The sequence below is a fragment of the Catellatospora sp. KI3 genome (assembly GCF_029948125.1).
GTDB lineage: Bacteria > Actinomycetota > Actinomycetes > Mycobacteriales > Micromonosporaceae > Catellatospora.
The window spans coordinates 113737-169913 of record NZ_JASAMB010000005.1 but is presented as its reverse complement, the minus strand read 5'-3'; the positions used below and the strand labels follow the sequence as shown (position 1 = coordinate 169913).

At 72.1% G+C, this 56177-nt stretch carries 50 protein-coding genes (2 of these 50 only partly in view); 17 read left to right on the top strand and 33 right to left on the bottom strand.

Going from position 1 to position 56177, the window contains the following annotated elements:
* Positions 1-653 carry the 5' portion of a 3-oxoacyl-ACP reductase family protein gene (locus QEZ54_RS11035; RefSeq protein WP_281304439.1) on the bottom strand. It extends 91 nt beyond the left edge of the window, so only the first 653 of its 744 coding nucleotides appear in the window; its start codon is at positions 651-653; the stop codon falls past the left edge of the window.
* Between the two features lie 113 nt (positions 654-766).
* Here QEZ54_RS11035 and QEZ54_RS11030 point away from each other — a divergent pair, with 113 nt between their 5' ends.
* Positions 767-1363: a TetR/AcrR family transcriptional regulator gene (locus QEZ54_RS11030; RefSeq protein ID WP_281304438.1), complete on the top strand. Its 597-nt coding sequence runs from the start codon at positions 767-769 to the stop codon at positions 1361-1363.
* A gap of 25 nt (positions 1364-1388) precedes the next feature.
* On the opposite strand, the gene QEZ54_RS11025 is transcribed toward QEZ54_RS11030, so the two are convergent.
* Together QEZ54_RS11025 and QEZ54_RS11020 are read right to left on the bottom strand one after the other, a co-directional pair.
* Positions 1389-2303 (bottom strand): neutral zinc metallopeptidase, encoded by a 915-nt coding sequence (locus QEZ54_RS11025; protein WP_281304437.1) that lies wholly within the window; start codon positions 2301-2303, stop codon positions 1389-1391.
* A 28-nt stretch (positions 2304-2331) separates the two neighbouring features.
* Entirely contained in the window at positions 2332-3060 is a 729-nt protein-coding gene (locus QEZ54_RS11020) for a class I SAM-dependent methyltransferase (protein ID WP_281304436.1), read from the bottom strand.
* A 65-nt stretch (positions 3061-3125) separates the two neighbouring features.
* Here QEZ54_RS11020 and QEZ54_RS11015 point away from each other — a divergent pair, with 65 nt between their 5' ends.
* Positions 3126-3491 carry a YciI family protein gene (locus QEZ54_RS11015; protein WP_281304435.1) on the top strand — a complete coding sequence of 122 codons (366 nt, stop codon included), beginning with the start codon at positions 3126-3128 and terminating at the stop codon, positions 3489-3491.
* Here the strand turns inward: QEZ54_RS11015 and QEZ54_RS11010 are convergent.
* Entirely contained in the window at positions 3422-5071 is a 1650-nt protein-coding gene (locus QEZ54_RS11010) for a hypothetical protein (protein ID WP_281304434.1), read from the bottom strand. The genes QEZ54_RS11015 and QEZ54_RS11010 overlap by 70 nt on opposite strands.
* A gap of 146 nt (positions 5072-5217) precedes the next feature.
* Here QEZ54_RS11010 and QEZ54_RS11005 point away from each other — a divergent pair, with 146 nt between their 5' ends.
* Entirely contained in the window at positions 5218-5526 is a 309-nt protein-coding gene (locus tag QEZ54_RS11005) for a metalloregulator ArsR/SmtB family transcription factor (RefSeq protein ID WP_281304433.1), read from the top strand.
* Complete coding sequence (locus tag QEZ54_RS11000) at positions 5523-5954, top strand: SRPBCC domain-containing protein (protein ID WP_281304432.1); 432 nt, start codon at positions 5523-5525, stop codon at positions 5952-5954. The genes QEZ54_RS11005 and QEZ54_RS11000 overlap by 4 nt, the downstream gene beginning before the upstream one ends.
* 58 nt (positions 5955-6012) lie before the next feature.
* On the opposite strand, the gene QEZ54_RS10995 is transcribed toward QEZ54_RS11000, so the two are convergent.
* Positions 6013-6507, bottom strand: coding sequence for a universal stress protein (locus QEZ54_RS10995; protein ID WP_281304431.1), 495 nt, complete (start codon positions 6505-6507; stop codon positions 6013-6015).
* Between the two features lie 96 nt (positions 6508-6603).
* Here QEZ54_RS10995 and QEZ54_RS10990 point away from each other — a divergent pair, with 96 nt between their 5' ends.
* The gene (locus QEZ54_RS10990; RefSeq protein WP_281304430.1) at positions 6604-7191 is read left to right on the top strand and encodes a TetR family transcriptional regulator; all 588 of its coding nucleotides are present in this window, start codon (positions 6604-6606) and stop codon (positions 7189-7191) included.
* A gap of 777 nt (positions 7192-7968) precedes the next feature.
* Entirely contained in the window at positions 7969-8958 is a 990-nt protein-coding gene (locus QEZ54_RS10985) for a lysylphosphatidylglycerol synthase transmembrane domain-containing protein (RefSeq protein WP_281304429.1), read from the top strand.
* Here the strand turns inward: QEZ54_RS10985 and QEZ54_RS10980 are convergent.
* Positions 8948-9427 (bottom strand): GNAT family N-acetyltransferase, encoded by a 480-nt coding sequence (locus QEZ54_RS10980; protein ID WP_281304428.1) that lies wholly within the window; start codon positions 9425-9427, stop codon positions 8948-8950. The two genes, QEZ54_RS10985 and QEZ54_RS10980, sit on opposite strands and share 11 nt — an antisense overlap.
* A gap of 240 nt (positions 9428-9667) precedes the next feature.
* Between QEZ54_RS10980 and QEZ54_RS10975 the strand changes: the two genes are divergently transcribed.
* Complete coding sequence (locus QEZ54_RS10975) at positions 9668-10636, top strand: CapA family protein (RefSeq protein WP_281304427.1); 969 nt, start codon at positions 9668-9670, stop codon at positions 10634-10636.
* 140 nt (positions 10637-10776) lie between these two features.
* On the opposite strand, the gene QEZ54_RS10970 is transcribed toward QEZ54_RS10975, so the two are convergent.
* Together QEZ54_RS10970 and QEZ54_RS10965 are read right to left on the bottom strand one after the other, a co-directional pair.
* Positions 10777-11703, bottom strand: a complete 927-nt coding sequence (locus QEZ54_RS10970; RefSeq protein ID WP_281304426.1) for a hypothetical protein — start codon at positions 11701-11703, stop codon at positions 10777-10779.
* A gap of 224 nt (positions 11704-11927) precedes the next feature.
* A complete protein-coding gene (locus QEZ54_RS10965) occupies positions 11928-12848 on the bottom strand; it encodes a hypothetical protein (protein ID WP_281304425.1) in 921 nt (306 codons plus the stop codon).
* Between the two features lie 149 nt (positions 12849-12997).
* On the opposite strand from QEZ54_RS10965, the gene QEZ54_RS10960 reads away from it, so the two are divergent.
* Entirely contained in the window at positions 12998-14053 is a 1056-nt protein-coding gene (locus QEZ54_RS10960; RefSeq protein ID WP_281304424.1) for an SDR family NAD(P)-dependent oxidoreductase, read from the top strand.
* A gap of 44 nt (positions 14054-14097) precedes the next feature.
* On the opposite strand, the gene QEZ54_RS10955 is transcribed toward QEZ54_RS10960, so the two are convergent.
* The 3 genes from QEZ54_RS10955 to QEZ54_RS10945 are packed head-to-tail and all read right to left on the bottom strand — an operon-like array spanning position 14098 to position 18630.
* Entirely contained in the window at positions 14098-14889 is a 792-nt protein-coding gene (locus QEZ54_RS10955) for an aminotransferase class IV (protein ID WP_281304423.1), read from the bottom strand.
* A gap of 13 nt (positions 14890-14902) precedes the next feature.
* Positions 14903-16840, bottom strand: a complete 1938-nt coding sequence (locus tag QEZ54_RS10950) for an ABC transporter ATP-binding protein (RefSeq protein WP_281304599.1) — start codon at positions 16838-16840, stop codon at positions 14903-14905.
* A gap of 2 nt (positions 16841-16842) precedes the next feature.
* The gene (locus tag QEZ54_RS10945) at positions 16843-18630 is read right to left on the bottom strand and encodes an ABC transporter ATP-binding protein (protein WP_281304422.1); all 1788 of its coding nucleotides are present in this window, start codon (positions 18628-18630) and stop codon (positions 16843-16845) included.
* A 324-nt stretch (positions 18631-18954) separates the two neighbouring features.
* Here QEZ54_RS10945 and QEZ54_RS10940 point away from each other — a divergent pair, with 324 nt between their 5' ends.
* Positions 18955-19656 carry a M23 family metallopeptidase gene (locus tag QEZ54_RS10940; protein WP_281304421.1) on the top strand — a complete coding sequence of 234 codons (702 nt, stop codon included), beginning with the start codon at positions 18955-18957 and terminating at the stop codon, positions 19654-19656.
* 73 nt (positions 19657-19729) lie between these two features.
* Here QEZ54_RS10940 and QEZ54_RS10935 read toward each other — a convergent pair whose 3' ends face one another.
* The 4 genes from QEZ54_RS10935 to QEZ54_RS10920 form a co-directional block, all read right to left on the bottom strand.
* On the bottom strand, positions 19730-20950 hold the full coding sequence (locus QEZ54_RS10935; protein ID WP_281304420.1) for an MFS transporter: 1221 nt from the start codon (positions 20948-20950) through the stop codon (positions 19730-19732).
* 138 nt (positions 20951-21088) lie between these two features.
* Positions 21089-22018: an enediyne biosynthesis protein gene (locus QEZ54_RS10930; protein WP_281304598.1), complete on the bottom strand. Its 930-nt coding sequence runs from the start codon at positions 22016-22018 to the stop codon at positions 21089-21091.
* A 98-nt stretch (positions 22019-22116) separates the two neighbouring features.
* Positions 22117-24096 carry a CRTAC1 family protein gene (locus QEZ54_RS10925; protein WP_348650532.1) on the bottom strand — a complete coding sequence of 660 codons (1980 nt, stop codon included), beginning with the start codon at positions 24094-24096 and terminating at the stop codon, positions 22117-22119.
* Between the two features lie 502 nt (positions 24097-24598).
* On the bottom strand, positions 24599-25231 hold the full coding sequence (locus QEZ54_RS10920) for a MerR family transcriptional regulator (protein WP_281304596.1): 633 nt from the start codon (positions 25229-25231) through the stop codon (positions 24599-24601).
* A gap of 704 nt (positions 25232-25935) precedes the next feature.
* Here QEZ54_RS10920 and QEZ54_RS10915 point away from each other — a divergent pair.
* Positions 25936-26745, top strand: coding sequence for an AraC family transcriptional regulator (locus tag QEZ54_RS10915; RefSeq protein ID WP_281304419.1), 810 nt, complete (start codon positions 25936-25938; stop codon positions 26743-26745).
* Positions 26746-26963: 218 nt separating this feature from the next.
* On the opposite strand, the gene QEZ54_RS10910 is transcribed toward QEZ54_RS10915, so the two are convergent.
* The 9 genes from QEZ54_RS10910 to QEZ54_RS10870 all read right to left on the bottom strand — a co-directional run bounded on the left by QEZ54_RS10910 (position 26964) and on the right by QEZ54_RS10870 (position 39843).
* A complete protein-coding gene (locus QEZ54_RS10910) occupies positions 26964-28319 on the bottom strand; it encodes a cytochrome P450 (RefSeq protein ID WP_281304418.1) in 1356 nt (451 codons plus the stop codon).
* A complete protein-coding gene (locus QEZ54_RS10905) occupies positions 28316-28828 on the bottom strand; it encodes a flavin reductase family protein (protein WP_281304595.1) in 513 nt (170 codons plus the stop codon). The genes QEZ54_RS10910 and QEZ54_RS10905 overlap by 4 nt, the downstream gene beginning before the upstream one ends.
* Before the next feature lie 49 nt (positions 28829-28877).
* Positions 28878-29321, bottom strand: a complete 444-nt coding sequence (locus QEZ54_RS10900) for an acyl-CoA thioesterase (protein WP_281304417.1) — start codon at positions 29319-29321, stop codon at positions 28878-28880.
* Position 29322: 1 nt separating this feature from the next.
* Positions 29323-35100: a type I polyketide synthase gene (locus QEZ54_RS10895; protein WP_281304416.1), complete on the bottom strand. Its 5778-nt coding sequence runs from the start codon at positions 35098-35100 to the stop codon at positions 29323-29325.
* A 70-nt stretch (positions 35101-35170) separates the two neighbouring features.
* Positions 35171-36142 carry a DUF1702 family protein gene (locus QEZ54_RS10890; protein WP_281304415.1) on the bottom strand — a complete coding sequence of 324 codons (972 nt, stop codon included), beginning with the start codon at positions 36140-36142 and terminating at the stop codon, positions 35171-35173.
* A 187-nt stretch (positions 36143-36329) separates the two neighbouring features.
* Positions 36330-37328 carry a DUF1702 family protein gene (locus tag QEZ54_RS10885; RefSeq protein ID WP_281304414.1) on the bottom strand — a complete coding sequence of 333 codons (999 nt, stop codon included), beginning with the start codon at positions 37326-37328 and terminating at the stop codon, positions 36330-36332.
* A 125-nt stretch (positions 37329-37453) separates the two neighbouring features.
* Complete coding sequence (locus QEZ54_RS10880) at positions 37454-38035, bottom strand: copper resistance CopC family protein (protein ID WP_281304413.1); 582 nt, start codon at positions 38033-38035, stop codon at positions 37454-37456.
* On the bottom strand, positions 38035-38607 hold the full coding sequence (locus QEZ54_RS10875; protein WP_348650531.1) for a hypothetical protein: 573 nt from the start codon (positions 38605-38607) through the stop codon (positions 38035-38037). The genes QEZ54_RS10880 and QEZ54_RS10875 overlap by 1 nt, the downstream gene beginning before the upstream one ends.
* Positions 38608-38751: 144 nt before the next feature.
* Entirely contained in the window at positions 38752-39843 is a 1092-nt protein-coding gene (locus QEZ54_RS10870; RefSeq protein WP_281304412.1) for a carboxymuconolactone decarboxylase family protein, read from the bottom strand.
* Between the two features lie 426 nt (positions 39844-40269).
* Between QEZ54_RS10870 and QEZ54_RS10865 the strand changes: the two genes are divergently transcribed.
* From QEZ54_RS10865 to QEZ54_RS10855, 3 genes are all read left to right on the top strand, one after another.
* Positions 40270-40800, top strand: coding sequence for a DUF5987 family protein (locus tag QEZ54_RS10865; protein ID WP_281304593.1), 531 nt, complete (start codon positions 40270-40272; stop codon positions 40798-40800).
* On the top strand, positions 40797-42446 hold the full coding sequence (locus tag QEZ54_RS10860) for a GMC family oxidoreductase (protein ID WP_281304411.1): 1650 nt from the start codon (positions 40797-40799) through the stop codon (positions 42444-42446). Before QEZ54_RS10865 ends, QEZ54_RS10860 begins: the two co-directional genes overlap by 4 nt.
* A 79-nt stretch (positions 42447-42525) precedes the next feature.
* Positions 42526-43623 carry a carboxymuconolactone decarboxylase family protein gene (locus tag QEZ54_RS10855; RefSeq protein WP_281304410.1) on the top strand — a complete coding sequence of 366 codons (1098 nt, stop codon included), beginning with the start codon at positions 42526-42528 and terminating at the stop codon, positions 43621-43623.
* 56 nt (positions 43624-43679) lie between these two features.
* Here the strand turns inward: QEZ54_RS10855 and QEZ54_RS10850 are convergent, their stop codons facing one another.
* Positions 43680-44438, bottom strand: a complete 759-nt coding sequence (locus tag QEZ54_RS10850) for a hypothetical protein (RefSeq protein ID WP_281304409.1) — start codon at positions 44436-44438, stop codon at positions 43680-43682.
* Positions 44439-44610: 172 nt separating this feature from the next.
* On the opposite strand from QEZ54_RS10850, the gene QEZ54_RS10845 reads away from it, so the two are divergent.
* Positions 44611-45423: a TIGR03084 family metal-binding protein gene (locus tag QEZ54_RS10845; RefSeq protein WP_281304408.1), complete on the top strand. Its 813-nt coding sequence runs from the start codon at positions 44611-44613 to the stop codon at positions 45421-45423.
* Positions 45424-45611: 188 nt separating this feature from the next.
* On the opposite strand, the gene QEZ54_RS10840 is transcribed toward QEZ54_RS10845, so the two are convergent.
* Positions 45612-47585 (bottom strand): acyltransferase, encoded by a 1974-nt coding sequence (locus QEZ54_RS10840; RefSeq protein WP_281304407.1) that lies wholly within the window; start codon positions 47583-47585, stop codon positions 45612-45614.
* Complete coding sequence (locus QEZ54_RS10835) at positions 47585-47764, bottom strand: hypothetical protein (protein WP_281304406.1); 180 nt, start codon at positions 47762-47764, stop codon at positions 47585-47587. Before QEZ54_RS10835 ends, QEZ54_RS10840 begins: the two co-directional genes overlap by 1 nt.
* Positions 47765-47925: 161 nt before the next feature.
* Between QEZ54_RS10835 and QEZ54_RS10830 the strand changes: the two genes are divergently transcribed.
* Entirely contained in the window at positions 47926-49317 is a 1392-nt protein-coding gene (locus QEZ54_RS10830) for an FAD-binding monooxygenase (RefSeq protein WP_281304405.1), read from the top strand.
* A 91-nt stretch (positions 49318-49408) separates the two neighbouring features.
* Here QEZ54_RS10830 and QEZ54_RS10825 read toward each other — a convergent pair whose 3' ends face one another.
* The gene (locus QEZ54_RS10825) at positions 49409-49789 is read right to left on the bottom strand and encodes a YciI family protein (RefSeq protein ID WP_281304404.1); all 381 of its coding nucleotides are present in this window, start codon (positions 49787-49789) and stop codon (positions 49409-49411) included.
* A 164-nt stretch (positions 49790-49953) separates the two neighbouring features.
* Between QEZ54_RS10825 and QEZ54_RS10820 the strand changes: the two genes are divergently transcribed.
* A complete protein-coding gene (locus QEZ54_RS10820; RefSeq protein WP_281304403.1) occupies positions 49954-50700 on the top strand; it encodes an alpha/beta fold hydrolase in 747 nt (248 codons plus the stop codon).
* A gap of 47 nt (positions 50701-50747) precedes the next feature.
* Here the strand turns inward: QEZ54_RS10820 and QEZ54_RS10815 are convergent, their stop codons facing one another.
* From QEZ54_RS10815 to QEZ54_RS10795, 5 genes are all read right to left on the bottom strand, one after another.
* Positions 50748-51938, bottom strand: a complete 1191-nt coding sequence (locus tag QEZ54_RS10815; RefSeq protein WP_281304402.1) for an acyl-CoA dehydrogenase family protein — start codon at positions 51936-51938, stop codon at positions 50748-50750.
* A gap of 30 nt (positions 51939-51968) precedes the next feature.
* Positions 51969-53543 (bottom strand): GMC family oxidoreductase N-terminal domain-containing protein, encoded by a 1575-nt coding sequence (locus QEZ54_RS10810; RefSeq protein WP_281304401.1) that lies wholly within the window; start codon positions 53541-53543, stop codon positions 51969-51971.
* 113 nt (positions 53544-53656) lie between these two features.
* Positions 53657-54130 carry an SgcJ/EcaC family oxidoreductase gene (locus tag QEZ54_RS10805; RefSeq protein ID WP_281304400.1) on the bottom strand — a complete coding sequence of 158 codons (474 nt, stop codon included), beginning with the start codon at positions 54128-54130 and terminating at the stop codon, positions 53657-53659.
* A gap of 13 nt (positions 54131-54143) precedes the next feature.
* Entirely contained in the window at positions 54144-54587 is a 444-nt protein-coding gene (locus QEZ54_RS10800; protein WP_281304399.1) for an SgcJ/EcaC family oxidoreductase, read from the bottom strand.
* Between the two features lie 37 nt (positions 54588-54624).
* Entirely contained in the window at positions 54625-55104 is a 480-nt protein-coding gene (locus tag QEZ54_RS10795) for an SgcJ/EcaC family oxidoreductase (RefSeq protein WP_281304398.1), read from the bottom strand.
* A 225-nt stretch (positions 55105-55329) separates the two neighbouring features.
* Here QEZ54_RS10795 and QEZ54_RS10790 point away from each other — a divergent pair, with 225 nt between their 5' ends.
* A protein-coding gene (locus tag QEZ54_RS10790; RefSeq protein ID WP_281304397.1) for an acyltransferase family protein crosses the window boundary here: on the top strand, positions 55330-56177 show its 5' portion. 388 nt of this gene lie beyond the right edge of the window; the window shows 848 of its 1236 coding nt (coding positions 1-848); it begins with the start codon at positions 55330-55332; its stop codon lies off the right edge, out of view.

Here is a 56177-nt window from a genome sequence, read left to right as displayed (position 1 = left end):
TCGTCGGGGGTGCCGTAGCGGCCCGTCGCGAGGAGCGGCACCGTGTACGCGGCGAAGGGTCCGTCGGCGGGGTTCATGTCGGTGTCGACCGGGCCGGGCTGGACGGTGTTGACGGTGATGCCCCGGCTGCCGACCTCGCGGGCCAGGCCCCGGGTGAATCCGGCCACCCCGGCCTTGGTCAGCGCGTACACGCTGCCGCCGGGGAAGTGGACGCGGTCGGCGTTGACGCTGCCGATGGTGATGATCCGGCCGCCCTCGCCCATGTGCTTGAGCACCTCCTGCGAGGCGTGGAACACCGCGTGCAGGTTGACCGAGACCATCCGTTCGTAGTGCCGCTCGTCGATCTGGTCGATCGGCGCGACGACGGCGACGCCCGCGTTGTTGACCAGGATGTCCACCTTTCCGAAGCGCTGCGCGACCTCGGTGATCCCGGCCCGTACGGCGGCGCCGTCGGCGGAGTCGACCCGCAGCGCGACGGCCTGGCCGCCCTGGCTGTCGATCTCCTTGACCAGCTCCTCGGCCCGGTCGGCCGACGCCTGGTAGGTGACGGCGACCGTGGCGCCCTGCGCCGCGAGCCGCTTGGCGATCCCGGCGCCGATGCCGCGCGATCCGCCCGTGACGATGGCGACCTTGCCCGCCAGCTGCTGTCCCATGACTCTCCACCTTGGCTCGAATTCTTGAGTGCTCATTCAACATGTCATGGCGCGAGGCTCCCCGCAAGTGATATGTTGAACACACACTCAAAAACTTTCCGGAGGGTACGGCGATGACACCGCCACTCGGGCGCCCCCGCGAGTACGACACCGACGAGGTGCTCGACCGCGCCATGAAGGTGTTCTGGGCCAAGGGCTACGAGGGCACCAGCATGGCCGACCTGACCGCCGCCACCGGCCTCAAGCCGGGCAGCGTCTACTCCGCATTCGAGTCCAAGGCCGGGCTGTTCGAGCGGGTGCTGGACCGCTACGTCGACACCGTGTTCGGCTACGCCGCCGAGGCCGTGCGGGCCCCGACCGTGCGCGGGGTGGTGGAGCGCTGGCTGGCCGGGGTGGTCGAGGCCACCACCGGCCGCGACACCCCGCCCGGCTGCCTGCTCGTGCAGGGCGCGCTCGCGGTGGGCGACACCGCCCGGGCGGTGCAGGAGCAGCTCCAGGTCCGCCGCCTGGCGGGTGAGCGGCTGCTGGTCGAACGGCTGGCGCGCGGCGTCGCCGACGGCGAGCTGCCCGCCGGTGCCGATCCGGCCGCGATCGCGGGCTACGTGCTGGCGCTCAGCGCGGGGCTGTCGGTCGAGGCGGCCGGGGGCGCCGACCGGCGGCGGTTGCGTCGCACCGCCGATCTGGCGCTGGCCCGGCTGCCGTGGGAGTGAGCGGGACGCTGAGGTTCGAGGTCGGTCAGATGGCCCTGCTGAAGGTGTCGCACTGCTTGCCGTCACCGCTGGTGTAGCCGGTGTTGAACCAGCGGCTGCGCTGCTCCGAGGTGCCGTGGGTGAACTTCGACTCGTCGATCGGGCCGCCCGCCTGGGACTGGATCCGGTCGTCGCCGATCGCGGCGGCCGCCTCCAGCGCCTGGTCGATGTCGGCCTGGGTGAGCGAGCTGAAGATGGGCACGCCCTTGGCGTCCTTGGTCTCCAGCGCGTGCTTGGCCCATACCCCCGCGAAGCAGTCGGCCTGCAGCTCCAGCCGCACCGACAGCTCGTTGGCGCTGCCCGGGTCGGCCTGCGAGCGCCGCTGCACGTCGTCGGAGGTGCCCAGGATGTCCTGCACGTGGTGGCCGTACTCGTGGGCCAGCACGTACGGCTGGGCGAAGCGGCCCTTGGCCCCGAAGCGCTGGGCCAGCTCGTCGTAGAAGGACAGATCGATGTAGACCTGGTCGTCCAGCGGGCAGTAGAACGGGCCCACGCCGCTGTCGGCCATACCGCAGCCGGTGTTGACCTGCTGGGCGAAGAAGACCGTGTCGACCTGCTGGTACTGCTCGCCGAAGGTGGTCGGCAGCGCGGTGCGCCAGTACGCCTGGATCGAGTTGATGTACAGCGCGTTGCGGCACTCGCTCTGGTTCAGCCGGTCGGGGTTGGCCGTCGAGCAGGTCTGGTCCACGCCGGGGCCGCCCGCGTCGCCACCGCCCATCAGCTTCGGACCGAGGAAGGTGCCCGCCACGATCAGCGCGAGCACGATCAGCGTGCCCACCGTGCCGCCGCCGATGGGGATGGGCAGGCCGCCCAGGCCGCCGAGCGAGCCGCCGCCACCGCCGGAGCCACGGGCGTCGGTCACCTGACTGGTGTCGATGTCAGCGTTCTCGTTGAGGGTCATGCGCCCCGGATACCCGCCCGGGTGGCCGTTATTCGCGGGTGTCGGAGGCCGGCGACCGGCGCACCACCACCACGTCCGGGCTGTCCGCGCCGACCGGCGCCAGGCCCGCCCGCAGCAGCTCGGCGTCGAACAGCTCCGCGCTGACCAGGTGCCCGTCGAAGGTCTCGGTCTCCTGCCGGACCAGCTCCCCGTCGCGGACCACCCGGTAGCGGAAGCACCAGCGGACCCCCGCCGCCCCGACCGGCATCGAGGTCACGTCGCCGGTGTAGACGTCGCCGCCCAGCTCCACCCGGGCCAGGCTCCGGCGATCGCCGCGGGCCGTCGCGGGCGGGCGCTGCACCACCGCCACGCCCCCGGGCACCAGCGCCTCGGCCAGCGCGGCCAGCGCCCGCCGCCGGGCGGGGCCGCCGAGCCCGCCCATGGTGTTGAGGCACCAGCCGAAGTCGGCGACCCCGCGCAGACCCAGCTCCTGCACCCCGGCGGCGTGCACCCGCACTCGGGGACGCAGGTCGGGGCGGGTGGCGAGCCGGCTCAGCAGCACGGCGCGCATGCTCGCCGCGGGTTCGACGGCGTGCACCGGCAGCTCGCACCGCTGCGCGAACCGGAACACGGCCAGGCCGGTGCCGGCACCGACGTCCAGCACTCCCACCCGCGGCCGGCCGAACCACCTGTCCGCCAGCCGGTCGACCACCGCGAGCTGGCCGTCAGCCTGCAGCAGATCGTAGAACTCGGCGGTCACCGCGTACGGTTGATTCACGGTGATCTCCGTACCCCCGACCCGCTCGTGACAACCCATCGATGGACAGCGGTACGCTGCCGGGCATGAACGAATGGATCTACTTCATACACTCGCCGCGAGACGACTTCGCCGCGACCATGAACGACGACGAGCAGGCGGTCTTCGGCGCCCACTTCGGGTACCTGCAGCAGCTGCTCGCCCAGGGCAAGCTGATCCTGGCCGGACCGACCCTCGGAACGATCAACACCGGCGTCTGCGTGATCGAGGCCGAGGACGAGGCCGCCGCCACGCAGATCATGAACGCGGACCCGTTCATCGCCTCGGGCCTGACCAAGGGCGAGCTCCGGCCGTTCCGCGCCGCGCTGCTGCGCGGGCGCGATCACGCCGCCACGCCGGTGTTCAGCACCGAGACGCGGCAGAGTGATTCACCCTCCAGCGTCACCGTGTGAATCTCCCGGTAGCCGGGGCCGGGCAGGCCGGTGGTGATCCGGAAGAGGGGCTGCCCGTCCCCGACGCCGGTGAACCCGTCGGCCAGGTCGACCTCGGCCAGGGAGTTCCACTGGTGCTCGTCGCGGAACGTCGGGCGGGGGTCGGCGGTGTACTCGGTGAAGTGGTCGTTGAGCCAGACCGCCGCCGCGCGGGTGCACGAGCCGTAGTAGGTGCTCTCGTAGTCGTGGCGGGCACCGGTGTAGCCGCCGACGAGCGGACTGAAGTACGCGTACTCGTACGGGAAGATCCGGGCCGAGGCGTAGGCGGCCTCGGCCTGGCCCAGCACGGCCGCCCCGGTCAGCGCCACGGCCAGTGCGACCCGGCCGTGCCGCCGGGCGTGGCGCACCCAGCGCACCAGCAGCACCGCCGCCAGCAGCACCAGTCCGGGCACCACGAACAGGAACTGCCGCAGGCTGTTGTACAGCGTCGAGTGCGCCACGATGATCATGACGAGCGGCAGCACGATGTACGCCCCGAGCAGCAGCAGGCGGGCGTCCAGCCGCTGCCGCCGTACCAGCGCGGCCACCGCCGCCACCGCGCCGGCCGCCGCCAGCAGCACCACCGGCAGCGGTGAGCCGATGACGAGCCACCACGGCGCGTAGTACCAGGGCAGCCGGGTCGCCCGGACCAGCTCGCCGCCGAACAGGATCTCGTTGTCCCAGTCGTAGTTGGCCATCGAGTGCACCGAGTCCAGCAGCCCGTGCACCGGGTTGGTCAGCAGGTACGGCCACATCAGCGACATCACCAGGTAGGCCGCCGAGCCGATGGCCAGCACCGCGCTGAGCTGGTGCAGCAGCTCGTCGCGCAGCGCCGCGCCGCGCAGCCGGTACCCGTGGCGCAGCCAGTACCCGGCCCCCAGCAGCGCCAGCAGCCCGAACCACAGCAGCGCGTTGACCCGGATCGACGCGGCGTACCCGATCGCGGCGCCGACCGCCGACAGCTCCAGCACCTCGAACCGCCGCGGCCGCCGCGGCCAGCGGCGCATCAGGCGCAGCACCAGCCACAGCACCAGCGCCATGGCCACCGCCATGGGGACGTCCTTGGAGTTGTTGGGCAGCTGGCCGAAGTAGCGCGGATACAGCGCGAGCCCGGTCGCGGCGGCGAGCGCACCCCACGGCCCGGCGAGCTCCCGGCCCGCGAGCGCGACGATGAGGATGCCGAGCAGGCCGAAGCACGCGTTGACCATGGTCCGGGTCTGCCACACCTCGCCGGTCAGGTGCTGGCAGAAGGCCACGACCACCTCGAAGCCCGAGCCGTGCTGGGGCATGTAGAGGTAGTCGGGCATCTCCAGGAACGAGCGGTCCCGCCCGAGCGACAGGTAGAACTCGAGCACCCGGGCGCCGTAGTCGTCCTGCATGTACTCGTCGTAGGTGCGGCCGTGGTAGCGCGCCGTGGCCAGGCTCACCCAGGTCACCGCCGCGAGCACCAGCCCCAGCAGGGTGTACGGCAGCAGCACCGCCACCCGCCGGTCCCGCCTCGCCGGGGCGGTCGGCTCATCACCGAGCGTCACGGATACGGGCTCGACGGCGACGTCGGACACGAGGCACTCCCTGCTCGGCGAGGGCGCCCACTCGCCCCCGACCTGCTGGATTGTGGACCAGCCGGCGGGTCGGCGCCAACACGCTCGCCGTAGGCGGTGCCTGTCCGTGTTGACGCGTCGGAAATCTCCGACGTATTGTTCCGCTCGTGACAGACGTGTTCGGCGCGCTGGCCAACCCGGTGCGCAGGCAGCTGCTCTACGCGCTGCGCACCGGGCCGCTGGCGGTCAACGACCTGGTCGCGCGCTTCGCACTGAGCCGCCCGGCGGTGTCGGAGCACCTGCAGGTGCTGCGGCAGGCCGGACTGGTGCGCGAGGAGCCGCGCGGCCGCCAGCGCTTCTACCACCTGCAACCGCAGCCCCTGGCCGAGGTGGGCCAGTGGCTGCACCCCTTCGAGCACTACTGGCGCGAGCGGCTGCGGTCGCTGCGCGACGTACTGGATGAGGAGTCCCCATGACGCAGCCCGAGCCGAACCAGCCTGGCGTGATCCGCTGCGACCAGTTCCTGGCCCACCCGCCCGCCGCGGTGTGGCGGGCGCTGACCGACCCGGAGCTGCACGCCCGCTGGTGGGCCACCGGTGACGTCCGGCCCGAGGTGGGGCACCGCTTCACCCTCGACATGGGCAGGTGGGGGCAGCAGCCGTGCCAGGTGCTGGAGGTGCTGCCGGAGCGGCTGCTGCGCTACAGCTTCGCCGAGGGCACCCTGGACAACACGATCACCTGGCGGCTGGTCCCCGAGGGCACCGGCACCCGGCTGTTCCTGGAGCAGGCCGGCATCGACCTGGACTCGCCGCTGGGCCGCAGCGCGCTCGAGGGCATGTCCCGTGGCTGGCCCGGCATCCTGCGCCACCTCGGCACGGTGCTCGACTCCCCGACCGCGGCCTGAGCGCGGGCCTGACACGGTGCTCGGCCCGCCCGGCCGGTGGCCTGAGCGTGCGGGCGGGCTAGGGCACCACCACGACCGGCCAGCGGCCGAGCCGGACCAGCCGGGTCGCGACCGAGCCGAGGAAGCGGTGCCCGGCCTGCGCGGAGACGCCGACCACCAGCATGTCGGCCTTGAACTGGTCGGCGGTCTCGCGCAGGCGCGCGAACGGGTCGCCCTCCCGGACCACGAACGTGACCGGCAGGCCCATCTCCTCGGCGGCCCGGCGCACGTCCCGGCGCAGCTGCGCGGCGATCTCGTCGTTGGCGTCGGCGGCGGCCACGGCGAGGTCGGCGTACATCGAGCCGACCAGGCCGGGCGAGGTGCCGACGAAGACGACGACCAGGCGGCAGCGCTGGCGGCGGGCCAGCCCGGCGGCGTACGCGGCGGCGTGCTCAGAGGTGGGGCTCCCGTCCACGCCCACCATGATCACGCGGGGGCCGTCCGTGCCGCACTCGAAGTCGTGGCGCGGTGCCGCCGGACCGTAGTGCTCGGCCGCGCCGGTCGAGGCGTCCATCTCAGCGGCCCGCGCCGCGCGGGGCGGCACTTCTTGCCGCGTACGCAAAGTTGCCCATGAGGCAAGTTTGCCCGACGGGCGGTAAAGTGGGCATCTGTGGAGACCACCATCACGCTGCGTGAGCGCAAGAAGGAAGCCACCCGGCAGGCGCTGCACGAGGCCACCCTGCGCCTGGCCCTCGAACGCGGCTTCGACACGGTCACCGTCGACGCGATCGCCGACGAGGCCAACGTCTCCCGGCGCACCTTCTCCAACTACTTCCTCAACAAGGAAGACGCCCTGCTGTACGGCGACCGCGCCCGCATCGACGGACTGCTCGAACGGCTGCGCGCCCGCCCCGCCGACGAACCCCCGTGGCAGGCGCTGACCCGCAGCGCCGCCGCCCAGTTCGCCCAGCGGCGCGAACCCGACCCGAACTGGCTTGGCCAGCTCCGCCTGCTGCGGCGGCACCCGTCGCTGCTCGCCCAGCAGGCCGCCATCCAGGCCGCCTTCGAGCACGAGCTCGCCAATGAGATCGCCGCCCGCGACCCCCACCCCGACCCGATGCGCGCCCGCGTCATGGCCGCCGTCTTCCTCGCCACCATCCGCACCGTCACCGCCCACTGGACCGAGCAGAAGACCCCTTCCCCCCTCTCCGAAGCCATCCAGACCGGCCTCTCCCACGCCGCCTCCCCCTTCACCTGACCCCACCCACCCCGCCCACCCGGTTGATCATGAACTTAAGGTCGGGTTCGACGGTGTGTCGCCACCCTGGCACCGTGATCACTCGCCGAAACGAGGCGAGGCAGCCGTGGCGGGCAGGTAGGTAAGGGTGCGAGCCTCGAGCGGCGAGAGGCGCGCGCCGCAGGCGACAGGGCGCACCACCAGCGAGAAGCGCACCACCAGTGAGAAGCACACCGCAGGGGGAGCGCGCCGCAGGTGAGGGGGCGCGCCGCAGGTGAGGGGCGCGCCGCGATGATCGCTGCCAGCGGTCACTACCTCTGCCGACCGCGTTCCTGATCGCCGTCAGTGGTCAGAACCTCGGCCAATGGCCCATGTTGTGGCCGCCAACAGCGATCAAAGCAGTAGGACGGACGCCGAAGATCGCCACCAGCGGTCACAACGCTGCTCGGCCCGCCGGCCGAAACCCGCTACGAGTCCGCAGACACCGATCACCAATCCTCGCGCAAGCGAAGATCGCTGTCTTCGGACAGAACATCGCGCAGCGCGCTAGAGCCGGGTCCCGCCTTCCGGCCGACAACGGCGATCAACCGCCCGGGCGCCGCGCCGACGATCACCGGACCCGGTCGGAACCCCGCAGCAGCTCGGAAGCTGGCCGCCCACCGAGGAGACCGGCCGGATCACACAGCTTGCCGTGTGGGCAAAATTACTTGTTGTGCAAAAGCATCAGCCGAGGCAGTAGCGTCGGCGATCGTGCGGCACCCCGCGATCAGACGATGGCTCCGCAGGCTGCTGCCTGTGGTGGCGATCGCCGTAGCGCTGTACACCGTGCGCGACAAGGTGCCGGGCCTCGACGAGATCTGGCCCGTACTCGCGGGTGCCGAGCCCGGTTGGCTGCTCGTGGCCCTGGTCGCCGAGTGGGTCTCCATGGCCATGTTCGCCCGGCAGCAGGTCTGGCTGCTCAAGGGCGTGGACGTGGACGTGCCGATGCGCAGCGCGCTGGCGGTCACCTACGGCCGGTCGGCGATCGCGATCAGCATGCCCGCCGGGTCGGCGGTGTCGGCCGCGTTCGCCTACCAGTCGTTCCGCCGCTGGGGCGCCTCCAGCGAGGCCGCCACGGCGGTCATGATCCTGTCCGGGGTGTGCTCGTTCGCCGCGCTGGCCCTGCTCTACCTGACCGGCTTCCTGACCATGGTCGTCCGGGCGCCGCAGGAGATGTGGGAGTCCCACCCCGCCGGGGTGCTGAGCGCGGCGGGCGCCGTCGCCGCCGGACTCGGCCTGCGGATCTGGCGCCGGTCGCGGCACCGCCGGGACTGCGCCGATCGCGTCGTCCGGACCGCCGGCCCGGTCGCCGAGGACGGCTGGCTGGGCGGCCGCCTGCGCACACTGCTCGACCTGCTGCGGCGTACGATCTCCGTCAGCGCCACCATCTCCCGCCGCCACCGCCGCGCCGCCCTCGGCTTCGCCGCCGCCAACTGGCTGGCCGACCTGATCTGCCTGGCCGCCGTCGCCCGCGCCTTTGACCTGCCGCTGACCTTCGTCCAGCTCGGCACCGTGTACGTCGTCGTGCAGCTGGTCCGCCAGATCCCGGTGTCCCCCGGCGGTATGGGCGTCATCGAGGCCAGCCTGCTCACCGCGCTCACCTCGGCCGGTGCCGGGCAGGCACCCGCCGCCGCGGCGGTGCTCGGCTACCGCCTGTTCTCGTGCTGGCTGATCATCCCGGTGGGCCTGGCGATCTGGGCGTACCTCGGCAAGGTGCACGCCCCGCAGCCGCAGCCGGTCATGCCGTGAACGTCAGCCACAGGTACGGCCGCGGCTGGATCGCATTCCACTCCCGCTCCTGCTCCGCCGCCACCCGGACGAACCCCGCCCCGAGGTAGCAGGCCAGCGCCGCGTCGTTGCCCGGCACCAGCCGCAGGAACACCGTCGGGTGCGCCCGCCGGGCCAGCCCGGTCAGCGCCCGTACCAGCTCTCGACCCAGGCCGTGGCCGCGACGGCGGGGGGCGATCAGGAGCCGGGCCAGCTCGACCTCACCCTCCTCGTCGTCGAGCCACAGCTCGCCGTACCCGACCGGCTCGTCGCCCTCGAGCAGCAGGTATGCGCGCACGTCCGGCTCGCCCGACCAGGACGCGACCACCTCCGGCGGCACGGGCGCCCGGTCGCGCGAGCACCAGGCCGCGACCTCGGCCGCGGTCGTCGCCCAGCCGCTCACCAACCCGGCCGCCTCAATCCGGAAGGCCACCACCGACCGCTCCACCACGCTGCTCCTCCTCGCCCGACCCGCACCGGCGCAGCACGTTAACACCGCACCCGCCGCCCCCGCGCCCCACTTTGGGCGCCAACCGCAGGCTGCAATTTCGGGGAAACTGCGGCAATCGGGGCCCGGATACCTGCACTTTCCCCGAAACTGCCCGCCCCGCGCGGACGCGGCGCGGGCGGGGCGGCGCGGGCGGGGCGGGGGTGGGTTGTGGGGCGGGGCGGGGCGCGGTGGAATGGGGTGGTGGTGCGAGTGGTGCTCGCGGGGGACACCATGCTCGGGCGCGGCGTCGGTGACAGCCTGGCCGCCGGGGTGCCGTTCGACGAGCTGTTCTCCCCCGCCGTACGCCGGATCTGCGCCGGTGCCGACGCCTGCGTGGTCAACCTGGAGTGCTGCGTCAGCGATCGGGGCGAGCGCTGGGCCGCCCCGGGCAAGCCGTTCTTCTTCCGGGCCCCGCCGCGCGCGGCCGCACTGCTGTCCTGGCTCGGCGTCGGGTGCGTGACGCTGGCCAACAACCACGCCCTGGACTACGGCTCGGTGGCACTGCTGGACACGCTGGGCCTGCTGGACGCGGCCGGGATCGCGGTGGCCGGGGCCGGGCCGGACGAGGGCACCGCCCGCGCCTGGCGGGTGCTCGACGCCGCGGGCCTGCGGCTGGGCGTGCTGGGCGTCACCGACCACCCGGCCGACTTCGCCGCCACGGCCACGGCACCGGGCGTCGCCTACGCGGACCTGCACCGGCAGGTGCCGGAGTGGCTGCTCGGGCAGATCGGCGCGATGGCCGCCGACACCGACCTGGCCCTGGTCATGCCGCACTGGGGTCCGAACATGACCACCCGCCCCGTGCCGCATGTGCGGGCCGTGGCGCCGCGCCTGCTGGCGGCGGGCGCGGCGCTGGTCGCCGGGCACTCGGCGCACGTGTTCCACGGCGTGCGGGGGCCGGTCCTGTACGACCTGGGCGACTTCATCGACGACTACGCCGTCGACCCGCACCTGCGCAACGACCTCGGCCTGCTGTTCGAGGTGACGGTGGACGAGCGGGGACCGGTGCACGCCGAGGCCGTGCCGCTGGCGCTGGACTACTGCCGTACCCGGCTGGCTCGGGGCCGGGAGGTCGACTGGATCGGCCGCCGATTCGCGGCGGCCTGCGCCGAGCTCGGCGGCACCGCCACCCCGGCCGCCGAGGGCAGGTGGCGGGTGCCGCTGTGCTGAGCGGGCGGTGTCAGCGGATCCGGCGGCGGCGGCTTATCCGGGCCGGGCGCGCCGCCACGGCGGCCGACCCGCACCCGGGTGGACGGGCGGACACGCGTGCCCCGGCCGCACGGACGCGAGCCCGTGCGGCCGGGCCCCCGTCAGCGGGCCTGCCAGTCGTGCTGGTATCCCTGGTAGAGGTAGCGTCGGGTGGCGCCGTCGCGCAGCGTCACCCAGGCGACGCCGCTGCGGCCCGCGGTCACCAGCACGCTGCCGTCCGCGGCCGGTGACGGGATCGCCGCGTACTCCCAGTCGGCGCCGACCTGCGTCTGCGGGGTGAACGCCGTGGGCGGGGAGGAGATCGTCCGCAGCGGGCCGGGCAACGGATTCGGCTCGTACCGCGGTGCGGTCTGCTGGGTCCACAGCAGCCGGGACGAGTCGGCGGTGAAGGCCGGTTCGGTGGCGAAGCCGTTGAGGTCGGCTCCGCCGCCGCCGAACGCGGTGACCCACCACTCCTCCGCGGTCGCCACGTCCACCACCGACAGGCAGTCGTCGAAGATGGCGAAGCACTCGCCGTTGGGGAAGGCGATCCACCGGCCGTTGGGCGACCAGGCGATCGTGCGGGAGTGGCGCAGCGGGTTCCAGGTGTTCACCGGGGTGCCCGCCGCCGCGGCGGACTTCTTCGGCGCGCGGTCGAACGCCTGCTGCGCGGCCGCGCTCAGGTGTGTCGCCAACCGGCGCGCCGACGCCGGACCGGACCGGGCCGCCGCCGAGCCGCCGATGTCCACGATGTAGATCGTCGGCGCGTAGTTCTCCCAGGTGCTGTAGGCGTACGCCAGCTTGGCGCCGTCCGGCGACCAGGCCCCGGCGCCGACGAATCCGCCGGTGGTGAGCTGGCTGTCGACCGTGAACGAGTGCGCGGCCGGGTCGACGTGGCCGTAGAAGAGGTCGCCGTTCCTGAGCACGGCCAGGCCGTCACCACCGCCGGGCTGCCAGCGCGGCCGCTCGTAGCCGCCGCCGGTGGTGGCCTGCCAGACCGCGCCGGACGTCTCGGCGACGAACAGGTTGCCGCCCCGGATGAACGCCACTCTGCCCGGCACCCCCGGGCTGACCGCCTGTGCCGGTGCGGCCGGCGCCAGAACCACGGCCGCGGTCAGGCACAGGCCCGCCGCTATCCTCCGCAATGCCCCCATGGATCACCCTCCTGCTCGGAGCCGCTTGATCCGTCGATCGTAAGATGTAGAATCTTCGATCACTGTCCGCGTGGTGACACGGCCGGCCGGTCCCGGTGTCGGAGTGCCGACGCGGACGCTCAGGCCAGCGTGGTCGGCAGCCCGGCCGCGGCGGCGACCCGGCTGCGCCACTCGGCCCGGATCGCGGCGAGCTGGTCGCGGTGCGCGGCCTCCCACTGGTCCAGGCGCGAGGCGAGCAGCCGCATGGCCGGACGGTACGAGGCGTCGCGGCACTTCGCGTCGGCGGCGAAGGTGCTCGTCAGCGCCGCCACCGCGTCGTTCCACGCGGGCGCCGCCGCCCGCCCGTCGACCGGCGCGTCCTCCAGCCGCAGCCCCCAGTCCCGGAACAGGAAGTCGTCCCGGCCGTGCCACTCGACCCGGTAGCCGAGGTCGGCCATGCACGGCGAATACCGCAGCATCCCCAGCCGGACCAGCGGGTTCGCGTAGATGTCCGAGCTCAGGCCGGGCAGGTCGGACAGCTCGTACGCCCCGGTCGGCGGCGTGAAGTCGTGGTAGTCGCGGTACTCGTACGGGGCGCGGCAGGCGTTGACGGCGGCGGCCCATGTGTCGGGGTCGACCCCGGCCGGGGCGCCGCGCTCGTGGTACCCGGCGGGCATCCGCGCCTGCCCCAGCACGTTGGTGATGAACCGGCGACCGTGCTCGGTCACCGAGTCCAGCACCCCGGCGCGGCCGGTGCCGTAGCCGAGGTCGGCGTCGGTGAAGCCGTCGTAGCGGGTGAAGAACGGGGCGGGCTCGTACGGCGTGCCCCGCTCGCGCATGCAGGCCGCGACGCCGCCCTCGATCCGGTGGTAGCTGACCAGCTCGGCGGCCCTCAGCTCGTCGGCCGAGCCGAGGATGCCGACCGTCAGCGCGTCCAGCCGCGCGGCGGTGGCCGCCGGGTCGCTCCACATCGTCTGGCGCACCGCGATCGCCGCGCCGCCGACCAGCAGCGCCGCCGCGAGCAGGCCGGCGGCCACCCGCCGCCGAGTCAGCCGCACCATTCGTCCCCCCGACCGTCAACGCCGGTCAATCTACCGGGGAGCCCGGATCCGCGCGGTCCTCCGGCGACCTGAGCACGCTGGGAGGCGCGGAACCACGGTCGGATAGGCGACAATATCGACGCACATCAACGAATGGAAAGGACCGCACGATGCTGGTGCTGGTGACAGGTGGTACGGGTTTCCTCGGCGCGCACACCGTCGCCGCGCTGGTTCGCGAGGGTCACCAGGTGCGGCTGCTCGCCCGGGCGCATGCCGGGGTCGAGCGGGCACTCGGCCCCCTGGGGGTGTCCGCTCGCGCGGTCGAGGTGTCGCTGGGCGACGTGACCGACCGCGCCGCGGTCAACCGGGCCGTGCGCGGAGTCGACGCGGTCGTCCACGCCGCCGCGGTGTTCTCGTTCGACACCCGGCAGAACGCGGCCATGCGCCGCACCAACGTCGCCGGAACCGAGCTGGTGCTGTCGGCGGCCCGCCAGTTCGACGTCGGCCGCACCGTGTACGTCTCGACCTTCGGCGCCATGCTGCCCGCCTCCGGCGGGGTGATCGGCACCCGGACCGCGCCCGGCGCGGCGCGCGAGCCGTACCTGGCCAGCAAGGCGGCGGCCGAGACGGTCGCCCGCGAGCACCAGGCCCAGGGCGCCCCCGTCGTGATCACCTACCCGCCCGCGCTGCTCGGGCCGGACGACCCGAAGCTCGGGGACCAGAACGCGCGGCTGCGCAACATGCTGCGCGGGCTGATGCCCATGTGGCCCTCGGGCGGCTTCCCCGTCGGCGACGTACGCGACACCGCCGCGCTGCACACCGCCCTGCTGACCGCTCCGGCCGACGGCCCGGACCGCCACTTCGGACCGGGCCGCTACGCGAGCACCCGCGAGTTCGTGCGGTCGGCCCGCCTGGTGACCGGCCGCAGCCTGCCGGCGGTGTTCCTGCCCGCCCGCGCCATGATGCCGATGGCCTACCTGGCCGGGCTGGCGCAGCGGATCTGGCCCTGGCACATCCCCGCCGAGTACGGCGCCTGCTACGTCTGCGCCTGCGACGCCCGCCCCGACGACGAGCAGCCGCCGCTGGGCATCGCCCCGCGCCCGTTCACCCAGACGCTGGCCGACACCGTGCGCTGGCTGCACCGGCGAGGGCTGGTCACGGCCCGGCAGGCGGGCCGGGCCGTCGGCTCGGCCGACGTGTCGGCGGCCGCGCCCGAGCACGTGTAGGTCGGACCGGATCGCCGGGTACCGCGTCGTACCGCACGTGTAGGTCAGACCGGATCGCCGGGCACCGCGTCGTACAGGCTGTTGAGGGTCGCCATCAGCGGCTCGTCGACGGGCAGACGCCGGTCGTCGACGCGCTCGACCGGCGCGATCCCCAGTGAACTGGTGACGAACGCGGCGGGCAGGGTGACCGCCTCGGACACCGACAGCGCCCGGCGCCGCACCGCGACGCCCCGGTCGGCCAGGACCTGCTCCAGCAGCCGCATGGTGATGCCGGCCAGCGCGGGCGCGTCGGGCCACAGCACCGCGTCGCCGTCCCGGAAGCCGATGTTGGCGGTCGCGGTCTCGCTGATCACCCCGGCCGCGGTGGTGAGCAGGGCGTCGTCGAAGCCCTCGCGGCGCACCCGGATGCCGTGGTAGGTCTGGCCGAAGCTGCCGACGTGCTTGAGGTGCGCGGCGGGGCGCTGGTACGGCACCGAGCGCAGGCGCCGCGGGCGCGGGTCGAACACCTGCGGTCCGGTCACCGACACCAGCACCGACACCGGGCCGGCCGCCCCGGCGGGCTGCGGGCTGAACACGACCACGCGCACCGAGGCGTCGGCCCGGCCGCGCAGCGCGTGCCGGATCCGCCCCCGGACCAGGTCGGCGGGCAGTTCGGCGCCGAACAGCTCCCGCGTGGCCGAGTCGAGGCGGTCCAGGTGCAGGCCCAGGCCGCGGACGGCACCCGCGCGGACCTGCATCGAGGTGTAGTGGCCGTAGTTGACCAGCGCCGGGAACAGCAGCTTCCCCGCGGCGGCCGGGTCCCCGTCGATCTCGACGTACGGCTGCTCGGCGGTCATCGCACCCTCCCGTTCACTGGTGGCGCGACCAGGTCGCGAACATGTCGGCGTAGCGGCCTCGCGCGGCCAGCAGCTCGCTGTGCGAACCGACCTCGACGATGCCGCTGCTGTCGAGCACCACGATCCGGTCGGCGCGCATCGCGGTGGACAGCCGGTGTGCGATCAGCAGCGCGGTTCGCCCCTCCAGCAGCCGGTCCAGCGCCTGCTCGACGCGCAGCTCCGACTGCAGGTCCAGGTTGGACGTCGCCTCGTCCAGCACCACCACCCGGGGCTGGGCCAGGAACGCGCGGGCCAGCGCGAGCAGCTGCCGCTGCCCGGACGACACCGACTGGCCCCGCTCGTGCAGCGGCGCGTCCAGGCCCGCCTCGGTCCGCTCGACCAGCTCGCGCAGGCCGACCGCGTCGACGGCGGCCCAGACCTCGGCGTCGGTCGCGTCCGGCCGGGCGAACGCCACGTTGTCGCGGATCGAGCCAGCGAACATGAACGGCTCCTGCGGCACCACCCCGATCTGGCGGCGCAGCGAGCCCAGGCTGACCTCGCGCAGGTCGTGGCCGTCGATGAGCACCCGGCCGGTATCCGGGTCGTGCAGCCGGGTCACCAGCTTGGCCAGGGTCGACTTGCCGGCGCCGGTGGGTCCGACGCAGGCGATGGTCTCCCCGGGCGCGATGGTGAGGTCCACCTCGCGCAGCACCGGCCGGGCCGGGTCGTAGCCGAAGGTGACCCGGTCGAAGACGATGCCGCCGGAGGCGGGCGGCAGCGTACGCGGGCGCGGGTGCTCCAGCACCGACGGCTCCTGCGCCAGCAGCGCGCGCAGCTTCAGCACCGCCGCCCGGCCCTGCTGGTAGTTGGTGTACAGCTGAACCAGCTGCTGCACCGGGGCGAAGAAGGCGTTGAGGTAGAGCACGAACGCGGTCAGCTCGCCGATGCTCAGCTCGCCGCGCAGCACCATCCGGCCGCCGATGAGCAGCAGCAGCGCCATGCCGACCATGCCGATCACCGAGGTGCCGGGGCCGTAGATCGCGTTGATGTGGCCGGTGAAGTCGTTGGCGTCGCGGTAGCGGCCGACCACCACGCGGTGGGCGCGCACGTTGCGCTCCTGCCGGTTGTGCGCGGTCACCACCCGTACCCCGTGCAGGTTCTCGGCCAGGTCGGTGAACATGGCGGCGATGGTGTCGCGCTGGCGGGCATAGCCGGTGTCGGAGGCGCGCCGGAACCACAGCGACGCCGCGATCAGCGCGGGCACCACCAGCAGCAGCGTGATCGCGGCCAGCTCGGCGTGGTACGCGAACAGCACCGCCGTCACCACGAGCATGGTGAGCCCCTGCACCGCGAACTGGGCCAGGCCCTCCTGGAACAGCTGCTGCAGCGACTCCACATCGGAGGTCATCCGGGTCAGGATGACCCCGCCCTTCTCCTCGGTGTAGTAGTCCATCGACAGCCGCTGCAGGTGCGCGAAGACCCGTACCCGCAGCTCGCGGGTGGCCTCGGCGGCCAGCCGCCCGGTCTGGCGCATGCGCGCGCCCGACACCCACCACCCGGCCAGCACCGCCGTGACGAACGCGGCCGAGGCCCACAGCAGCACCGGCAGGTTCCGGGCGCTGATGCCGTGGTCGATGCCGACCTGCACCAGCAGCGGCCCGGCCTGCAGCAGCAGCGTCTCGCCGAGCACGGCCAGGCAGGCCAGCACCAGCAGGCTCCGGCGCCGGGTGAGCAGCGACCGCATGGTCAGGGGCGCGCCGCCGCCGCGGTGGCCGAACCGGTCGGCCGGCCGCGGGTGGTCCGGTTCGGCCGCTTCCAGCCGCCGTACGCCCGCGAGCAGCTCCGACGGGATGCCGCCGAACGGCAGCCCGCTGCCCTGCGCGCCCTTGTTGCCGCCCCCGGCCAGCCCGCCGAGCCCGCCCATCGGCCCGCCGCCGCCCGCTCCGGGTCCGCCGAAGCCGCCGCCGAACATGGTCACGCTGCCACCTCGCTGTCGTCGGAGCGCAGGCTGGCGAGCACCTCGCCGTAGCGGGGCTCGGTGGCCAGGAGCTCGGTGTGGGTGCCCTGGGCCGCCACGCGGCCGTCCTCGATCAGCACGACGGTGTCGGCCAGGGCGATGGTGGACAGGCGGTGCGCCACGATGATGGTCGTCCGGCCCGCCAGCAGGTCCCGCAGCGCGGCGTGGATACGCTGCTCGACGGTGACGTCGACGGCGCTGGTGGCGTCGTCGAGCACCAGCACCGGCGGGTTGACCAGCAGCGCGCGGGCGATCGCGATCCGCTGGCGCTGCCCGCCGGACAGGGTGTAGCCGCGCTCGCCGACGACGGTGTCGTACCCGTCGGGCAGGGCGCGGACGAAGTCGTCGGCCCCGGCCGCGGTCGCGGCGGCCACGATGTCGGCCAGGTCGGCGTCGGGGCGGCCGTAGGCGATGTTGTCGCGGATGGACACCGAGAACAGGAACGGCTCGTCGGGCACGATGCCGACCTGTTCGCGCAGCGTGTCCAGGGCGTAGTCGCGCACGTCGCGGCCGTCGACGCGGACCGCTCCGGCGTCGGCGTCGTAGAAGCGGGCCAGCAGCCGGCCCAGCGTCGACTTGCCCGAGCCGGTACGGCCGACCACCGCCACCGTGGCCCCGGCCGGGACCCGCAGGTCCAGCCCGCGCAGCGCGACCGTGCCGTTGGGGTAGGCGAACTCGACGCCCGCGAACTCGACGTCGCCGTGCACCCGGGCGCGGACCGGGTCGGGTCGCTCGGTGATCTCCGAGTGGGTGTCGAGCACCTCGTAGATGCGCTGCGCCGAGGCGGCCGCCCGCTGCCCCAGCATGATCATCATGCCGAGCATGCGGAACGGCGGCTGCAGCATCAGCACGTACGAGTTGAAGGCCACGATGGTGCCGATCGAGGCGTCGCCCTCGATGACCATCCAGCCGCCGCACAGCAGCACCAGGGCCAGCCCCAGCCGGGGCAGGCTCTCCAGCGTCGGCGCCCAGCGGCTGCGGATCTCGGCGTCGCGCCGGTACGCCCAGCGCACCCGGTCGGCGGCGGCCGCCAGCGTGGTGAGCTGCCGCTGCTCGGCCGCGAACGCCTTGACGATGCGCACCCCGCTGACGTTCTCGTCGACCAGCGTCGCCACCCGGGCCAGCCGCGCCTGGATCAGCCACGACACCGGGAAGATCGCCTTGCGCATCCACACGCCCAGCACCGCGATCAGCGGCATGGTCGCCATGGCCACCACCGCCAGCGGCGCGTCGATCGACACCATCAGCGCGAAGGCGAACACCGCGATCAGGCACTGCACCAGGATCGACGGGCCGAACGCGAGGTACATCTGCACCGCGCGGATGTCCGAACTGGACCGCGACATCAGCTCGCCGGTCTGCACCCGGTCGTAGAAGCCGAACGGCATCCGGATCAGGTGCGCGTAGATGATGTTGCGCAGGTCGTACTCGATCTCGTACGCGGTGCGCAGCAGGTAGCGGCGGGCCAGGTAGTTCACCAGTCCGGCGGCCAGGGCCAGGCCGATCAGCCACCAGACGTAGGTGTCGAGGCTCACGGCGCGGGCGACCAGGGCGCGGTCGATGCCCAGGCGCACCACGTTCGGGATCTGCACCTGCACGATCAGGCCGACCAGGGACAGGCCGAGCGAGGTGAGCAGCAGCCGGCGGTGGGCCAGCACCACGGGTAGGGCGCGCCGCAGCCAGGACTTGTTCGGATCGGGGTCGACGGCGGCGCGGGGCGCGCGGTACTGCGGGGGTGCGGTCATCACGGGTCCAGGCACGGTAAGGGGCGACTGCGGGGTGGCACCGTAACCATGCCACGGTCGGCGCCCGCGGGCGACCCGCCTGCGCTTCGGCTCCAGCGCGAACCTGCGCGGGTGCCGCCTGCCCGTGAGCCGAGGCTCCGGCGATACCCGATGATGCGGTTTTCGGGTGATTTGCGGCGTGCCTCCCACGGTGCCGCGACCGGCCGGTCTAGCGTCGCTGTCGGCCCGCGGACCGCGGGCCGACCCGCGGCGCCCTACGGGCGGGGCCGATCGCGGGTCTTCGAGTGCCCGGCATCCCCTCGCCGGCGGCGAGACGGAGGATGTGTGCTGCAACGGCCCCTGGCCGCGGCGACAGGCGATGGTTACCGCGGCCGCCGCAGGGCGTCCGCTCCCCCGCGCCTGCGCTACGCCGCCGCCGTGACCACCGCGTTCGTCGGTGCCGGCATGGTCGCCCTCACCGCGGGCGCCGCGATCGACGACGCCAAGCCCAGCGGTCTCACCGGCGACGCCGGCGTGAGCAGCCGCGTCGCGCTGGCGCGCAGCGAGGCCGCCCGGCAGGCCAGCCGCGAGGAGCGCACGCTCAGCACCTCGATCTCGCAGGCCCCGGACGCCTGGGTGCTGCCGGTGCACGGCTACACGCTCAGCTCCGGCTTCGGCATGCGCTGGGGCGCCTGGCACAAGGGCCTCGACCTGGCCGGGCTGCCGGAGGGCACGCCGTACGCGGCGGTGCACGACGGGACCGTGGTGCAGGCGGGCTGGAACGGCGGCTACGGCTACTCGATCATCGTCGACCACGGCGACGGCCTGCAGACGCTGTACGGCCACTCCAGCCGGGTCCTGGTCCGCGAGGGCCAGCAGGTCCACGCGGGCGACGTCATCGGACGGCTGGGCAACACCGGCCAGTCCTTCGGCACCCATCTGCACCTGGAGATCCACGTGAACGGCGTGGCGCAGAACCCGGCGACCTGGTTCGCCCGGCACGGCGTCGACTTCGCCACCGGCGTCGAGTCCATCTTCGGCCGCTGACCGCGTCCGGCGGCGGAGTCGTGGCAGCTGGAGCGGCCACGACTCCGCGACGCCACGCCGGGCGCGCGACGGCTCAGCCCGTGGTGCGCGGGACCATCAGCAGTTCGGCCGCCAGGGCCGCCGACAGGCGGCCGTGCACCGCGGCGACCCGCGCCGCCACCATCGCGGCGACGGCGGCCGCCACCGCGAGCAGGCACAGCACCAGCGGAACGGTCGCACCAGACGAGCCGCCGACGCTGGCACCGACCAGGGCGGGCGCCCCCGCGCCCCCGATCATGAGCCCGGTCATCAGCACCGCCCGGGTCGACTGGGTCGCGGGGGTGACCGTCGCCAGCCAGGCCAGCAGCGTCGGGAAGACCGGGCCGAGCAGCACACCCGCGAGGGCGTACGCGTACGGTGCCGCGAGCGGCGACGACGCCCCCGCCAGCGCGCCCGCGGCCAGCAGGGTGCAGCCCATGACGAGCTTCGCCGGGGACCGCCGGGGCCGCAGGAACGAGACGGTGAGCCGGCCCACGGCGTGACCGGCCCAGAACAGCGCGGTCAGGGACGCGGCGACCGGCGCGGAGAACCCGATCGCGACCAGGTGGGAGGTCTCCCAGGTGCCCACCGCGGTCTCGACCGCGCCATAGAGCAGGCCGGCCACCGTGAACACCGCGACCACCGGCAGCGAACTGCGCGAGGGCTCGTGCACCGGGCCCTGCCCACCGGCGGAGGGCACCGCCGCCGGTGGCGCCAGCCCGCAGGCCGGCCAGCACAGCAGCACCAGCACCGCGACCCCGAGCAGCACGTGGCGCTCGTACCCGGCGGTGGCCCCGACGGCCAGCGGCCCGACGATGGAGCCGGCCATGAACACGGTGTTGAACAGGTTCAGCATCAGCGCGCCGCGCCGGCCGAAGCCGGCGGAGAAGGCGGTGTTGAGGTAGAGCATCAGGCCGCCGAAGCCGAGGCCGCCGAATCCGGCCGCGGCGAGCACGGCCGGCCAGGACGGCGCCAGCGCCAGCGCCGCCGCGGCGGCCGCGGCGACCAGCACCAGCAGCGACATGGTCCGCCTGCCGTTGACGCGACGGGCGAACAGCCCGCAGTAGACCATCGATGCCAGCGCGCCGAGCTGGAAGACGCTGACCAGGCCGCCACCCCGGGAAGCGCTCAGCTCGAACTCGCCCCGCAGCGCGGGCAGCAGCGCCCCCAGCGCCGCGAACAGCGTTCCGAACAGGAAGAAGAACACGAACCCCGCTGCGGCGCGCAGCTTCGGAACCGGTGGGGCCGTGCTGTCGGTACGGACGTCGGCGACCATGGCTGGTTCCCCCCTGGCTGTAACGGTTCTGTAGCCGGAGGTTTCCATCTATCGATGTAGTCGGGCATCTTGTCAGTTGCGCAGTTGCGGGCGGGACCCGCAGCGGCCGCAGCCGCGACCGGTCCCGCCCGCAGGTCGTCAGACTGTCGCCGGTACGGGCACCGTACGCGGCTGCGCCTGCTGCTGGCCGCGTTCGCGCAGGTGCTTGTACCACCAGAACAGGCCCCGGACCGCGCAGACGATGGTCACCGCGAAGAAGAGCGTGTAGACCACGTTGAACACCATCAGGATGCCGTACACCGTGGCGACGCTGGAGCCGAACATGAACTGCATCCAGCCCTTCGACGGCGTGGTGCCCGGGTCGGTGATCATGTAGTTCGTGAACAGCACGAACGCCACGCCCGTCATCGGGATGAGCGCCGCCCACAGCGCCACATCCCAGATCCACGTCCGGATCAGGGCCTGGATCACGAAGCCGCCCACCCAGCCCAGGATCAGCGGCACCTTCTTGGTCAGCAGCGCGTTGAGCACCGTGCCCGAGGTGAGGATGACGAAGGGGATCACGATCCGGATGGCGTCCGGCACGTGCTCGGTGAAGTGGTACGGCGGTGCGATGTTGACCCAGCTGAAGGCCAGCAGCGCGGCGGTGATGCCGAGGTTGGACGGGTTCATGAAGTGGCGCATGCGGCCCTTGATCGGGGCGCGCAGGACGTACTTCTGCCCGACCGCGATGACGATCGCGAACGCGATGGGCCAGAAGAGGTCGTTGGCGTAGAGCAGCATGTTCGCCGCCAGCGCCGTGATGTGGGTGGGCAGCAGGAACGTGTACACGCCCCACATGCCGTTGCCGGCGTACTCCGGGCGCCGCTTGTAGGCCCAGGCGGCGATGGTCTCGGCCGTGAACTCGGTGGCGTAGCCGACCGCCAGCGCGATGAACGGCCAGGTCCACGGCTGCTCGAAGCCGAACAGCCAGTACCCGAGGATGTTGAAGATGCTCATGGAGATGGCGAAGTTGCGCAGCGCGATGTACCGCGGGTCCTTCTTGTCCACCCGGGGCGGGGCGGCCATCCGGCCGGCCGCGGCCACCCTGGTCGGCTCCACCCGTACGGTCGCCGCCGCGGGGGGTTTGATGCCGATGCCGGTCGTGCTGACGCGTTCTGCGTGGGTCATTTCGCCGCCACCTCCTGAGCCTGAGTCGTGAGCATGAAGTCGTGCCAGCCGACGGTCAGGTCGACCTTCTGCATGTGGACGGCGCCGGACAGGTCGCGCCAGCAGATCTCGGCCGAGACCGGCTTGGCACCCTGGTTGCCCAGGCCGAAGAAGATGTCGAAGCTGCGCTTGCCGGAGTGGCCGCCGCCGCCGTCGAGCTGCGCCAGCTGCGACCTGCCGTCCGCGGTGGTGATCTTCACCATCGCGCCGTACGCCGGAGTGCGCAGCGCGTCGCCCTTGGCGCCGTCGACCGGGCGGTGCAGGCGCAGGCCGATGAAGTCGCCATTGCCCTTGCGGTCGTTGCGGTAGTACGCTGGCGGGCCCCACTGGCGGGCCACGGCGAAGTCCTGGCTGCCGTCGGCGTTGGTGTCCGCCACTGCCACGCCCCGGCTCGGGATCTGCGCGTCCATGCCCAGCTGCGGGCTGAGGTCGGTGTAGCGGCCGTTGCCCTCCGGCGCCCAGAACGCCATGTGGTCGGTGCCGGCGATATCGTCACCGGGCATCGCCTTGGGCCACATCGCCGGCTCCTGCAGCATGAGGTCGTTGCTCATGGCCAGCTCCTGGAGCCAGTTCCAGCGGTTGATCGTGCCCTTGACGAAGCCGGCGGTCTGCACGACGACCTGGTTGCCGCTGTTGTCGAAGTCCGCCATCTTGGCGTCCCAGCCCCAGCCGACCCAGGCCAGGTTGGTCTCGCTCGCCTCGTTCTCGAACGGGGCCACGCCCCTGCTCAGCTCCGCCTTCGCCTCGTCCGGGCTCGCGGCGGTGTTGCGCCAGACGAAGTTGCTCTCCTCGATGCCCCAGGAGTGCGTGATGTTGCTGACGAAGGCGTCGAAGCGGCCGGTGCCGTACAGGTCGCCGAACTCGATGCCCATGCCCTTGAACGAGTCGTGCCCCATCACCAGCGACTTGGGCGTGAACGGGCCGTGCTCACCCTCGGCCAGCGCGAACTTGATGTTCCCGGGGGTCGACACGTTGTGGAAGAAGCGGTCGTTGCCGAAGTCGTTGGCCAGGTACAGCTCCGGCAGCAGGTCGCCGTCCAGGTCGGCCGAGGCCGATCCCAGCGTCCAGCCGGTGGCACACTTCGGGTCGATCGCGCCGCGCTGCTCCTCGAACGTGACCGTCGCCGGTCCGCCGTTCTTGCCCGCGGCCTTCGCCTTCCACCGCAGCACGTGCGCGCCGCCGGCGTTCTGGGCCCGGGACATGGAGTGGTTCATCGTCACGTTCTTGTTGCCGACCGGGTCGAGCACACCGGTGTCGGGGAAGTAGTTGAACACCCCGATGTCGGGCTTGCCGTCACCGTCGAAGTCCGCGATGGCCACCGCGTTGGTGTTCCACAGCTGCCCGTGGTACGCCTTGTCGTTGTACACCCCGGCCTGGATGAGCTCGGTGGCCACGAAGGTGTCCCGCGTCAGCAGCGAGGCGGCCGGCTTGTGCAGGAACAGCACCGGCGTGCGGCCCCAGTAGTAGACCAGCAGGTCGGTCCAGCCGTCGAGGTTGTAGTCACCCGGCACACACCCCATGGGCGCCATGGTGTCGTTGTACGGCAGCGGGGCGGTGTCCAGCACGAACGGCTGGTAGGCGCCGCCGGTGCCGGGCGCCGGGGTGACGATCGCGCTGTCGCTGCGCGTGTCGACCAGGCACAGGTCGTCGGGCTTGCCGCCGCCGTCCAGGTCGTTGACGGCGATGGCCGCGCCGACCGACGAGATCCAGGACTTGATGTGCTCGTACTCCGGGTTCACCGTGCGCACGTCACGCTGCGGCAGGTTCGGCGGCAGCGCGATGGGAAGCTCGGTGAAGCGGTAGCGGGAGGCCATCGCGGCCTTGTCCGCCGCGGACGCCTCGGGCAGCTGAGCCACCGCGAACAGCGTCACCGCCAGCGCGATCACGAATACGACAGGTGTCAGTCGGCGCAGCAGGCCGACCTCGTTCGTTGGCATCGGTTCCCCTCGAGTTAGACGTCACGGTGCACAACACGGCCGCCGGCGAGGCGCCGGGAGGCGTCAGACGGTGTTCGGCGGTCCCCATTCAGCTTTCGCACGCGGCGATCCGCGCCGTGCTATGCGATCGAGTCGCGCGCAGCACGCCGTGGAATTGTTCGCCGGTCATTCATCGCGAGGCTGACTCCGCTATCAGTCACGCGGATGCGGGAGGACCTGATGTGAATCAGTGGGGGTGGGCCGCGATCTGCGCCGCGACCGCTTGAAAGATGAGTGAAAGAGAAGTCCTCCTTCCCGCTATCCATTGCCGCCGGAAGGAATTGACGTCCTTCTCGACGTCGCCCATCCTCGCGGCCGTCGGAAGTCCGTGTCTTCTCGCTAAATGCTCAGCGCCGACCCCCGCAATCTGGAAGAGCCAGATGGTCACGCTCAGTGACGAAAGGCGGGGACGAGACGGCGATCGCGGCGGGGGCCGGGGCGCACCTCCCCGGGCCCGTTCCGCTCAGCAGCCGGGTGCGGCAGAGCCGTACGCCCGGATGGCAAGGTAGTGCTCGTACGCCATCCGGCGCATGACCGCGAAGGCGACCTCGAGCAGGACGGTGCGGGCGACCGCGGTCGCCGCGCCGTCGGTGGGCAGGGAGTCCAGCTCCCGCACGGCCAGTCGCTCGGCCGCGTCGGCGCATGGGGCGAAGATGTCAGCGCCGCAGTCCCAGCCGAGGTCGCGCAGCGCGACCAGGACCTGGGCCAGCGTCGTCCGGCCGGGCGCGTTGGGATCGACGCGCCAGCCCAGGTCGGCCAGGAAGCGGTCGACCTGGCCATTGGCCGAGGTGTCGGCCGGCGCGTCGGCGCGCGCCGGATGTTCGGCGGAGAGTGCGTTGTTGACGACCTTGGCCAGCCCGTGCGGCGACATGCAGTTGTCGTCGAGGGCGGCCAGCACTTCGCGCACCGAGGCCAGGCTCATCATGCCCATCCCGGTAAGCACCCGGATCAGTCGCAGCCGGGCGACGTGAGTCTCGTCGTACTCGGCCTGGTTCCTCGCCGTCGGTACGCCCGGAGGCAACAGGTGCTCGCGCAGATAAAACTTAATCGTCGCCACCGACACACCGCTCCGCCTGCTGAGATTCGAAATCTTCATCGAACTCCATCGGTGTAGTTGATGGGAATGCTTGCATGTTGGCACATAGCGATCACTCGCCGCAACAGTCGAAATGTCGTTTTTGGCGAAGAAGTGCCAGGTGCGGAACCGCTCCCGCGACGCCCCGCCGGTGATCACCGGCACCGACCCTCGCTCGCGGTGTGACCACTTCACGACAGAGGCGTTCCACACGGCAACCGAAACGACGCGTACCGCGTCGCGCGGGCGCGGGCGCCCTGAGTGCGGATGACGCTGCGTAGCCGATATGGATAGCGGAACTCGCCGACTTCGCCTTTCCATAATATTGCTCAGTTTCCCCGCAGGGCACCACCCTGCCGAGGTACGCGCAGCTTGAAGCCATTATCATCGACGAATGGAGCGCCGCACCCGTCCGTCCGGCCGAGGAGCGTCCGCCGTTGGTATTGCTGATCCCTTTGAGACCTCCTAACATCGATCCCTGTCGCTGGCATTCATGGATGCGGGAGACCGCATCGAATGTCCCCGGGGCGCGCGACCCGAGGGCGAGGGGCCGGGAGCGAATTCGCTTTCGCATCCATGGAGCAGCTGTTTCCGGCAGGTTAACGACTCCTATCCGGATCCTAACGGATCCGGATACGGCCGTGACTGTCGGAACTTGCTGCGATGCCGGCGGCGGTGACGCCTATCGCCCCCCGCGAGGGGCGCAGCTCGATTCGGGAGACGCTATGGACAAGACCACGACAAGGGCCGTCGAACGTGTGATCGCTACCATGCGCGAAAATCTCGGGCAACAGTTGACCATCGACGACATGGCACGGGTCGCGATGTTCAGCAAGTTCCATTTCTCGCGCATATTCCAACGGGTCACCGGGATCTCGCCCGGTCGCTTCCTGTCCGCGCTGCGGCTGCAGCAGGCCAAACAACTGCTGGTCTCGACGCAGAGCAACGTCGCCGACATCAGCCTGCAGGTCGGCTACACCAGCATCGGCACGTTCAGCTCCCGCTTCACCCGCAGCGTGGGCCTGTCCCCGACGGCCTACCGCCGCCTGGGCGGCTACGCCCCCGCGGTGCACCCCGAGACCAGTGTCAGCGGGCCGGAGTGGGCCTTCGGCACCGTCAAGGGCGTCATCCGGCCGTACCCGGCCGACGAGCCGCAGCTGACCTTCGTCGGCCTGTTCCGCGACCGGATCCCCGAGGCCCGGCCGGTCAGCTGCGCGATCCTCGACCAGCCCGGCCCGTTCACCCTGGAGAAGGTGCCCCCGGGCGAGTGGTTCCTGCTGGCCCACTCGGTCTCCTCCGACCCGGCCCGGGTGACCGGTGAGCCCGGCGCCGGCGCCGGCAACGAACTGGGCGTCGGCTCGCTCGGCCCGATCACCATGCGGCGCGGCATGGTGATCGACGACGCCGAACTCCAGCTCAAGGCGATCTCCGACCTGGACCCGCCGGTCCTGCTCGCCCTGCTGGACGTGCGCATGGCGGCACTCAAGCTGGTCGCCGAGCGCGAGCAGCAGCAGCAGCAGACGAGCGTGGCCTGACCCTTCAGCTTCGACGACCCGTCGACGACGGCGGCAGACCCAGAGGTCTGTCCGCCGTCTTTCTCATGTGCGAGTAGGGTTTGCGCGCCCTGTACGGCTCTGCTGCGGGCCGCGGGCACCGCCGGTAGGTCCCCTGCGGCCCGGCGGACGTGACGGCCGTACGGGCACGACGAAGGGGCCCCGGGCGCCTGCGCGCCCGGGGCCCCGATCGGCGGGGTTCACGCCTCGTGGACCGACATCGGCAGTCCGCCGCGCACCCGCAGCGACAGCATCGGCTCGGGCACCACCTCGTAGCCGGGCATCCGCGTCATGCGCAGCTCCCGGCTGAGCATCGCGACCACGAAGACCGCCTCCATCATGCCCAGGTGGTTGCCGACGCAGAAGCGCGGACCGGCCCCGAACGGGATGTAGGCGTAGCGGGGACGTCCGGTCACCACATCGGGGTCGAACCGCTCCGGGTCGAACCGCTCCGGGTCGTCCCAGAACCGGGGGTGGCGGTGCATCGTGAAAGGACTCACCACCACGTCGGCGTTGGCCGGCACGTGGTAGCCCGCGATCTCGTCGGCCGCCAGCGACTTGCGCGGCAGCAGCCACACCGGCGGGTAGAGGCGCATGACCTCCTCCACCACCATCGAGGTGTAGCGCAGCTTGTGCAGGTCCTCGAACTCCGGCCGGCGGTCGCCGAGCACCGCCACCGCCTCCTCGCGCAGCCGCTCGCGTACCTCGGGGTGCTCGTCGATGAGGTACAGCGTCCAGCTGAGCGTGCTGGCGGTGGTCTCGTGCCCGGCCAGCAGCAGGGTCACCAGCTCGTCGCGCAGCCGGATCTGGCCCACCCTCGGGTCGGCCTCCGCCCCCGCCGAGACGATCAGCCGGGACAGCACGTCCTCGCGGTCGTCGGTGCGCCCGGCCCGCTCCGCGACGAGCTGGTCGACGATCGACTGCAGCTCGGCGCGGGCCCTGCGGAAGCGCCGCTGGTTGGGCAGCGGCACCCAGGTGGGCACCGCGCTCAGCGACTCCAGCTCGAACATGGCCTGGTCCTGCACCACGCCGAAGTGGTCGCCGATGTCCGGGAACTGGCCCAGGTCGGTGTCGATCAGGGTACGGCCGAGCACGCCCAGGGTCAGGCCGGTCATCTGGCGGACCACGTCGACCGGCTCACCTCCCCGGAACTCGCGCAGCCGCGACACCAGCAGCTCGGCCTCGGCCGCGATGGCCCCGGCCTGCGCCGCGATCCGCTTGCTCTGGAACGCCGGCTGGATCACCCGGCGCTGCTTGCGCCACAGCTCGCCCTCGCTGGTCAGCAGGCCGTCGCCCAGCGCCCGCTTGGCGTGCACCAGGCCGATGCCCTTGTGGTAGTTGGCCGCGTTGTCGGCCAGGACGTGCTTGACGCTGTCGGGGTGGTTGAAGAAGTACAGGGCCTTGTGGCCCACCGGGATCCGCACCGCGTCGCCGTAGCGCGCCGCGGCCTGGATCATCATGCCGAGCCGGTCGCGGTTCATCACCGCCAGCCAGCGCAGCGCGGCGCTGCGCGGCGGTCCCGGCGGGGCGACGCGGGTGCGCGTCATCGTGGTCATCTCGTCACGTCGCTTCGCTCGTGGTGAATCTGATGGAATCGACCGTGCAGGAACAGCAGCGCGTCGTCGTCCTCCGCGCGTTCGACCGAGAGCAGTTCGCTGAGGAAGATCGTGTGGTCGCCGCCGTCGTAGCGGGCCCGCACCTCGCACTCGAAGTGGGCCAGCGCCCCGATGATCAGGGGGGCGCCGGAGAACCGGCCCGGGGTCCAGTCGACGGCGTCGAACTGCTCCTTGCCCATGGGCCGGTTCCGGTCGGCGAAGTACCTGGCCACCGCCTCCTGGCCGGAGCCGAGGACGGAGACGGCGAACCGGTTGGTCGCCGCGAGGACGCCGTGCATGATCGCCTCGTGGCCGACGCAGATGAGGACCAGCGGCGGGTCCAGCGAGACCGTGGTGAACGAGTTCGCCGTCATGCCGTGCGGGGTGTCCCCGCCGACCGTGACCACCGTGACCCCGGTGGCGTACGCGCCGAAGGCCCGGCGTAGCGCCTTCGGATCCGCCACCAGCAGCGGCGGGGTTTGCTGGACGTCCACTGTGCCTCTCCTGTCTTCGGGACGGCTAACTTCGGGCGCCGGCGAGCTGGTACGGCGTGAGCGCCTGCACCAGCGCGTCGGGAACCCGCGACGGGACCGTGCGGGTGTTGGGGCCGCGCATGCACGCGACCCGCTGCCCGCCCCGGGCGACGAGGGTCTCCCCGCCGCCCGGCTCCAGCCGTACGTAGTCGAATCCGAACTGGACCTGCGTCTGCGACAGCTCGATCAGGTTCATCCGGATCGCCAGCTCGTCGAAGGCGGTGATCTCGGCGAAGAACTCGCAGTCGACCTTCAGGGTGAACAGCTTGAGGTCGTCCTGCAGGTCCGCCAGGACCTCAGGGGCGCGCTGCTTGAGGAACATCTCCCGGCAGCGGCCCTGCCAGCGCAGGTAGTTGACGTAGTACACGTTCCCCACGATGTTGGTCTCCTCGAACCCCACCGTGTGCAGGTACTCGAAGTACCGTTCCATCTCAGCGGCCTCCATCCGTTGCGATCGCGAACACCACCGGCTCGGTGACCCCGGCCAGCCCCGTCACGAACGTGGCGATCCGCAGCTCGCCGGAGGCGAACACGGTCCAGCCGGCACGCTCGGCGGGCAGCAGGGACAGCGGACCGCGAACCGGTCGGCCGGCCTTCTGCAGACACTCCACCGCCGACCAGACCCGCGTCGCGGCGGTCGCGCGGTCCTCCCCGGTCTGCGCGGCGACCTGCTGGGCCAGCCCGGTGTTGGGGCCGAGCAGCCCGTCCCACACCGAGTCCGGCCGCTGCACGACCAGCTCGACATCGCAGCCCAGCGGGCCGGCACCCGCCACGACCAGGGTGATCCCGGCCGCGTGCGAGCTGGAGATGCTCCGGTCGCCCGGCACCTCCGGCCGACCGTCCTTGCGGTACTTGACCGTCACCGGTCCGCCCAGGGCCCGCCCGGCGGCCAGCGCCGTACGCGCCCGGCGCAGCGTCTGCGGGTCGCCGTCGGTCTGCGGGCCGTCCGGCTCCACCACCACGGCCACCTGCGCGCCCAGCACGTCCCCGACCGCCCGCTCCAGGTACGGGCCGAGCAGCGGGGCCTCCCACGGCCCGCGGCCGTCCTTCTTGCGTACGGCCCGCAGCTTGAGGCCCTCCCACCGCTCGACGACCTTGCCCGTGCCATCGCGCAGCGCGATGTCGTAGAGGTAGGTGTCCCCGTCGCGGCTGCGCTCGGTCGCGCAGTAGCGCAGGTCCGGCGTGGTGAGCATCGCCTCGCCCATGGCGTGGATGCGCTCGATGCCCTGCGGCAGCAGGGTCGCGTCAGGGACGCAGACCTGGTTGCCGTGCATCAGCGCGTCGCGCACGCCGGGGTCGCCCAGCAGCAGCTGCGGCGAGAGGAACCCGGCGAACCAGTTGGTCGCGGCGTCGGCGGCCACGTCGACGTCCACGTGCCGCGCCGCGGCCCGGTGGTAGCGGCGCAGTCGCTGGAAGCGGCCGCCCTGGAACAGGGTGGGGCCGTACAGCTGCGTGGCCGGGTCCAGCTGCACCGCCGGCAGGCCGTCGGCGATCTGCTCCGGCGCGCCCTCGATCGGCTCGCCGTTGGGCAGCCGCAGCCGGGCCCGGAAGTGGTCGGCGACGAACCCGGTCTCCTCGCTGTGGATGGCCACCTCGACGGTGTCGGGGCCGCTGACGGTCGCGGCGACGCGGATGCGGGTCGCGCCCTGCGGCGGCACCACGATCGGGCGCAGGAACTGCGCCTGCTCCACGGTGCGCCGGCCGACGACGCCGGTGACGGCGGCGGCGGCCTGGGCCATCGCCTCCATCCCGAACACCGCCGGGAACAGCAGGTTGCCGTCGAGCAGGTGGTCGGCCAGGTACAGGTCGGTGCCCGCGCTGAGCTCGACCTCGGTCACCAGCTCCACGCCGTGGTAGCGGATCAGCGGCCGCTCCACGAACCGCAGCAGCGGCAGCTCCGGCAGGTGGTAGCGGACCGTGTCGATCCCCTCGGTACGGCCGCTGATCACCACCGTGCCCGGCGTGGCCGGGTCGGCCAGCAGCCGCCGCAGGATCGCCACGCCCTGGTCGGGCGTGATCGGGGTGACGCCGTCACGGGACAGCGACTCCACCACCGACAGGCGCTCGCCCATGCCGACGCCGGACCAGACCGACCACTCCAGGCACAGCGCCCGGCAGTTCGGGAACTCCCGGCCCACCTGGCGGGTCAGGTCGTCCAGCCACTCGTTGGCGGTGGCGTAGTGCGCCTCGCCGCGCAGACCCGCCCGGCCGATGATGCTGCCGAGCGTCACCAGCAGCCGGAGCCGCTCGGGCTGGACCGCGGCCAGGACCGCCTGCAGCCCGTCGATCTTGGGAGCGAAGGTGCGGCGGAACGCCGCCGCGTCCAGGCTCGCCAGTCCGGCCGGCTCGTTGCGCCCGGCGCCGTGCAGCACCGCGGTGATCGGGCCGAGCTCGGCGGCCAGTTCCGCCACCGCCGCCTTGATCTGCGCCGCGTCGGTGACGTCGGCCCGGGCGTACCGCACGGTGACGCCGCGCTCGCCCATCCGCACGATGTTGGCGGCCAGCTCGGCGTCCTCGGCCGGGTCCGACCGGCCCAGCAGGGCGAGCTTCGCCCCGCTGTCCTCGGCGATCGCCAGCGCGCACTCGGCGGTGATGCCCTTGCCGCCGCCGGTGACCAGCAGCACGTCGCCCTCGTGCAGCGCGGGCAGCGTGGTCTCCGGCTCGTACGGCATCACCCGCAGCGTCGGCACCCGCCGGGTCCCGCGCTCGTCGTAGTGCACCTCGATGTACTTCGCGGTCGCGGCGACCTCGGCGGCCACCCAGTCGACGGCCTTGGCCACCGGGGGCACGTGCACGATGGACACCCGCAGCTGCGGCGCCTCCAACTGCAGCGTCTTGGCCAGACCCGCCGCGCCCCGCCCGTGCTGCACCAGCACGAACCGGGTCCCGGCCGGGCCGGCCAGCGCGGTCTTGGCCCCGTTCAGGGCCAGCTCCAGGTGCTCCTCGGCGGCGTTCTCCGGCAGGCAGACCAGGACACCGGCGCCGACCCCGGCGCGCTCCAGCGCCCGGCGCAGCGGCTCGGCGATCGGGCTGTCGGCCACCGCGAACACCTGCCAGCGGCCGCTGTCCTCGGTCGCGGTACGGGCGGGCAGCGGCAGCTCGTCGAAGTCGAGCGACCACGGCCGGGCCCAGTCGGCGGCGCCGAGCACGATCTCGGCCGGCGCGCCGTCGGCCCCGTGCCCGGTCGACCGGAGCTGCTCCAGCGCTTCGGCCAGCTCGCTGACCGTGGCGGTGGCGAAGTTGGTCGGCGTGTGCGCCGGGGGCACGCCCAGGCTGGTGGCCACCTGGTTGACCAGCTGACCGACGGTGATGGAGCTCAGGTGCAGGTCGTCGAGCAGCCGGCTCTCCTCGCGGACGAGCTCCAGCGGCAGCTCCGCCCGCTCGGCGGCCAGCCGCCGCAGCAGGGCCAGCGTCGACTCGCCCGCCTCGGGCGCGGCCGCGGCGGTGCCGGCCGGCGTGACGACGGGCGCGGTACGGGCGACGCCCTTGATGTCCACCCGCGGCGCGGCCTCGCACGGGCTGGCGAAGAACTTGAACTCGGCGCCGACCGCGAGCGGCCGGATCAGGCGGCCGTGGAACAGCGCGGCGTCCACCTCGGACGCGCCCACCACGTACGCCGCGCCGACCACGCGCAGCACCCCGGCCAGCGACTCGTCGTCGGTGTCCAGCGCGACCGCGGGCACGTCGGTGGCGGCGGCCAGGCCGCTGAGCACCCGCCCCGGGCCGACCTCGACGAACAGGTCCACCTCCTTGGCGGCCAGCGCGAGCGCCTGGCTGAACAGCACCGGGTCGGTGATCTGCCGGTGCAGCAGGGCGCGCACGTCGGTGTCGGGCGCCAGCGCCTCGCCGGTGACCGTCGAGATCAGGCGCTTCTCCACCGGCTCGAACTCCTCGTCGGCGATGGCCTGGCCGAACGAGTCGGCCGCGGGCGCCACCAGCGGCGAGTGGAACGCGTGCGACACGTTCAGGCGGGTCGCGGCCACGCCCTCCTCGCGGGCGCGGGCGCAGACCGTCTCGACCGCCTCGACCGCACCGGAGATCACGGTCTGCTGCGGGCTGTTGTAGCCGCCGATGACCACGGGCAGGCCCTCGGTCAGCCGCAGCACGGTGTCCGGGGAGGCGGCGACGCCGGCCATGGTGCCCGACGCGCTGTGGCGGCTCATGGTCTGGCCGCGTACGGCCGCCACCCGCAGCAGCGTCTCCTCGTCCATCGCCCCGGCCCACTGCAGGGCCGCGATCTCGCCCAGGCTGTGCCCGACCGCGATGGTCGCGTCGATGCCGAGGGTGGACAGCACCCGCAGGCCGGCCATGGAGCCGGTGACGATGCGCGGCTGGGCGACCTCGGTGGCCACCACGTCCGCGCCGGTCGGCAGGGCCGCCTTGGTGTACATCTCGTCGGCCTCGGCGAACCGGCGCCGCATCGCGCCGCCGCTGACACCCTTGCCCGAGCCCTGGCCCGGGAACAGGTAGCCGATGCGGCCGGGGCCGCTGGCGTGGCCGAGGAAGGTGCGGCCGTCGGCGGAGAACACCGAGGTCTCCCCCGCCTCCACCTTCTCCAGCAGCGCCTTGAGGCGGCGGGTCGCGTCCTCGGGCGAGGAGACCACGACCGCGGCGCGCAGCGGCAGCTCACGCAGCTCCCGGTGCAGGGTCGCGGCCAGGTCGGCCAGCTGGGCGTACGCGACGGTCGGCACGAACTCGATCAACCGGGTCAGCCGCTCGGCCAGTTCCTTCGCCGAGGCGGCGTCGACCAGCAGCAGCTCGACGTCCTGCAGCGAGGAGGCCAGCGCCTTGGTGCGGGTGTCCAGCGGCACCCGCTTACGCGGCCGCTCGTTCTCCAGCACGATGTGGGTGTTGATGCCGCCGAAGCCCATCGCGGTGATGCCCGCGCGGACCGGGGCCTTGCTCGGCCAGGCCTCGGCGCGGCGCAGCACCCGCAGCTGGGCGTCGTCGTCGGTGAGCAGCTCGTGCGGCTCCACGCAGCCGATCGCCGGGGGCAGCACCTGGTGGTGCACGGCCATGGTGGCCTTGATCAGGCCGGCCACGCCGGCGGCGGCCTTGGTGTGGCCGATCATGCCCTTGATCGAGCTGATCGCGGCGGGGGCCTCGGCGCCCGCCGCGCGCCGGGCCAGCGTCAGCGCCTTGAGCTCGGTGGCGTCGCCGACGGCGGTGCCGGTGCCGTGCCCCTCGAACAGGCCCACGGTCTCGATGCCGAACCCGGCCCGCTCGTACGCCCGCTGCAGTGCCAGCTGGTAGCCGCTGACCTCGGGGCGGGTGATGCCGCCCTTGCCGTCCGACGAGATGCCCCAGCCGGCGACCGTGGCGTAGACGCGGTGACCGGCGGCGCGCGCCTCGTCCTCGCGCATCAGCACGACCATGCCGCAGCCCTCGCCGGGCCAGAAGCCGTTGGAGCCCTTGTCGTACACGCGCATCTCGCCGGTGGCCAGCGCGCCGGTCTTGGCGAACCCGATGATCTCGAACGGGTCGATGGACAGGTCCACCCCGCCCGCGACCACCACGTCCAGCTCGCCGTCGACCAGGCCCTTGCACGCGGTCGCCACCGACAGCAGCGACGACGAGCAGGCGCCGTCGACGGTGTAGCCGCCGCCCTTGAGGTCGAAGTGGTTGCAGATGCGGCCGGCGATGGTGTTCGACAGGCCGCCCGCGAGGGTGTCCTCGTCGATCTCCGGGAACGGCGCCTTGAACGTCGCCTCGAAGTCGCTGAGGAACGTGGCGAGCTGGTCGTCGTCCCAGTCCTGCTCCTTGAGCGCGGCGGCGACCATGCGGCGCACGAACGGCCAGCGCAGCCTGATCTGGTTGGCGCGGGAGAACTCGCCGGTGAGGCTGTTGCCGACGATGACGCCGGTGCGCTCGCGCGGCAGGCCCTCGGCCATCGGGAAGCCCGCGTCGGCCAGGGCCATCGCGGCCACGTCCAGCGCCAGCCAGTGGGTGAGGTCGGTGGACCGGTACGTGCTGCCGGCCACCTTGTAGGCGATGCGGTCGAACTCGTAGCCCTCGATGACCGAGGCGTTGCGGGCGTAGAACTTGTCAGGGGCCTTGGGGTCGGCGTCCCAGTAGTCGGCCAGGTTCATCCGGACCTCGGGGAGCTGGCGGAACGCGCGTCGCCCGGCGACCGCGTTCTCCCACAGCTCCCGCGGCGAGGTGGCGTCCGGGTAGCGGCACGCCATCCCCACTATCGCGATTCTGGACATGCGGAAACAGCCTTTCATCCAGCGGGCGCGCATACCACGCGACCCGGACACCAGGAGGGAAGGGAAGGACTCAGCAGTGGCCGGTGGCCACGAACCGGTCGGCGATGCGCTGGCGCCACACCTCGTAGATGGGCAGGTGGCCGTCCATCGGCAGGTCCATCAGCGCCTCGATGGTGACCAGCTGCGCCTCCTGCGGCGACATGTCGCAGAAGATCTTCGTGGCGACCTCGTTGTGCGGGACGGTCAGCCTGGCGCGCTCGCGCGCGCCCGCGGCGAAGGCGGCACCCTGGGCGAGCTCGCGCCGGTAGTCGACGGCGTGCTGCCACAGCTCTTCCAGCTCCTTCGGGTCGGCGCCGCCCGCGTAGGTGGCGGCCAGGCCCATGCCGGCGTACATGTCGGCGCGGCGCTCGACCGGGAACCGGTCGATCAGCCCCGCGGCCACCTCGGCCTCCGTCCCGCCGACGAACCAGCAGGCACGGCCGATCCCCTGGTCGATGACGCGGTTGGCGTACCAGTTGTGCTCGCCGCCCGGCCAGGGGAAGTTCTCCTCCACGTACTGGTCGTACACGTACTTGTCGGTCTGGAAGTAGGCCTGGTGGAAGCCGTAGCCGTCCAGGATCAGCCACTTCAGCAGCGGGTCGGCCGCGTACAGCGTCTTCCAGCGGAAGCGCGGCAGCCGGGCCATGGCCCAGCCGACCCCCACGTAGATCATGTAGACGTGGTCGTCGGCCTTGCCGTCGAGGAAGTCCTCAACCAGCTTGCCGCCGCCGATGGGCAGGCCGTCGCGGATCGCGAAGCCCATCCCGGCGCCCTCGTACGCGAAGCCCTTGTACCTGGTCGGCAGCTCCTCCAGCGGCAGCTCGGCGTCGAGCGGGCGGCGCGCCTCGGCGGCGTACGCGTAACCGGTGAGGAAGCTGCGGCCGACGGTCTCGAGCATGTCGCGCGACGCCTCGTCTTTGACGTGGAATCCGCGTACGTCGAGCCGGGTGGCCTTAACGTCGGGCGTGAGGATACGGCGCCGCAGCGCGCGGTATACGCTCATGGCAGAGCCCCCAATATCGTCATTGGATTCGGCGATGTACCTGCGATCGTCGCAGGGCTGGCGGAACAATTCTTCTTCGCGTTTGCCCAGCCGGTGAATTGACTCCGGACCGCATTCCGGAAGGAATGGCGAGCGACGATTCCCGCTCCCCGAAAGGGAGCGGGAATCGTTCGCCACACCTGTAACGTCAGTGCGTCCGCACGGCTTTCGCGGACACGAACCGGGCCCGGACCCGGCTGCGCCAGACCTCGTAGTCGGGCGTCGCGGCCGACGACTGGAAGCCGCCGACGGCGACCTCGTCGGCGAACTCGGCCGCCTCGTCGAGCGAGATCCCGGCCAGCGCGGACACCGCCTGCTCGCTGTGGAGCGGCGCGAACCCCGAGTACGAGCGGGCCTTGGCCGCGAACACGCTGCCCTGGGCCAGGTCCGGCGCGTACGCCCCGGACAGCTCGCGCAGCTCGGCCAGGCCCTCCGGGGTCGAGCCGCCGGCGAACGTGGCCGCCAGGCCCACCCCGCTCCAGAGGTCGGCGTGGCGGTCGGACTCGAACCGGCCGACGCCCGCCGCCACGTTGCGCACCACGCCGCCGTGGATGAACCACAGCGCCCGGCCCACGCCCTGGTCCCAGGCGCGCGCGAAGTAGCCGGGGTGCCCGGCGAACGGGTAGGGCTTGGGGCGGCGGCGGTTGTCGACCCAGTCCCGGGTGTCGAAGTACGCCCGGTCGAAGCCGAGCCCGTCCACGGCCAGCCAGCTCATGGTGGGGTGGTACGGCGTGCCGGTGAGGTCGGGGATCACGTTCTTCCACAGCGGCCGCGGCAGGCGCGCCATCGCGAAGCCGATGCCGATGTAGGTGAGGAAGATGTGCGGCTGGCCCGGACCCATCAGCAGGTCGCGGGTGCGGGTGCCGCGACCGCCGGCCATCGCGTCGCGGACCGTGAACGCCATCGTCGCGCCCTCGTAGGCGAAGCCGCGCATCTCCGGCTCGACCAGCTCCAGCCGCCGCTCGACCTCCCACAGGGTCCGCGAGTCGATGCCCCACTCGAACCCGCAGATCACCGACTGCGGGATCGCCTCCAGCCGCCGGGTCGCGGCGGTGGGCACGATCGGGAACCCGCGCTTGGCGAAGCTCACGTCGGCCAGCGACGGCGTCATCATCAGGTTGCGCAGTGAGCCGAGGGTGGTTGCCATGGTTCCTCCGTACCTGAAGAAGCACACTCCGCCAGGACGGCGGACTGTCCTCATGGTGGTACGCGGCCGACCGGCGAAGCGTCTCCAGATGTGCGCTTACGCGGATGTGCGCAGTGCGCGAGGGGTCAGGCCCGCGGCCGGGGGCGCCGGACCATCATCATCACCATGACCGCGACCAGCACGGCGGCCAGGAAGGTCAGTCCGATGCTGAGCGGATCATCGCCGCCGTGGGAGTGCCCCGACGCCGCCGGCGGCGCGGTCCGCGGCGGCGCGCTGGCGACGGCGCCGCGGGTGTACCGGAAGCCGGTCTGCCCCGCCAGCACCTGCCCGTCGGCCAGCACGATGTGGTAGGCGACCAGGTAGCCGCCGTCCGCACCGAGCACGACCGGCACCCCGACGACGTCGCCGTCGACCTCGGGCCGGTCGCCGACGGTCCGGCCGGCCGCGTCCGCCACGGTCACGTGTACCTCGCGGGGTTCGAACGTGCCCGCGAAGGTCAGCTCGACCTCCGTCGGAGCGCTGCCGACCACCGCGCCGTCCGCCGGGCTGACCGTGCTCAGGGCGGGCGGTTCGGTGTCGGTCAGCAGCGACAGCACGGCCGTGCCGCCGACCACGAGCACCATCAGCACGGTGCCCAGCCGGGTCCAGAGGCGGCGCGACCCGGGCACCGTTTCGCCCGGGTCGCGCACGTCGGTCTCAGTCGCCATCAGGCCGCGGCGGGAAGCGGTGCCGCGCAGGTGCACGCGGCCTCGCGGCGCTCCGCCGGGGTCGGCCGCAGATGCAGGAACATCGCGACGACCATCGGCAGGAACACGATCGTGTTGTAGAACAGGTGCAGCTCCACCCGGGGGAAGATCAGCTGCGCCACGCTCGTCGGCACCTTCGCGCCGAAGAACATGGTGCCGCTCTGCGCCTGGATGAACAGCAGCAGGTGCTCGATGTGGTGCCAGAACTGGATCCCGAAGGCGATCAGCCACCAGGTCTTCGAGCGGCCGGTGAAGCCCTTGCGGAGCAGGAACAGCCCGATGACCATCACCAGGGCGTACCCGTAGTGCAGGTATTCGGACGAGACCAGCCACGGGAAGAACTGGCCGAGCACGCCCCGGGCCTGCGGGCGCGGCCGGTCCAGCACCCAGATCTGGTACGCCTGGACCAGGTGCTCGGCCCAGTGGGCCAGCACCACGAACATGAACACGTTGAGCGCGGTGCGGTGGCCGGCGGCGTTGAGCCAGCCGGTCGTGGCCGGGCTGCGCCCGGTCGACGCCTCGAAGGTCGTCACGTTCCCTCCCCTGTCGACAGAGTCCACCACCGACAGTCGACGGCGACCCGGTGGTGCTCGCTTCACGATCGTGCGGCGACCGCTACAGCGTGGTAGGGCAGCCTCACCTTTCACATCTTCAAAATTGCGCTCTGGAGTCGCCTATCAAGCAGTCTGGCCACTTGACGGCAGGGTCGCGCCCGCCGGCAGATGCCAGGCACCCACCCGGCGGGCCGCCGCGCAACTGGCCCACGCGGTCGCCTCCACCAGCTTCGCCTCGCCCGAGTGCCAGGCCCGGAACTCGTCCACGACCTCCGCGTCCACCTGGTACGACGCCAGCGCGGTCAGCAGCGCCAGCCGCGCCGCCGCCTGGTCGGCCGGGGCCAGCCCGGCGATGAGCCGCTCGCACCACTGGCGGCTCAGCCCGGTCTCCTCGCCGCGCCAGGTGTCCAGCCGCCGCTGCACCAGCTCGCGTACCTCGGCGGAGAGCGCCCGCTGCCCGGCGTCGTCGAACGCGGCGTACGAGCGCGCCACCGCGGCCGCGATCACCGGGTTGCCCGTGGCCCAGGCGGCGTCCGGCGGCAGCGGCGCGTGCGGCAGCAGCGGCAGCGAGCGGCCCGGGGCGCGCGGGTCGCGCAGGGTCGGGCGCAGCACCCGGCTGACGCCGCGCTTGAACCGGCGCCGGGCGGCCGGGCCGAGACCGGGCGGCAGCAGGAAGCTGGACAGGAACACGTTCACCATGCGGGTCAGGTAGTGCAGGCTGACCAGCACCCCGACCAGCTCCGGCCGGTCGGCCTCGGCGAACGGCGCGGGTCCGGCGGCCGGGTCGTCCGGTTGGGCGGCGGTGCGGGCCCACGCCGCGATGGCGCGCACCCGGGGGTCGTCCAGCTCCTCGACCCGGTCGGCGACCAGGGCCTCCGCGTCGTGCTCGGTGGCCAGGTCGTACATGCCGACGCTGTGCATGTCCACGCAGTAGGGGCAGATGTTGGCGACCGAGACCACCGTGGCCACGGCCTCCTTGGCCGCGCGGTCGACGGTGTCGGTCGGCAGCATCGGCTCGCGCATCAGCGCCCAGTACGCCGCCGCCAGCCGCGGCGCCACGGAGTGCAGCTGCACCGGCGGCACGACCAGGCCCATCTCCTGCGCCACCTGGCTGTAGACCTCGCCCAGCTCGCCTCGCGCGGCCGCCACCGGCACCGGGGTGACGTACTTGACCTGGCGCTGGACCACTGACGACGCGATGCGGGCGATGAGCATGCCGGCCTCCCCTGCTGGCTGGTCGCGCGCCGGTCGCGGCGGCGGCCGCGTCCAGACACGCAGATCTGTTCCCAGTATTCGCGCGGCCGCCCCGGACGCAACGGCGGCGGCGCAGCCGAGCACCTTCGGAGAAATCGAACCGACCAGCGCTTCTGTGCGGAATGGATAGCGGCACTCCTCAGCAACCAGAGAGATGCGGCTCGATAAGTGGTGAACACACGATGATGCGGCAGTGAGCCGTTCACCGAGCAATCATCGGGGCACTGCGCGAAGAGAGACGCGCCCGCATTCCGAGGTGCCGCCGATGGACGGCGTTGCCGGAATACGGGACCCGCCTGCCCTTGTCCCGACCATCCGTGTGCCCATCCCTAGGCAGGAGGCGCCCCCGTGCACACCGAATCCACCGACCCCCGAGCGTCGCGCGTGATGACGCTCGAGGCGTTCGCGGACACGATCATCCCCGGTGCTAAGCGGTCGCCTGACGACCATGCGATCGCTGGTGCCGCCGAGGGCGGAGGCGCAGTCGCCGCCGGTGCCCTCACGCTGCTCGAAGACCCCGCCGGCGGCCTCGCCCACTCCCTGGAGGGCCTGGCCGACCTGCTGAACCTGCACGCCTCGGTGTACGCCGGTGAGCAGGAGCTGAGCCTCGACGAGGCGCTGCCCGCGTTCGTGGCGCTGAACTACGACCACCGTGCCCGCATGGTGCAGCGGCTGTGCCATCCCGACCACCCCGAGAAGGCGCTGTGGGTGGGGCTGGCCCTGTTCAGCAACATGGCGTTCGACAGCGCCGCGCACATGAGCACCCACGACGCGCTGGCCTCCGGCCACCCCGGGCTGATGACGATCGGCTACGCCAAGCCGAACGCCGACGGGGTCTGGCGCTTCCCGCGCTACTCCTACGGGCGTGCGCTGGCCAACCTCCACCCGCAGACCAACTCGACCGGGAGCCTGGCGTGAACAGCATCGAGAGCACCGACGTCGTCGTGATCGGCAGCGGGTTCGGCGGCGCCATCGCCGCGTACCACCTGGCGGCCGGCGGAGCACGGGTCACCGTGCTCGAGCGCGGCCCGTGGCTGGCCGCCGAGGAGTTCGACCACGACTTCAAGCTCGGGTCGTCGTACACCCGGATCTTCGATTTCGTGGTCGGCGACGGCATGAGCATCCTGTCCGGCAACTGCGTCGGCGGCGGCAGCGTCGTGTACTTCGCGACCATGCCGCGGGCGCCGCGCTACATCTTCGAGCGGCAGGGCAGCATCGGCCGCCGCATGTGGCCGGCCTCGATCGACCGCGACACCCTCGACCCCTGGTACGACCGGGTCAGCGAGTCGCTGCCGGTGACCATGACCCCGTGGGAGACGGTGCCGTACGGCGGCGGGATCTGGGCCGCGGCGTGCAACCACGCCGGGCGCACCGCCAACCCGGTGCCCTCGGCCGTGGACACCGACCAGTGCACCAACTGCAACTGGATGATGTCGGGCTGCAAGTTCGACGCCAAGAAGTCGCTGCTGCTCAACTACCTGCCCGCGGCCATGTCGCACGGGGCGCAGATCCGGCCGCTGCACGAGGTGCAGCACCTGGAGCGCACCGACGACGGCGGCTACCGGGTGCACTACCGCATCGTCGACGACTCCGACTACCGCATCCTGCACGAGGCGGGCGTGATCGAAGCCAAGATCGTGGTGGTGGCGGCCGGCACCGGCGCCACCCCGCCGATCCTGCAGCGCTCGGAGAAGTACCTGGGCAAGATGCCGCACGCGGTCGGCCGCTACTTCTCCGGCAACGGGGAGCGGCTGAACACCGTCGTCTTCGACGAGGACCGGGTCCGCGAGGTGCTCGGCCTGGACCGGGGCGACGGCACGGCCTACGAGGCGCACCAGATCGGGCGCGGCCCGGTCGTGGCCAGCTGGGACAAGCTCGACGGCAACCTGCCCGAGTACGAGCGCTACTCGCTGGAGCAGCTCTACTTCCCGCCCGGCCTGGGCACCATCCTGGCTCAGGTGCCCGGCGCGACGGGGGAGCCGGGCGACCCGACCTGGTTCGGGCCGCGCAAGAAGGAGCTGCTGCGGGAGTGGAAGTCGTGGCTGACCATCTTCACGATGTCCGAGGATGACAACGAGGGCGTGTTCGGGCCCCCGCCGGAGACGGGCAACGCCAACCGCTTCTCCCAGCAGATGCTGGGGCACGGGCCGCTGTCGTACAAGCCGACGGCGAACACGTGGCGCGGCTGGAACCTGTCCGACGCCGACGTCAAGGACATCCTGGAGCGCGACGGCATCGCCAAGGTGGCGCCGTGGACCAACGACCTGATCGGGGCGTACACGGTGCACCCGCTGTCGTCGTGCCGCATCGGCGACGACCCGGAGACCTCCGCCCTGGACGACCGGCACGAGCTGCGCGGCCACCCCGGCATCTTCGTCACCGACGGGTCCGCGGTGCCGTGCGGCCTGACCGTGAACCCGGCGCTGACCATCTCGGCGCTGGCCGAGCGGGCCATGCCGGGCATCGTGAAGGCGCTCAACGAGCGGGGCGTGTCCTGCACCTACGGCGCGCCGATCCCCGGCCAGGCCAGCACCTCGAAGGTCAAGGTCGGCGCCGGACGCTGACCGGCCCGGCGCGCGGTCGCGGCGGCACCCCGCCGCGGCCGCGCGCCATCGGTATTCCCACCAGCAGAAAGGTCTCGCCATGGCGTCACTGCTCGCCCTGGTGTCCCGCCGCCCGACGCTGAGCCATGTCAAGCATGTCCGCCCGGTCGCCCCAGCGGCCGCGGACGGCCTCGTCGCGCAGGTGTACGAGCAGGTCGAACGGGAGTTCGGCATGCTCGCCCCGCCCCTGATCCTGCACTCCCCCCTGCCCGCAGTGCTGGCCGCCGGCTGGACCGTGCTGCGCGAGACGCTGCTGGTCGACCGCGCCACCACCCGGTCCGCCCGGGAGATGGTGGCCTCGGCGGTGTCGCAGGCCAACCGCTGCCCGTACTGCGTCGACGTGCACAGTTCGACGCTGTCGGGGCTGGTCGGGGGCCACCCCGACGCCGCCGCCGTGGCCGCCGACCGCATCGACGCGATCACCGACCCACAGCTGCGCGCGCTGGCCCGCTGGGGCCGCGCCAGCGGCCTGTCCGGCGAACTGCTGCCCGCGCCGTTCCCGGCCGCGCACGCGCCGGAGATGATCGGCACCGCCGTCACATTCCACTACATCAACCGCATGGTCAACATCTTCCTGCCGGACACCCCGCTGCCCCCGGGCGTCTCCGGCGGCGGCCGCCGCGCGCTGCTCAAGCTGGCGGCGCGGGTCATGGGCGGCATCGCCCGGCGCCCCCACGCGACCGGGCAGTCGCTCGGGCTGCTGCCGACCGCGGCGCTGCCCGGCGACATGGTCTGGGCCGTGTCCGAACCGGACGTCGCCACCGCGTGGGCCCAGGCCGCCGAGGTGTTCGACGCGTGCGGCCGGGCCGAGGTCCCGGAGCGGGTGCGGCTGCTGCTGCTCACCCGGCTCAACGCGCGCGAGGTCGAGGGCCCCGGCATCTCCAACCGGGTATGGCTGGAGAACGCCGTGGCGGGCCTGCCCGAGGCCGACCAGCCGGCCGGCCGGCTGGCGATGCTCACCGCCTTCGCCTCGTACCAGGTGACGCCCCGGGTGATCGAGGAGTTCCGGCGTGACCGCCCCGACGACGGGCAGCTGCTCGCGGTGACCGCGTGGGCGGCCATGGCCGCCGCCCGGCGCATCGGCGCCAGGCTGACCGCGAACCTCGTCGTCGACCAGCCGGAGCAGGCCGCCGCCTGAACCGCGACCGGCCCGGACGCCTGGTGCGTCCGGGCCGGTGCGCCTTCAGGGACAGGTCACCACGCGACCGGGTAGTACGGCACCGACCAGCCCCGGTACGAGACGTGGTCGGTGTAGCCGGCGACGCCGACCTTCCCGCCCACCGAGGTGCCGATCACCTTGCCCTCGCCGAGGCTGATCGCCACGTGCCCGGTGCCGGCGGAGTTGTGGTACCAGACCAGCGCGCCGCGCGGCGGGATGCCGCTGGTGTGCAGGTATCCGTGGCTGGTCTCCCAGTCCCCGCCGATCTCGGCGGTGTTCCAGCCCGACCCGCCCCAGCCGTACGCCTGCGCGGTGAAGGCCAGGCACAGGTTCTCGTACGCGGTGGAGCCGTGGTGCTGGAACGCCCAGTTGATCGCGCCGTTGGCCGAGCGCGGGTTGGTCTTCGACGACGGCTCCGCCCCGACGTAGCTGCAGTTGTTGACGACCTGGCCGTCGGAGCCGGTGTACACGTAGGCGTCGGAGACCATGCCGCCGTTGGAGAGCATGTCCCACACGTTCGTGGTGCCGTAGGTGCCGGTCACCGTCTCGCCGGTGGTCTGGCACAGCAGCGTGACGCCCGCGCCGTCGGCGACGGTGCGCCAGGTGTCGAAGTTGGTGCCCGGGGCGGACCGGACGTTGAGCGCGGTCCCGGCGGTGTTGATGGTGCCCGGGGCGGAGGCGGCGTACGCCATCGCCGTGCCCGGCGCCGTGACGACCAGGCCCGCGGCCGCCACCGCGCAGGCGATGCCCCAGCGGAGCGGGCGCCGGCGGGGCGCATCGATGAGTGTCTGCATGCCGGTGACGGTAGGCCGCCGCGGTACACGTTCCCTCCAGCTTCACTACACGGCGTACCACCTCTATTTATCGAGAATTGCTGATGTTGACCAGGGCACGCGCGGAGAAGCCTCCGAGGGGCCCGCTCAGGCAGGCTGAGCAGGTAGAACACGTCTCGACAAGGGAGATCCTGTGACACAGACACCCGACGTGGTCGCCGCGCTCACCGCCGACGGCGACGCTTTCGACCGGATGGTCACCGGCCTCGGCGCCAGCGGCTGGGACGCGCCCACGCCCGCCGAGGGCTGGACGGTCAAGCACCAGGTCGCCCACCTCACCTCGATCTTCTGGATGGCCGAGAAGGCCGCCGCCGCCCCCGAGGCGTTCACCGCGATGTCGGCGAACCTGGGGCCCAACTTCAACGACAACGTCGCCAAGGCCATGGCGCCGTTCCTCGGCATGCCCAACGAGATGCTGCTGGTCAAGTGGAAGGAGCAGCGCGCGGCCACCGAGCGGGCGCTGGGTGCGCTCGCCCCCGACCACATCGTGCCGTGGCTGGTCCGCCCGCTGCCCGCCTCGGTGCTGGCGGCCGCCGGGATGATGGAGCTGTTCGGCCACGGCCAGGACGTCGCCGACGCCCTGGATGTGGAGCGCGAGCACACCGACCGGATCGGACACCTGGTCGGCTTCGCGGTGCGCACCTGGGACTTCGGCTACACCGGCCGGGGCCTGGACGTGCCCGAGGTCCAGTTCCGCTTCGAGATCACGGCGCCGTCGGGCAAGGTCTGGGAGTTCGGCCCCGCCGACGCCGCGGACCGGATCAGCGGCCCCGCCACCGACTTCTGCCTGCTGGTGACCCGCCGACGGCACCCGGCCGACCTCGCGATCACCGCCACGGGCCCGGAGGCGCCGCGCTGGCTGGAGATCGCGCAGGCCTACCGCGGCCCCGGCGGGAAGGGCCGCACCCCCGGCCAGTTCAAGCCGACCGCCGACGCGGCGAGCTGAGCACACCCGCACGCGAACGCCGCCCGGCCGCTCACGCCGGGCGGCGTTCGCGTGCCCGCCGCCGGCCGCGCTCGCGTACGCCCGCGCGACAGGGCCGCGCACGCACGCCGAACGGACCGGGGCAGAAGAAACACCCGGCCCGGACGCGCGTCCCTCATCGCGCGTGCCGGGCCGGGTGTGGTCGGGGGTCAGGACGCCGTCAGCGGCGCCTTGGCCGTTATCTCGTCGACCTCCTGAGCCAGCTCGTCCACCGCCGTCAGATCCACCGCACCGTCGCGCCACAGGGCGAGCGGATCACGGCTGAGCGTCGCGTGCAGCCGGAACAGCCCGGCCTCCGCCGCCACGATCGCGGCGTCGAGCGCCGGGTCGAGCCCGCGCACCCGGGCGAGCCGGGCGCCGATGTCCACCAGGCGCTCGGTGACCCCGGCCCAGACCGTCTCCACGGTGGTGACCAGCTCGGCCACCCTGGTGAACATCTCGTCCATCCGGGTCACGGCGGCCTCGACCGTCAGCCGGGTGCTGCCGCTGTCGGCGATGTGGCGCTGCCCGAGGGGGGCCGGGGCACCGGTGAACAGCACCGGAGCCTCCGCCAGCGGCACGCCGGCACGTCCGGCGCGCCCCCCGCCGGCCTCGTCGACGACGCTGGAGTAGCTGCCGAACAGGTCCCACAGCACCACCAGGTCCGCCGAAGCGGCCTCCCAGCGCTGCCGGGTCTGCCCGGTGAGCGACCCGCGGGCCAGCAGCTGCCGCCCGAAGCTGCGTTCGAGGTCGATCAGGTTGGCCCGGATGGCGTCGCGGCGGGTGACCTCCTCGGCGAGCACCACCGCGCCCGCCGGACCGCCGGACCCGCCCAGCGCGGGCCGTCCACCGCCCGCGGGCAGCCCGCCGCCGCCCGCACGGGCACCCCAGCGCCGCAGCAGCGCGTCGCCCCACCGGGCCACCGGCTGCTCCACCAGGTAGAAGCTGAGCGTCGCGACCACGATGCTGCCGATGCCGACGAACAGCTCCAGCTCCCAGAACCCGGCCACGCCGTACAGCTCGCGGATGGGCCGGGTGTCACCGGTCAGGACGGCACCGCCCTGCAGGTAGAAGTGCATCATCGCGAAGTGCCACAGGTAGATGCCGTAGGACACCTTGCCCAGGTGCGCCAGCGGCTTCAGGGCCAGCACCCGCTCGACCGCGTGCGCCCGTGCCCCGGGCACGGCCAGCGGCAGCGTCGCCAGCAGCCCGAACGCGGCCACCATCAGGTACGTGACCAGCAGGCCCGCCGTCGAGTAGATCGCGTCCATGCCGATCACGCTGAACGGCCGGGTGCAGTTGACCAGGTACACCCCGAGCGCGCCGAGCCAGAACAGGTGCGGCTTGTCCGCGGCCAGCCGGAAGATGCCCGGGGTGTCCTTCGGCGACACCTTCGACAGGGCCAGCAGCACCGCGATGCCCATGCCGATGCCGATGGTGGGCGCGAAGCCCTGCGGCCACCAGAACACCATCCGGTTGTCGAGGCTGTTCATCTTCACCACGAACAGCCAGGCGACCCCGACCCCGAACAGGATCGGCACCGGGATCAGCAGCCGCTTGGCGCGGGCCAGGGGCGTCGCGCCGCGCGCGGCGAACCGGTGCACCGCCCAGGCGATCAGCGGCAGGAAGATGTACCACTGGACCATGCTCGGCACGGTCCACGTCACCTCCATGCCGTTGACGAAGTTCGGCTTGAACGGCGTCGGCAGGTACACCTGCAGCAGGAAGATGGGCCGCAGCACGAACCACACGCCGTCGATCGCGTTGCGGTTGAACGCGAGCAGCACCACCAGGTACATGACGTAGTAGGCCGGCAGCAGCCGCAGCAGCCGCTTCACGAAGCTCCTGCCCTGCGGCGGCCGGCGCTCACCCGAGATGATCGCCTGTGCCAGCGGCAGGTAGAGGTACATCGCGGGCAGCACGAACATCACGCCGATGAAGGACGGCATGCCGCTGACCAGGAACGAGCCGAAGAAGTTGCTCGGCGGCCGCGGCTCGCCGAAGGCCCGGGTCCCCAGCAGCCCGGAGAACATCGCCACGTGCACGGTGAGCAGGCCCATCGCGGCGATGCCCCGGATGCCGTAGACCGCCGCCGAGCGTGACTTCGCGCCGTCCCGCGCCACGGCGCCCGATGGCGTGCCCATCAGGTCAGAGCCCGCTTGAAGAACGCGACGGTCTCCTTCACCTCCGGCTTGCCGGCCAGGTCCGCGACCTTCTTCAGCTCGGGCAGGTACTCGTCGATGATCTTCTTGATGGGCGCGAGTTCGGTCGAGTCGATGCTGAGGGTCTGCGTTCCGTCCTCATTGTCGGTTACCCGGGGCATAGCGAAGCCTCCCATTGTCACTGGTCTCGATCGAGGATCACGCGTGCTGACCTCGGCGGCATCTCTGACGTTGCGCAGTCAGCGGCCCGACCGGCGCGAAGTGCGCACGAATGCGGCAGCACCGGCGGCCGGGGCGTGATTGCATACATCTGCTATTTCCGATGAGTTGGGAGGTCACCGCGATGGACGGCACCGGGGCTACGAGGGGCGCGCGCGCGGTCGTGATCGGAGGGAGCATCGCGGGCACCCTCGCCGCGCGCGTGCTCTCGGAGTTCTACGGCGAGGTCGTCGTGGTCGACCGCGACGAGATCATGGGGGTGGCCGGTCCCCGGCGCGGCGCCGTGCACAGCGTCCACGCGCACGGCCTGCACGCCGCCGGCTACCTGATCCTGACCGAGCTGTTCCCGGGCCTGCTGGAGGACACCCGGCAGCTGGCCGGCCTGACCATCCGCGACTTCGGCGGCATGCGCTGGATCTTCGACGGCCGCCCGGTCAAGCCGGCCGAGACGGGGCTGCTGTCGGTGGCCGGTTCCCGCCCGGTGCTGGAGAACTACCTGCGCAACCGGGTCGCGGCCCTGCCGCAGGTGCGCTACGAGCAGAACACCGACGTGCTGTCGCTGCGCACCAGCGCCGACCGCGACACCGTCCTGGGCGTGCGCCTGCGCCAGGGCGACCGCGAGTGGGACCTGGACGCCGACCTCGTCGTCGAGGCGTCCGGACGCGGCTCGCGCCTGCCGGCCTGGCTGGCCGAGCTGGGCTACGAGCGGCCGGACGAGGAGCGGATCAAGATCGGTCTGGCGTACACGACCCGCAGCTTCCGCCGCCGTCCGGGCACGTTCGGCCCGCCGCAGGCGATCAACCCGGTCTCCTCCCCCGCGTTCCCCCGCGGCGCCTTCTTCGGCCAGGCGATCACCGGCGACTGCCGGGTCTCGCTGACCGGCATGCAGGGCGACACGCCGCCCGGCGACACCGCGCAGTTCCTCGACTTCACCAAGTCGCTGCCCGCCCCGGACATCCACGAGGCGATCGTCGACGCCGACCCGATCGGCGAGGCGGCCACCTTCACCTTCCCGGCCAGCGTATGGCGGCACTACGAGCGCCTGACCCGGTTCCCGGACCGGCTGGCCGTGCTCGGCGACGCGGTGTGCAGCTTCAACCCGGTCTACGGCCAGGGCATGACCGTGATCGCGATGCAGGTCATGAAGCTGCGCGAGCACCTGGCCACGCACCACGCGCCCGACCCGGTCGCGCTGAACCGGGCGCTGGCCGAGACGATCGAAGACCCGTGGCTCATCTCCACCAGCGGCGACCTGGAGTTCCCGGGCGTGGCCACGCACCGTCCGCTCAAGACGCGGATCCTCAACGCGTACCTGACCCGCCTGCGCTACGCGGCGACCAAGGACCCGGCGGCCACGACCGCGCTGATGCGGGTCAACGGCCTGGTCGACCGCCCGAGCGCGCTGTGGCGGCCGGGCCTGGTGGCCAAGGTGCTGTGGCTCTCCCGGGACCTCGACACCAGCCGGCGCGAGACGCCGGTGCCGGTGCCGGCCTGACGTCGCGGCGGCCGGGCCGGCAACGGCAGGAGGCGCCCCCGGTGGTCACACCGAGGGCGCCTCGACGCGGGCGGCCCGCCGCGCCATGCGCTCAGCGGGCGGCCACGGACGCCGTCCGGTCGCTGTGCACTGGCCGGACCTCCACCAGCCCCAGCGCCGCCTCCGGGATCCGGGCCGCGTACTCGACGGCCTGCGCCGAATCATCGCAGTCGATCAGGTAGAAGCCGGCCAGGTACTCCTTCACCTCGGCGTACGGTCCGTCGGTGGTGTTCACGCGGCCGTCCCGGACGGTGACCCTGCGGCCGGCCTCGGGCTCGGCCAGCGCCTCCGATGCCACCAGCCGGCCCGCCGCCGCCAGATCGTTCACCAGGTCGACGTGCGCGCGGACGCCCGCCGCCCGCCGCTGCTGCGTGTAACCGGCCCACGCCTCCCGGGACTTCTGGTTGTGGTAGATCAAAAGCAGGTATTTCACGGCGTCTCCCAACGTCTCCTGGTCGATGCCAACCGTCGACATGTCGAACCTACGCGCTCGGTGTCGACATGTGTATGAACGGCACGAAAGAGTGTTTCCACCATTGAGCGACGCCACTGGCCTGTGGTACGGGCCGGATCCGGCGCGACCGTGAGGAGAGTTCGTTGACCGACGCGGCAGGCGGCGACGCCCGCTTCATCGACGTGAACGGCGTGCGCCTGCACGTCGAGACCTTCGGCAAGTCCGACGACCCGATGGTGCTGCTGATCGGCGGCGCGACCGCCACGATGCGGGTGTGGGACGCCGAGTTCTGCCGGCGGCTGGCCGACGGCGGCCGGCTGGTCGTCCGCTACGACCAGCGCGACACGGGCGAGTCGACGGCCTACCCGCTGGGCTCGCCGGGGTACGACTTCACCGACCTCATCGCCGACGCCGCGGCGCTGCCGCGCGCGCTGGGCGCGGACCGGGCGCACGTCGTGGGCGCCTCGCTGGGCGGCGGGATCGGGCAGCGGCTGGCGCTGGAGCACCCGGCGCTGGTGGCCAGCCTGACCGTCGCCGCGTCCAGTCCGGGCATGCGCCCCAACTCGGCACCCGACCCGGACCTGCCGCCGATGTCGGCCGAGCTGCAGCGGCGCTTCGGCAGCGGCCCCCCGCCCACGCCGACGCACAACCACTGGGTGATCGACGGCGGGCCCTCCTACCGGGACCGGCTCGGCCAGATCACGGCGCCGACGCTGGTGATCCAGGGCACCGAGGATCCGCTGTTCCCCTTCGGACACGCGCAGGCGCTGGCCCGCGAGGTGCCCGGCAGCCGCCTGATCCCGATGGCCGGGGTGGGGCACGAGCCCCCACCCCGGCAGACCTGGGACGAGATCGTCCCCGCGCTGCTGGAGCACACCGACCGCCCCTGAGGGCGCCCGGCCGGAGGTGGCGCCGCGACCGGCGCCACCTCCGCCTGTCACACGTACGGGGTGTTCGGCTCCAGGCCGACGAGGATCCGGCCGTAGAGCTCGAAGTTCGTCTCCGGCACCGTGATCGCGTGCTTGCTCATCGCGAGCATGTCGCGCTGGATCCGCTGGATCGGCACGTCGGTGTAGATCGAGGAGCCGCCGCTGGCGTTGGCCAGCATGTCGACCGCCTCCCGCGACAGCTTCGTGATCGAGCCGATGTCGGCCCGGGTACGGGCCCGCTCCTCCATCGTCCACGGCTCGCCCGAGACGCCCTTGTGGTCGACCAGCTTGGTGATGCGCTGGGCGTGCCAGTCCGCCTCGTCGATCTTCATCGACGCCTCGGCGATCTGCATGTGCGTCACCGGCGCGTCCGCCGCGTGCTCGTAGCTGGTGTAGGTGATCTTCCGGGAGGGCAGCCGCTCCAGGAAGTTCTCCTTCGCCGCCAGGGCGGTGCCGATCAGCGCGCCGCCGGTCGCGGCGTTGGCCACGGCGAGCAGCGTGTTGCGGTACATCGGCAGCTCCGCGTTGAGCGGGCTCTGCGACTGGCCCGCCAGCACCATCGGCATGGGCACCAGGCGCTCGTTCGGCACGAACAGGTCCTGGGCCACGGTGGTGATGCTGCCCGAGCCCTGCAGGCCCGAGGTGTGCCAGTCGTCGATCAGCTGCAGCTGCGAGGTCGGCACCAGGCCCACCACCGGCCACGGGTTGACCCCGTCCGGCGACGGCGCCATGACGATGATCTCCTGCCAGTGGCTGTGCAGGGCGCCGCTGATGAAGCCCCACTTGCCGTTGACGATGAGGCCGCCGTCGGTGGGGGTGCCCATCGCCGACGGGCTGAGCGTGCCGCAGACGCGCACGTCCGGGGTGGAGTAGACCTCCTTCTGGGTCTCCTCCGGGAACATGCCGACCATCCAGCCGGGGATGGCCCAGACGGACACGACCCAGGCGACGGAGGCGTCGCCGCGGCCGAGCTGCACCAGCACCTCGTGCAGGGTCTGCGTGTCGGCCTCGTACCCGCCGAAGCGGGCGGGCACGCGCAGCCGGAGCAGGCCGGCGTCGGCCAGGGCCTCGACGACCTCCTCGTGCAGGCGGCGGTTGGCCTCGGTCCAGGCGCCGTGCCTGCGCAGCAGCGGGATCAGGGAGGCGGCCCGCTCGACCAGCTCCTCCCGGGTGGGGACGCTGGCGTTACTGCTGGTCATGTAGTCCTCCAGGGTTGACGGGGTCGGCGGTCACGCGGCCGGGACCGACTGCGGCGCGAGCGGGGTCTTGCCGGCGATCAGGTCGGCGGCCCGCTCCGCGATGGCCATGACCGGCGCGTTCGGGTTGCCCCGGATGACCGTCGGCATGACCGAGGCGTCCACGACCCGCAGCCCGTCCACGCCCAGCACCCGCAGGTCGGCGTCGACGACGGTGCCCATCGAGCAGGTGCCCGCCGGGTGGAAGATCGAGTGCGTGTAGTGCCGGATGTAGTCGCGCAGGTCGGCGTCGGACTCCGAGGCCGGCGGCTCGTGCATGCCCACCGTGTACGGCGACATCGCCTGCTGACGCGCCACGTGCATCGCGATCCGCGTCGCCACCACCGCGTCGTCCAGGTCGGACTTCTCCGCGTAGTAGTTGTGGAAGATCTTCGGCTTGGCCGTCGGCACGTCGGTGGCCAGCACCACGGCGCCGCGGCTGCGCGGGGTGAGCATCGTCGGGCCGAACGAGTACGAGTGGTGCGTCGGCGTGCCCAGGCCGCTGTCGGCGAACATGACCGGCGCGCCGAGGAACTCGACGTCGGGCGCGGGCAGGTCGCTGCGGGTCTTGATGAACGCGCCCGCCTCGGGGCCGTTGGCCGTCATCGGCCCGCGACCCTCCTTCATGAACAGCTCGACGTTCTCCGGCGTACCCGCCACCAGCAGGCTGATCGGGACGTCGTGCGTGTATACGAGCGGGATCAGCGCGTGGTCCTGCAGGTTCTGGCCGACCTGCGGGTTGTCGAGCACCACCGGCAGGCCGAGCGCACCGAGCAGCGCGGCGGGGCCGACGCCGGACAGCATCAGCAGGTGCGGCGAGTGGTACGCGCCGGCGCTCAGCACGACCTCGCGGTCGGCCCGCAGCGTGATCTCCTCGCCCATGCGCGCGCCGACGATGCCGACCGCGCGGCCGTTCTCGATCAGCACGCGGTGCACCTGGAGGTTGGGCTCCAGGGTCAGGTTCGGGCGGTTCAGCGCGGGGTGCAGGTACGCCGTGGCGGAGCTGACGCGGTAGCCGTCCTTCTGGGTCACCTGGAAGAAGCCGAAGCCGTCCTGGCTGGCCGCGTTGAAGTCCTCGTTGAACTCGTACCCGGCCTGCACGCCGGCCTCGACGAAGGCCGCCGCCATCGGGTTGAGCGCCCGGCCGTCGGAGACCCGCAGCGGGCCGCCCACCCCGTGGTACGCCGACGCGCCGCGCTCGTTGTCCTCGGCGCGCTTGAAGTACGGCAGCAGCTCGTCGAAGCTCCAGCCGGTCTGCTTCCACTCGTCGAAGTCCAGGCGGTTGCCCCGGATGTAGACCATCGTGTTGATCGAGCTCGTACCGCCGACCACCCGGCCCCGGGGCAGGTAGATGCGGCGGCGGCCGAGCTGCGGCTCCTCGTGGGTGGCCAGGTCCCAGTCGTACTGGGAGCGGAACAGCTTGCCGAAGGCGACCGGCACGTGGATGTTGGGATCGGTGTCCGGCGGACCGGCCTCGACCAGACACACCTTCACGTCGGGATCCTCCGACAACCTGGCGGCCAGCACACAGCCCGCCGAGCCGGCCCCGACGATGACATAGTCGTACACATTTCCTCCTTTAGTAGAGAATTCGCCGCATGCCGTACTCAGCACGGCATGCGTGCCTGCCACGACCCGGCGAACCGGGGCCGCGGCGAGCACGCACGCCTGCTTGTTGCTGGTCAGCCCTTGACGGGGCTGCTCTGGTGGGAAACCAGGTTCAGTTCCCCATCGGGCTGCCGGGTGACGACCCAGGTCGCGCGGATGAAGTTCTCCGCGGCGATCTCGGACTGGCCCGGCATGATGATTCCGCCCTCCGTGACCACCATCGCGGCGTTCTCGGACAGGAACTTGACCTCGATCGGCCAGCCGGTCACGCGCGCGCCCTTGAGGGGCCCGCCGAAACCGGCGCTCATGTAGGAGCGGATGTCTTCCTTGCTGGTCAGCTGGTGGTCGCGCATCAGCAGGCTGCCGTTGTCCGTGAAGACCTCGGCGAACGCGTCGGCGTCGTTGGTCTCCCAGGCCGCTTGGATACGCTGCGGGATCGTCAGCACCGCCATCTGGTCGGCGCTGGTGAACTCGCGGTAGAAGGCGTGGTTCTCCACCACGCCCGCCTTGGCGAGCAGATCGGAGGCCGTGCCCCAGGACTCGGTCATCGCTTCCGCCCGATCAGTTCTTGACCGGGCTGGTCTGGTACGAGGCGATACGCCAGTCCCCGTCGCGCTTGACCACGACCCAGACGGTCCGGAACGTGAAGTTCTCCTCGCTGTCGCGCGCCACCCCGCCGTCCGCGATGACCACGGCGGAGGTCTCGGTCAGCAGCTTGATCTCACGCGGCTCCTCGATGAGGCGGGTGCCCTTCCAGCCGGCGGCGAAGGCCTCCGCCATGTACTGGCGGATCTCCTCGCGGCTGGTCAGCTGGCGGTCACCGAAGAGGGCGCTGCCGTTGTCGATGAACATGTCGGCGAACGCGTCGGCGTCGTTGGCCCCCCAGGCCGCTCGGACCCGAAGCGGCGCCGTGAGCACGGCACCCTCGCTGCCGTTGGAGAAGTCACCGTAGTTGGCGGCCCACTCCTTGGCACCTTCGACCAGCATCGCGGCTTTGTTCGTCATTGCGACTCCTCCTGCGGAAGTTGGGTGGTGCGGTGGATTACCAGCGCAGGGTGGCGCCCTCGCCGCGCGGGCTGTTCTGGTAGCTGGCGAGCAGCCACTCACCGTTCTGCTTCACGCAGACCCACGTGGAGCGGACGGCGAGCTCGGGAGCGATCTCCGTCTCCCCCGGCGCGAGGATGCCGCCGTGGGTACGGATCAGCACCACGTCGTCGGAGACGAAGCGGACGTCGACCGGAGCGCCGGTGACGCCGGTGCCCTTGAACGGCCCGGAGTAGGCCGCCGCCATGAAGGAGCGGATCTCCTCACGGCCCCGCTTGTACACGTCACCGGGGAGGATGAGGATCCCGTCCTCGGTGAAGCTGTCCGCGACGCCGGAGGCGTCGTTGCGCGACCAGGCGGAGACCAGGCGAACGGGAACGCTGAGGGCCTCCTTCTCCTTGTCGCTGGTGAACTTGCCGTAGTAGGCGTCGAGTCCGCCAGCGCTCGACTCGATGTCCGGCGCGACCGTCGTTGTCATGCCTGCACTCCAATCTGTGCGGTCACCGAACTGGTGTGAAGCGGAAGGCGTGCGCGCACGCCCCTGCCGCTTCGCCACAATCCTGTGTGAGGCGCCTACGACCTGCACCTCTGAGAATGCTGTCGGGTTTTCGTGCCAACTTGGACAGAGCAATTTGGAAGATGCCGAACCGGGTTCGCCGTGTCACCGTCAAGTCTCCTCGGCCGACTGGAAGTGACACCCCATATGACGAATGACCTGACCACCGGCGTGCCCGCCGAGCCCGAACGGCTGCACGCCCTCGACGCGGTGAGAGCCGGCGCGCTGATGCTGGGCGTGGTGTTCCACGCCGTGCTGTCCTTCATGGAGCCGCCGCTGTGGGTGGTGGTCGACGAGTCGACCAGCCCGGTGATGAGCAGCGTCTACTTCATCCTGCACATCTTCCGCATGACGGTGTTCTTCATCATTGCCGGATTCTTCGCGCGGATGATGCTGCACAAGCGCGGCACCGGCGGCTTCGTCCGCAACCGGGCCAAGCGCATCCTCGCGCCGTTCCTCATCTTCTGGCCGGTCATGATGGTGTCCACGGTGCTGGTCATCTTCTGGGCCGCGGCCCAGTCCGGCCAGGAGCAGCCCCCGCCGCCGCCCTTCACGCCGTTCAACTTCCCGCTGACCCACCTGTGGTTCCTGTACTACCTGCTCGTCTTCTACGTGTTCGCGCTGATCGTGCGGGGCGTGCTGCACCTGGTCGACCGCCAGGGCGGGCTGCGGGCCCGGGTGCTCGACCCGATCGTGCGCGGCCTGGTCCGCACGGACCTGGCCCCGATCGTGCTCGGCGCGCCGCTGGTGCTGACGCTGGTGCTCTCCTCGGACTGGAAGGCCTGGTTCGGCGTCCCGGCCGCCGAGAACGGGGTCATCCCCAACATCGGCGCGCTGCTGGCCTACACGATCGCGTTCGGCTTCGGCTGGGTGCTGCAGCGCCAGCCCGACCTGCTGCAGGTCTGGGCCGGGCGGTACGTGCGCAACCTGGTCCTGGCGGTGCTGCTGACCGGCTACGCGCTGTACCAGATCGGCACCCAGGCCGACCCGGCGCT

What these genes read in the sequence shown, in the direction of transcription:
- QEZ54_RS10850 (WP_281304409.1), bottom strand. Translation starts at nt 44,438, where the DNA reads ATGCAGACACTCATCGATGCGCCCCGCCGGCGCCCGCTCCGCTGGGGC.
- QEZ54_RS10830 (WP_281304405.1), top strand. Translation starts at nt 47,926, where the DNA reads ATGAGTTGGGAGGTCACCGCGATGGACGGCACCGGGGCTACGAGGGGC.
- QEZ54_RS10890 (WP_281304415.1), bottom strand. Translation starts at nt 36,142, where the DNA reads ATGAGCGTATACCGCGCGCTGCGGCGCCGTATCCTCACGCCCGACGTT.
- QEZ54_RS10960 (WP_281304424.1), top strand. Translation starts at nt 12,998, where the DNA reads ATGCTGGTGCTGGTGACAGGTGGTACGGGTTTCCTCGGCGCGCACACC.
- QEZ54_RS11015 (WP_281304435.1), top strand. Translation starts at nt 3,126, where the DNA reads ATGAACGAATGGATCTACTTCATACACTCGCCGCGAGACGACTTCGCC.
- QEZ54_RS10840 (WP_281304407.1), bottom strand. Translation starts at nt 47,585, where the DNA reads ATGGGCACGCCATCGGGCGCCGTGGCGCGGGACGGCGCGAAGTCACGC.
- QEZ54_RS10950 (WP_281304599.1), bottom strand. Translation starts at nt 16,840, where the DNA reads ATGTTCGGCGGCGGCTTCGGCGGACCCGGAGCGGGCGGCGGCGGGCCG.
- QEZ54_RS10870 (WP_281304412.1), bottom strand. Translation starts at nt 39,843, where the DNA reads ATGCTCATCGCCCGCATCGCGTCGTCAGTGGTCCAGCGCCAGGTCAAG.
- QEZ54_RS10995 (WP_281304431.1), bottom strand. Translation starts at nt 6,507, where the DNA reads ATGGACGCCTCGACCGGCGCGGCCGAGCACTACGGTCCGGCGGCACCG.
- QEZ54_RS10945 (WP_281304422.1), bottom strand. Translation starts at nt 18,630, where the DNA reads ATGACCGCACCCCCGCAGTACCGCGCGCCCCGCGCCGCCGTCGACCCC.
- QEZ54_RS10835 (WP_281304406.1), bottom strand. Translation starts at nt 47,764, where the DNA reads ATGCCCCGGGTAACCGACAATGAGGACGGAACGCAGACCCTCAGCATC.
- QEZ54_RS10915 (WP_281304419.1), top strand. Translation starts at nt 25,936, where the DNA reads ATGGACAAGACCACGACAAGGGCCGTCGAACGTGTGATCGCTACCATG.
- QEZ54_RS10800 (WP_281304399.1), bottom strand. Translation starts at nt 54,587, where the DNA reads ATGACGAACAAAGCCGCGATGCTGGTCGAAGGTGCCAAGGAGTGGGCC.
- QEZ54_RS10795 (WP_281304398.1), bottom strand. Translation starts at nt 55,104, where the DNA reads ATGACAACGACGGTCGCGCCGGACATCGAGTCGAGCGCTGGCGGACTC.
- QEZ54_RS10965 (WP_281304425.1), bottom strand. Translation starts at nt 12,848, where the DNA reads ATGGTGCGGCTGACTCGGCGGCGGGTGGCCGCCGGCCTGCTCGCGGCG.
- QEZ54_RS10930 (WP_281304598.1), bottom strand. Translation starts at nt 22,018, where the DNA reads ATGGCCGCCCCGCCCCGGGTGGACAAGAAGGACCCGCGGTACATCGCG.
- QEZ54_RS10955 (WP_281304423.1), bottom strand. Translation starts at nt 14,889, where the DNA reads ATGACCGCCGAGCAGCCGTACGTCGAGATCGACGGGGACCCGGCCGCC.
- QEZ54_RS10865 (WP_281304593.1), top strand. Translation starts at nt 40,270, where the DNA reads ATGACGCTCGAGGCGTTCGCGGACACGATCATCCCCGGTGCTAAGCGG.
- QEZ54_RS10880 (WP_281304413.1), bottom strand. Translation starts at nt 38,035, where the DNA reads ATGGCGACTGAGACCGACGTGCGCGACCCGGGCGAAACGGTGCCCGGG.
- QEZ54_RS10935 (WP_281304420.1), bottom strand. Translation starts at nt 20,950, where the DNA reads ATGGTCGCCGACGTCCGTACCGACAGCACGGCCCCACCGGTTCCGAAG.
- QEZ54_RS10885 (WP_281304414.1), bottom strand. Translation starts at nt 37,328, where the DNA reads ATGGCAACCACCCTCGGCTCACTGCGCAACCTGATGATGACGCCGTCG.
- QEZ54_RS10920 (WP_281304596.1), bottom strand. Translation starts at nt 25,231, where the DNA reads ATGAAGATTTCGAATCTCAGCAGGCGGAGCGGTGTGTCGGTGGCGACG.
- QEZ54_RS10855 (WP_281304410.1), top strand. Translation starts at nt 42,526, where the DNA reads ATGGCGTCACTGCTCGCCCTGGTGTCCCGCCGCCCGACGCTGAGCCAT.
- QEZ54_RS11030 (WP_281304438.1), top strand. Translation starts at nt 767, where the DNA reads ATGACACCGCCACTCGGGCGCCCCCGCGAGTACGACACCGACGAGGTG.
- QEZ54_RS10815 (WP_281304402.1), bottom strand. Translation starts at nt 51,938, where the DNA reads ATGACCAGCAGTAACGCCAGCGTCCCCACCCGGGAGGAGCTGGTCGAG.
- QEZ54_RS10900 (WP_281304417.1), bottom strand. Translation starts at nt 29,321, where the DNA reads ATGGAACGGTACTTCGAGTACCTGCACACGGTGGGGTTCGAGGAGACC.
- QEZ54_RS10805 (WP_281304400.1), bottom strand. Translation starts at nt 54,130, where the DNA reads ATGACCGAGTCCTGGGGCACGGCCTCCGATCTGCTCGCCAAGGCGGGC.
- QEZ54_RS11025 (WP_281304437.1), bottom strand. Translation starts at nt 2,303, where the DNA reads ATGACCCTCAACGAGAACGCTGACATCGACACCAGTCAGGTGACCGAC.
- QEZ54_RS10910 (WP_281304418.1), bottom strand. Translation starts at nt 28,319, where the DNA reads ATGACCACGATGACGCGCACCCGCGTCGCCCCGCCGGGACCGCCGCGC.
- QEZ54_RS11000 (WP_281304432.1), top strand. Translation starts at nt 5,523, where the DNA reads ATGACGCAGCCCGAGCCGAACCAGCCTGGCGTGATCCGCTGCGACCAG.
- QEZ54_RS10925 (WP_348650532.1), bottom strand. Translation starts at nt 24,096, where the DNA reads ATGCCAACGAACGAGGTCGGCCTGCTGCGCCGACTGACACCTGTCGTA.
- QEZ54_RS10895 (WP_281304416.1), bottom strand. Translation starts at nt 35,100, where the DNA reads ATGTCCAGAATCGCGATAGTGGGGATGGCGTGCCGCTACCCGGACGCC.